General features: G+C 41.0%; 56 protein-coding genes (1 of these 56 running past the window's edge). 27 read left to right on the forward strand and 29 right to left on the reverse strand.

Annotated elements, in window-relative coordinates:
* The first annotated feature begins 486 nt into the window (after positions 1-486).
* From EXU57_RS22880 to EXU57_RS22900, 5 genes are all read left to right on the forward strand, one after another.
* The gene (locus EXU57_RS22880; protein WP_133270596.1) at positions 487-687 is read left to right on the forward strand and encodes a DUF1843 domain-containing protein; all 201 of its coding nucleotides are present in this window, start codon (positions 487-489) and stop codon (positions 685-687) included.
* Between the two features lie 178 nt (positions 688-865).
* Positions 866-2,284, forward strand: a complete 1,419-nt coding sequence (locus tag EXU57_RS22885; protein ID WP_133270597.1) for a radical SAM/SPASM domain-containing protein — start codon at positions 866-868, stop codon at positions 2,282-2,284.
* 162 nt (positions 2,285-2,446) lie between these two features.
* Positions 2,447-2,977: an adenylyl-sulfate kinase gene (gene cysC, locus EXU57_RS22890; protein ID WP_133270598.1), complete on the forward strand. Its 531-nt coding sequence runs from the start codon at positions 2,447-2,449 to the stop codon at positions 2,975-2,977.
* Positions 2,978-3,044: 67 nt separating this feature from the next.
* The gene (locus EXU57_RS22895) at positions 3,045-3,380 is read left to right on the forward strand and encodes a hypothetical protein (RefSeq protein ID WP_133270599.1); all 336 of its coding nucleotides are present in this window, start codon (positions 3,045-3,047) and stop codon (positions 3,378-3,380) included.
* Between the two features lie 147 nt (positions 3,381-3,527).
* Entirely contained in the window at positions 3,528-4,796 is a 1,269-nt protein-coding gene (locus EXU57_RS22900) for a hypothetical protein (RefSeq protein WP_133270600.1), read from the forward strand.
* Here the strand turns inward: EXU57_RS22900 and EXU57_RS22905 are convergent.
* The 9 genes from EXU57_RS22905 to EXU57_RS22945 form a co-directional block, all read right to left on the reverse strand.
* Complete coding sequence (locus EXU57_RS22905; RefSeq protein ID WP_133270601.1) at positions 4,793-5,623, reverse strand: sulfotransferase; 831 nt, start codon at positions 5,621-5,623, stop codon at positions 4,793-4,795. The genes EXU57_RS22900 and EXU57_RS22905 overlap by 4 nt on opposite strands.
* Positions 5,616-6,488, reverse strand: coding sequence for a glycosyltransferase family 2 protein (locus EXU57_RS22910; protein WP_133270602.1), 873 nt, complete (start codon positions 6,486-6,488; stop codon positions 5,616-5,618). The genes EXU57_RS22905 and EXU57_RS22910 overlap by 8 nt, the downstream gene beginning before the upstream one ends.
* A 9-nt stretch (positions 6,489-6,497) precedes the next feature.
* Positions 6,498-7,130: a polysaccharide deacetylase family protein gene (locus EXU57_RS22915; protein WP_133270603.1), complete on the reverse strand. Its 633-nt coding sequence runs from the start codon at positions 7,128-7,130 to the stop codon at positions 6,498-6,500.
* A 4-nt stretch (positions 7,131-7,134) separates the two neighbouring features.
* Complete coding sequence (locus EXU57_RS22920) at positions 7,135-8,067, reverse strand: Gfo/Idh/MocA family protein (RefSeq protein WP_165958253.1); 933 nt, start codon at positions 8,065-8,067, stop codon at positions 7,135-7,137.
* Positions 8,057-8,920 carry a sugar phosphate isomerase/epimerase family protein gene (locus tag EXU57_RS22925; protein ID WP_133270605.1) on the reverse strand — a complete coding sequence of 288 codons (864 nt, stop codon included), beginning with the start codon at positions 8,918-8,920 and terminating at the stop codon, positions 8,057-8,059. The genes EXU57_RS22920 and EXU57_RS22925 overlap by 11 nt, the downstream gene beginning before the upstream one ends.
* Positions 8,921-8,931: 11 nt before the next feature.
* Positions 8,932-9,306: a VOC family protein gene (locus EXU57_RS22930; protein WP_133270606.1), complete on the reverse strand. Its 375-nt coding sequence runs from the start codon at positions 9,304-9,306 to the stop codon at positions 8,932-8,934.
* The gene (locus tag EXU57_RS22935) at positions 9,303-10,337 is read right to left on the reverse strand and encodes an Ldh family oxidoreductase (RefSeq protein ID WP_262708571.1); all 1,035 of its coding nucleotides are present in this window, start codon (positions 10,335-10,337) and stop codon (positions 9,303-9,305) included. The genes EXU57_RS22930 and EXU57_RS22935 overlap by 4 nt, the downstream gene beginning before the upstream one ends.
* Positions 10,338-12,004: 1,667 nt before the next feature.
* Positions 12,005-12,259: a hypothetical protein gene (locus EXU57_RS22940; RefSeq protein ID WP_133270608.1), complete on the reverse strand. Its 255-nt coding sequence runs from the start codon at positions 12,257-12,259 to the stop codon at positions 12,005-12,007.
* Positions 12,260-12,322: 63 nt separating this feature from the next.
* On the reverse strand, positions 12,323-12,508 hold the full coding sequence (locus tag EXU57_RS22945; protein WP_133270609.1) for a hypothetical protein: 186 nt from the start codon (positions 12,506-12,508) through the stop codon (positions 12,323-12,325).
* Between the two features lie 149 nt (positions 12,509-12,657).
* Between EXU57_RS22945 and EXU57_RS22950 the strand changes: the two genes are divergently transcribed.
* A complete protein-coding gene (locus tag EXU57_RS22950) occupies positions 12,658-12,945 on the forward strand; it encodes a helix-turn-helix domain-containing protein (RefSeq protein ID WP_133270610.1) in 288 nt (95 codons plus the stop codon).
* Between the two features lie 223 nt (positions 12,946-13,168).
* Entirely contained in the window at positions 13,169-13,423 is a 255-nt protein-coding gene (locus EXU57_RS22955) for a hypothetical protein (protein WP_133270611.1), read from the forward strand.
* A gap of 151 nt (positions 13,424-13,574) precedes the next feature.
* On the opposite strand, the gene EXU57_RS22960 is transcribed toward EXU57_RS22955, so the two are convergent.
* Together EXU57_RS22960 and EXU57_RS22965 are read right to left on the reverse strand one after the other, a co-directional pair.
* The gene (locus EXU57_RS22960) at positions 13,575-13,844 is read right to left on the reverse strand and encodes a hypothetical protein (RefSeq protein WP_133270612.1); all 270 of its coding nucleotides are present in this window, start codon (positions 13,842-13,844) and stop codon (positions 13,575-13,577) included.
* A gap of 47 nt (positions 13,845-13,891) precedes the next feature.
* A complete protein-coding gene (locus EXU57_RS22965) occupies positions 13,892-14,359 on the reverse strand; it encodes a RadC family protein (RefSeq protein WP_133270613.1) in 468 nt (155 codons plus the stop codon).
* A gap of 1,077 nt (positions 14,360-15,436) precedes the next feature.
* Here EXU57_RS22965 and EXU57_RS22970 point away from each other — a divergent pair.
* Entirely contained in the window at positions 15,437-16,144 is a 708-nt protein-coding gene (locus EXU57_RS22970) for a hypothetical protein (protein ID WP_133270614.1), read from the forward strand.
* A 168-nt stretch (positions 16,145-16,312) separates the two neighbouring features.
* Entirely contained in the window at positions 16,313-17,170 is an 858-nt protein-coding gene (locus EXU57_RS22975) for a GNAT family N-acetyltransferase (RefSeq protein WP_133270615.1), read from the forward strand.
* A 1,584-nt stretch (positions 17,171-18,754) separates the two neighbouring features.
* Here EXU57_RS22975 and EXU57_RS22980 read toward each other — a convergent pair.
* The 7 genes from EXU57_RS22980 to EXU57_RS23010 all read right to left on the reverse strand — a co-directional run bounded on the left by EXU57_RS22980 (position 18,755) and on the right by EXU57_RS23010 (position 26,093).
* A complete protein-coding gene (locus EXU57_RS22980; RefSeq protein WP_133270616.1) occupies positions 18,755-20,113 on the reverse strand; it encodes a pentapeptide repeat-containing protein in 1,359 nt (452 codons plus the stop codon).
* 1,218 nt (positions 20,114-21,331) lie between these two features.
* Complete coding sequence (locus tag EXU57_RS22985; RefSeq protein ID WP_133270617.1) at positions 21,332-21,559, reverse strand: hypothetical protein; 228 nt, start codon at positions 21,557-21,559, stop codon at positions 21,332-21,334.
* A 33-nt stretch (positions 21,560-21,592) separates the two neighbouring features.
* Positions 21,593-22,477: a hypothetical protein gene (locus EXU57_RS22990; RefSeq protein ID WP_207955585.1), complete on the reverse strand. Its 885-nt coding sequence runs from the start codon at positions 22,475-22,477 to the stop codon at positions 21,593-21,595.
* A gap of 79 nt (positions 22,478-22,556) precedes the next feature.
* Entirely contained in the window at positions 22,557-22,745 is a 189-nt protein-coding gene (locus EXU57_RS22995; RefSeq protein ID WP_133270618.1) for a hypothetical protein, read from the reverse strand.
* Complete coding sequence (locus EXU57_RS23000) at positions 22,742-23,623, reverse strand: S8 family peptidase (RefSeq protein ID WP_133270619.1); 882 nt, start codon at positions 23,621-23,623, stop codon at positions 22,742-22,744. The genes EXU57_RS22995 and EXU57_RS23000 overlap by 4 nt, the downstream gene beginning before the upstream one ends.
* A gap of 323 nt (positions 23,624-23,946) precedes the next feature.
* Positions 23,947-24,300, reverse strand: coding sequence for a hypothetical protein (locus EXU57_RS23005; protein ID WP_133270620.1), 354 nt, complete (start codon positions 24,298-24,300; stop codon positions 23,947-23,949).
* 845 nt (positions 24,301-25,145) lie between these two features.
* Positions 25,146-26,093, reverse strand: coding sequence for a YhcG family protein (locus tag EXU57_RS23010; protein ID WP_207955586.1), 948 nt, complete (start codon positions 26,091-26,093; stop codon positions 25,146-25,148).
* Between the two features lie 372 nt (positions 26,094-26,465).
* Here EXU57_RS23010 and EXU57_RS23015 point away from each other — a divergent pair, with 372 nt between their 5' ends.
* On the forward strand, positions 26,466-26,879 hold the full coding sequence (locus tag EXU57_RS23015; RefSeq protein WP_133270621.1) for an antitoxin Xre/MbcA/ParS toxin-binding domain-containing protein: 414 nt from the start codon (positions 26,466-26,468) through the stop codon (positions 26,877-26,879).
* Positions 26,876-27,331, forward strand: coding sequence for an RES family NAD+ phosphorylase (locus EXU57_RS23020; RefSeq protein WP_133270622.1), 456 nt, complete (start codon positions 26,876-26,878; stop codon positions 27,329-27,331). Before EXU57_RS23015 ends, EXU57_RS23020 begins: the two co-directional genes overlap by 4 nt.
* A gap of 579 nt (positions 27,332-27,910) precedes the next feature.
* On the opposite strand, the gene EXU57_RS23025 is transcribed toward EXU57_RS23020, so the two are convergent.
* The 3 genes from EXU57_RS23025 to EXU57_RS23035 all read right to left on the reverse strand — a co-directional run bounded on the left by EXU57_RS23025 (position 27,911) and on the right by EXU57_RS23035 (position 30,939).
* The gene (locus EXU57_RS23025) at positions 27,911-28,621 is read right to left on the reverse strand and encodes a LytR/AlgR family response regulator transcription factor (RefSeq protein WP_133270623.1); all 711 of its coding nucleotides are present in this window, start codon (positions 28,619-28,621) and stop codon (positions 27,911-27,913) included.
* Positions 28,621-29,763 (reverse strand): sensor histidine kinase, encoded by a 1,143-nt coding sequence (locus tag EXU57_RS23030; RefSeq protein ID WP_133270624.1) that lies wholly within the window; start codon positions 29,761-29,763, stop codon positions 28,621-28,623. The genes EXU57_RS23025 and EXU57_RS23030 overlap by 1 nt, the downstream gene beginning before the upstream one ends.
* 420 nt (positions 29,764-30,183) lie before the next feature.
* Positions 30,184-30,939 carry a hypothetical protein gene (locus EXU57_RS23035; protein ID WP_133270625.1) on the reverse strand — a complete coding sequence of 252 codons (756 nt, stop codon included), beginning with the start codon at positions 30,937-30,939 and terminating at the stop codon, positions 30,184-30,186.
* 1,879 nt (positions 30,940-32,818) lie between these two features.
* Between EXU57_RS23035 and EXU57_RS23040 the strand changes: the two genes are divergently transcribed.
* From EXU57_RS23040 to EXU57_RS23055, 4 genes are all read left to right on the forward strand, one after another.
* Positions 32,819-34,048, forward strand: coding sequence for a site-specific integrase (locus EXU57_RS23040; RefSeq protein ID WP_133270626.1), 1,230 nt, complete (start codon positions 32,819-32,821; stop codon positions 34,046-34,048).
* A 194-nt stretch (positions 34,049-34,242) separates the two neighbouring features.
* Positions 34,243-34,656, forward strand: coding sequence for a hypothetical protein (locus EXU57_RS25475; RefSeq protein ID WP_207955587.1), 414 nt, complete (start codon positions 34,243-34,245; stop codon positions 34,654-34,656).
* Complete coding sequence (locus EXU57_RS23050) at positions 34,653-35,141, forward strand: hypothetical protein (RefSeq protein WP_207955588.1); 489 nt, start codon at positions 34,653-34,655, stop codon at positions 35,139-35,141. The genes EXU57_RS25475 and EXU57_RS23050 overlap by 4 nt, the downstream gene beginning before the upstream one ends.
* 233 nt (positions 35,142-35,374) lie before the next feature.
* Positions 35,375-35,713 (forward strand): helix-turn-helix domain-containing protein, encoded by a 339-nt coding sequence (locus EXU57_RS23055; protein WP_133270627.1) that lies wholly within the window; start codon positions 35,375-35,377, stop codon positions 35,711-35,713.
* A gap of 342 nt (positions 35,714-36,055) precedes the next feature.
* Here EXU57_RS23055 and EXU57_RS23060 read toward each other — a convergent pair whose 3' ends face one another.
* The 8 genes from EXU57_RS23060 to EXU57_RS23090 all read right to left on the reverse strand — a co-directional run bounded on the left by EXU57_RS23060 (position 36,056) and on the right by EXU57_RS23090 (position 44,168).
* Entirely contained in the window at positions 36,056-37,126 is a 1,071-nt protein-coding gene (locus EXU57_RS23060; protein WP_133270628.1) for a T9SS type A sorting domain-containing protein, read from the reverse strand.
* A complete protein-coding gene (locus EXU57_RS23065; protein ID WP_133270629.1) occupies positions 37,044-39,008 on the reverse strand; it encodes a delta-60 repeat domain-containing protein in 1,965 nt (654 codons plus the stop codon). The genes EXU57_RS23060 and EXU57_RS23065 overlap by 83 nt, the downstream gene beginning before the upstream one ends.
* A gap of 905 nt (positions 39,009-39,913) precedes the next feature.
* Positions 39,914-40,498, reverse strand: coding sequence for a YWFCY domain-containing protein (locus EXU57_RS23070; protein ID WP_133270630.1), 585 nt, complete (start codon positions 40,496-40,498; stop codon positions 39,914-39,916).
* A 21-nt stretch (positions 40,499-40,519) separates the two neighbouring features.
* Complete coding sequence (locus tag EXU57_RS23075; RefSeq protein ID WP_133270631.1) at positions 40,520-41,788, reverse strand: relaxase/mobilization nuclease domain-containing protein; 1,269 nt, start codon at positions 41,786-41,788, stop codon at positions 40,520-40,522.
* A complete protein-coding gene (locus tag EXU57_RS23080; protein ID WP_133270632.1) occupies positions 41,776-42,165 on the reverse strand; it encodes a plasmid mobilization protein in 390 nt (129 codons plus the stop codon). The genes EXU57_RS23075 and EXU57_RS23080 overlap by 13 nt, the downstream gene beginning before the upstream one ends.
* Positions 42,166-42,381: 216 nt before the next feature.
* A complete protein-coding gene (locus EXU57_RS25480; protein ID WP_207955589.1) occupies positions 42,382-42,969 on the reverse strand; it encodes a toprim domain-containing protein in 588 nt (195 codons plus the stop codon).
* Positions 42,970-43,176: 207 nt separating this feature from the next.
* Entirely contained in the window at positions 43,177-43,317 is a 141-nt protein-coding gene (locus EXU57_RS25485) for a hypothetical protein (protein ID WP_207955590.1), read from the reverse strand.
* Between the two features lie 272 nt (positions 43,318-43,589).
* Positions 43,590-44,168: a C40 family peptidase gene (locus EXU57_RS23090; RefSeq protein ID WP_165958254.1), complete on the reverse strand. Its 579-nt coding sequence runs from the start codon at positions 44,166-44,168 to the stop codon at positions 43,590-43,592.
* 521 nt (positions 44,169-44,689) lie between these two features.
* Between EXU57_RS23090 and EXU57_RS23095 the strand changes: the two genes are divergently transcribed.
* From EXU57_RS23095 to EXU57_RS23150, 12 genes are all read left to right on the forward strand, one after another.
* On the forward strand, positions 44,690-45,541 hold the full coding sequence (locus EXU57_RS23095; protein ID WP_133270634.1) for a PKD domain-containing protein: 852 nt from the start codon (positions 44,690-44,692) through the stop codon (positions 45,539-45,541).
* A 10-nt stretch (positions 45,542-45,551) separates the two neighbouring features.
* The gene (locus tag EXU57_RS23100) at positions 45,552-48,044 is read left to right on the forward strand and encodes an ATP-dependent Clp protease ATP-binding subunit (RefSeq protein ID WP_133270635.1); all 2,493 of its coding nucleotides are present in this window, start codon (positions 45,552-45,554) and stop codon (positions 48,042-48,044) included.
* Positions 48,045-48,299: 255 nt separating this feature from the next.
* A complete protein-coding gene (locus EXU57_RS23105) occupies positions 48,300-48,755 on the forward strand; it encodes a hypothetical protein (protein WP_133270636.1) in 456 nt (151 codons plus the stop codon).
* Between the two features lie 39 nt (positions 48,756-48,794).
* The gene (locus EXU57_RS23110; RefSeq protein ID WP_165958256.1) at positions 48,795-50,174 is read left to right on the forward strand and encodes a type VI secretion system contractile sheath protein TssC; all 1,380 of its coding nucleotides are present in this window, start codon (positions 48,795-48,797) and stop codon (positions 50,172-50,174) included.
* A 524-nt stretch (positions 50,175-50,698) separates the two neighbouring features.
* Positions 50,699-51,088: a type VI secretion system tube protein TssD gene (tssD, locus tag EXU57_RS23115; protein ID WP_165958257.1), complete on the forward strand. Its 390-nt coding sequence runs from the start codon at positions 50,699-50,701 to the stop codon at positions 51,086-51,088.
* Between the two features lie 113 nt (positions 51,089-51,201).
* Positions 51,202-51,591, forward strand: coding sequence for a type VI secretion system tube protein TssD (tssD, locus tag EXU57_RS23120; RefSeq protein ID WP_133270638.1), 390 nt, complete (start codon positions 51,202-51,204; stop codon positions 51,589-51,591).
* A gap of 22 nt (positions 51,592-51,613) precedes the next feature.
* Positions 51,614-53,368 (forward strand): type VI secretion system Vgr family protein, encoded by a 1,755-nt coding sequence (locus EXU57_RS23125; RefSeq protein WP_165958259.1) that lies wholly within the window; start codon positions 51,614-51,616, stop codon positions 53,366-53,368.
* Positions 53,369-53,521: 153 nt separating this feature from the next.
* A complete protein-coding gene (locus EXU57_RS23130; protein WP_133270640.1) occupies positions 53,522-53,935 on the forward strand; it encodes a PAAR domain-containing protein in 414 nt (137 codons plus the stop codon).
* Between the two features lie 163 nt (positions 53,936-54,098).
* On the forward strand, positions 54,099-54,860 hold the full coding sequence (locus EXU57_RS23135; RefSeq protein ID WP_133270641.1) for a hypothetical protein: 762 nt from the start codon (positions 54,099-54,101) through the stop codon (positions 54,858-54,860).
* On the forward strand, positions 54,857-56,161 hold the full coding sequence (locus EXU57_RS23140) for a hypothetical protein (protein WP_133270642.1): 1,305 nt from the start codon (positions 54,857-54,859) through the stop codon (positions 56,159-56,161). The genes EXU57_RS23135 and EXU57_RS23140 overlap by 4 nt, the downstream gene beginning before the upstream one ends.
* 182 nt (positions 56,162-56,343) lie before the next feature.
* Complete coding sequence (locus EXU57_RS23145) at positions 56,344-56,868, forward strand: DUF4123 domain-containing protein (RefSeq protein ID WP_133270643.1); 525 nt, start codon at positions 56,344-56,346, stop codon at positions 56,866-56,868.
* A gap of 132 nt (positions 56,869-57,000) precedes the next feature.
* Positions 57,001-57,671 carry the 5' portion of an immune inhibitor A domain-containing protein gene (locus tag EXU57_RS23150; RefSeq protein WP_133270644.1) on the forward strand. The gene runs 145 nt beyond the window's last position, so 671 of the gene's 816 nt are visible here — the first part of the coding sequence; its start codon is at positions 57,001-57,003; the stop codon falls past the right edge of the window.

Below are 57,671 nucleotides of genomic sequence, written 5' to 3' on the forward strand. Positions count from 1 at the left end.
TCAAGATGCCCCGGAATCCGTGCCAAACAAAGATGAGTCAAAGGGGGGGCAGTTTGCCCGGAATGAGGGGGTCAGCTTGGCCGGAACCACGGGGTCAAAATGTTCCGGAATCTACATTCTAATTAAGTCAAAACCAACGCGCTGCGTAAAATGCTTCATTAATTTCAAATTGAATAGTGTCTCAGTTTGTTTAAACGCCAGGTTTGTATCAGCTTACTATCGGGTGTTCCTAAACAGAAAGAGGGTCCTGCATGGACAAACAGGGTATAGTTTAAAATTACAAATAACTTATGGACGCGCGGTTTTTTCAAAAGATTTCAATGAGAATGTTTGATAAGCAAAGTCATTTACATATTTTAGATGGAACGATTCTCATAGACTCGGATCATTGGATCTACTGGGGAATTGGTGGCAACTGAACCAACCAGATTAAAGACCCGATAATTAGTACAAAAACATGATTTCGAATATATAAATTGTAGTACAATGTCTCAAAACTTATTGTATGATCCTGCTATACGAAATGCAATTGCGTCTGCAGATCTAGAGAAGATGAAATCTACTCTACTTAAAGCGAAAAAACAGCTTGCGGAGAAACCGAAAATTCTAAGTACTAAAAAGCTTGTAAATGCAACATTAGAGTTGGAGAAAGCCATTGAACGACTGGAAAGAAAAAACCCTCGTTGAGGAGAGTACAATTAGCCTGGATCAATTCCCAAACTGAACTCGATAGTCGCTTTTCAGATGTATGCTAGGCCGTTTTTACATGTAAATTCACAGTTCTTAATTATCCTTTAAGCTAACTTGAAGACTTCATAGATACAACATCTTTAAACTCTTAATTCCAGCCCATCTTAAAATCAAAATGGAACCAAATAATGTAGATCGATATGCGACTTTTGAGGACTACCGGAATAATGTACCATTGGCTGTTGTATGGGAACTTACACTAGCTTGCAACTTAAGTTGTAAGCATTGCGGTTCCCGTGCAGGTAAGGTTAGGCAGCATGAACTGACTCTTGAGGAGTGCTTCGAAGTGATAGAAAGACTAAAAGGTCTTGGCACAAGAGAAATTGGCATTATCGGAGGAGAGGCATTCTTAAGAAAAGATTGGCTACAAATAGTTCAGAAGATTACACTTGAAGGAATCGATTGCTCCATGCAGACTGGCGGTTTCAACTTCACGGAGAACCAGATTGTCCAAGCAAAGAACGCAGGAATCAAGAACATAGGAGTGTCATTAGATGGCTTAGAAGAAATTCACAACTTTATCAGAGGTAAGCCTACTTCGTATGCACATGCTGTGAACTGTTTGAATATTTTGAAAAAACATAATATCCCTTCAAGTGTAAATACAACCATTACGAGCATTAACAAACATCAATTGGAGCGCCTTCTTGACATTTTGATTGATCTAGGTGTAAAAAACTGGCAACTTCAGTTCGCAGTAGCCATGGGTAACGCCGTAGATAACGATGAATTACTTATTCAGCCCTATGAGACAAAAGTAATTGTAGATCGTATTGCAGCATTATATACTAAAGGCTTAGCAAATGACTTGTTAATTCAAGCAGGAAACAACATCGGCTTCTTCGGTCCTCATGAGCACAAATTGCGGGCAGGTAACTTTGGCCATTATGTTGGATGTTCAGCTGGTCAGACATCAATGGGAATTGAAGCAGATGGAACTATAAAAGGGTGTCCATCGTTGCCGACGGCCGACTATAGCGGAGGCAATGTGAGAGACAAGCGGCTTCAGGATATCTGGGATCAAGCTGAAGAATTGGCTTTCACGAGGAAAAGGAGATCTTCCGAGCTTTGGGGCTTTTGTAGATCATGTTACTATTCTTCAATTTGCTTGGCGGGTTGCTCATGGACAAGCCATGTATTATTTGGAAAAAGGGGCAACAATCCATATTGTTATCATCGAGTTGTGGAATTAGAAAAACAACAAAAAAGAGAGGTCTTGAAAAAAGTTGATAATGCCGGCGGATTACCCTTTGACTATGGTCGCTTTCAAATTGTTATTCAAAGCCAAGATGGAGTGGAACTTGGAGTCGAAATACCGGAGGCGATTGAAGGGGAACCCAATGACAGCTCAGTTAGGTCTATAAGTATGCTTCACTTGTGTAAAGGTTGTTTTAATTACATTTTCCCTGATACAAGCTATTGCGCGTTCTGTAATGCTGATGTCCATCTGGTTGAGGAGGAATATAAAATCAATCTGAAACAAGCCATGATAGTAGCTGAAGAAATAACTTCACTTTTAGCCTTGTCGCAATAGCGACTGTTCTGCTGTTTTTTACCGCCCCAATGAGGTCTGAGGCTTTGATGACTATCAATGGTTTTGACGATAAAGGCAAAGCCGTCCACCGTCTACTTATCTAGTTAGATCAATGAGCTACTTGTACTTGAATATAATCTGGTTGCCGACCATTAAACTAAAATGATACTACAATTATGTGGTTTATCCGGTGCTGGTAAAACTAGTATCGCTAAGGAACTTCAAAGGGCGCTGGTGGCGATTAATCGTCCTGTTGAAATAATTGATGCAGATGTCTATCGAAGTACAGTCTGTAAAGACTTAGGATATACTCGCGAAGATCGCAATGAAAACATTAGGAGGCTTGCATTTATAGCTGACCGATTTTCTAATCACGGCTTTGTTGCTGTCATTGCTGCTATAAACCCATATCGTGCAATTCGAGAAGAGGTTAAGCAGGCATACAACAAGGTAAAAACCGTCTATCTTGCTTGTGAATTAGATGTTCTTATCAAGAGAGACACAAAACAGCTATACAAAAGAGCGTTTTTGCCGGACTGGCATCCTGATAAGCTACACTCTCTTACTGGAGTTAATGATCCTTTTGATTTTCCTGACGATGCAGATCTTGTTGTCAACACCGGTGAAGAAAGCTTAGAACAATCTGCAGGTCGGCTTTTTAGGTATGTGGAAGAAGTAAGTACGAGATATTAATTAACAAATTTGCATTTAAGTACTTTTCTGTTTAAATTAGTATTATTCAAAATTTAAATCTACATGTATGCTACAACCTCCACACGGTAATCTAGAGCCTAATCTTGCAAAAAGGATTAGCACTCAGAAGAAGAAACTTGTTCAGGATTTTGCTAAAGCTGCGGATATCGATATTCAAGCAGCTGAGAAAGTCTTAAATTTCCTAAGAGTTGACCAACTAATGGATCAAATGAACACAGTCAATACCATGACAAAAGAAAAAAAGGTTATGGAGGCGATGAATATTCACAAAAATCATATTCAAACATTTTCTGCGGAATTACAGGTGGAAAACTTAACGTTGGACACCTTAAGACTTAGTATCGTTCCAAGAGGTATTTCAGCCTTTTCTATTGCAGTTTGATAGTACATCATCTCAGAATACTACTAAACATTTATCCTGTCGTTGTCTTAAAAGTGCTGCGAACCCTCTTCTTATCAGCGATAGGTGAGAAGCGCGTAACTAGCACTTTTTCTAAAATGCTGTTTTTTCTTTAATCAAAGATGTAAAATGAAGGGCTTCGCAAATCTTGAAATGCTTCCATCCTTGATAGAGAGTTATAAACAAAGAGGACTCTTTCTTGAAAGGAGGAATATCAATCTTTATAACTCAGTATTCTTCCAGCATGCCTCGATGACTGTTCCATTTTACAAATCTTTTTTTAACAACACGGCTCAGGCCAACCCTATAGACTTCCCTATTGTTTCTCGCAAAGATCTCAGAAAGACTGTTGAATTCACATCCAACAATTTCGATAAGAAGGATTTACTTTTCAAGACCACTAGCGGAACATCCGGGGTTCCCTTAAAAATCCCAAGAGACCCGGCTAGCTTGTATTCCTTTCTACATGAGGGTTTCGCTGAAGTCGTCTCGCGGGAGACCGTCACGAGTAAATTAATGCCAGGCAAGCTGGGTATTTTGTTTGTTGATGACCTCGGCTCAAACTCCGAAATATCAAATCTCAATCCCTCGTTGAATTATTCTATAGTCCGCAGAGTTTCTATTGGCAAAGATTATGTGAGGGATGTTCAGCTTGTTAAAGAACTGCGAAAGTTGCGCATTCCTATTCTGTACGGAAGGCCGAGAGCTTTACAAGCTCTTATGAAAATAGATGAGTCTACAAATGGACGCCATATAAGTCCAGACCTCGGACTTTGTAGTGGGGATAATCTATACAGTGATGTAAAAAACAGTTTACAAAACTGGCTACAATGTAGAGTTCTAAACAGCTACGCAATGCAGGAATGTGGTTTTATTGCCTCCGAATGTAGCAATGATACGGGACTTCATATTTCTCAAAACATTATGTTGAATGTTGAGGCCGGTGCTGGTGAACGATCTAGCACCGGAGAGGGATTTGCTGTTATTACCTACTTTGATAATTGGGCATTTCCAATTATAAATTACTTGACAGATGACATTGTTAGCGTTCGCAATACATCCTGCCGATGTGGATACAGCGGGCCAACAATTACAGAAATTAAGGGTAGAAATTCACCATACTTCTTTATAGATGGATCTCAATTTAATCCCTCGCATTTCAATATCATTTTTGAAAACCAAATGATTGATCAGTTCCAAATGGTCCAACGAGGACATGTTTTTTCTCTTAAAGTCATTCCTGGTGAGGTAAAAGATTTAGATTTCTTAGCGTCATACCTTAAGGATGAACTAAGAAAAATTGCTCCTTTAGAACAGATTGAGATAGAGTTTTGTCGTTCAATTGCTACAGACTCTCACCAAAAAGTTCAAAGATACGTCTGCTTAGCTTTTACTTAGGTGCCGTTAGTCTCTGCTAGTTTTAAGTATAGATTTTCAGCTTCAGCCAGCAAAGACACTGATGCTATACTTCTCAGCTGCTCTCCTATTCCTTTCTTGTGGGGTTGTATGTCCTCTCCTCCACGATCAATTTCTTCTTTAATTTTCAGAAATCTCTGTATCTTATTACACTCCTGCGCTTCCTGATCAAGGAAACTCTCAAAGCATACAACATGCCTATCAATTGATTTAAATAGCTGAAAATGTTCCAACCATAGAAGATTCCATTCAAGCCACTTTAAGATTGAGTCATTTACGTTCTTCGGCGCCCAAATCTTTTCTCGAAATGAGGTTAACATAGAGTAAGACACATCAAGCGGATGCCTATAGATAAATATAATCTTTGCATCTTCAAAAATTGAAGGAAGTATGTTGATCAGTAAAAGGTTCTCATTGTACTTCTCGCCGATGAACATCACCTCTTTTTGCAATTCATATTTATATACCCGCACCCAAAGTTCTTTCAGAAAGGCCTTGCTGTAAGTAGAGGGTGAAGCTTCTAACTCTTCGTTCAACTGTTTGAACGTGTCAACAAACACTTTGGCCAAATCAAAGTTTAATCCAGAAACAGGTTTTCTTCTAAGTGCATATTCAATTTCATCTATCCGAAGATGCATCTTGTCTAAATGTGTCTTATTATTATACAACCAGCAGATAAGATAATAAAAAAGCTTCCCATTAACTGCCAATCTTACTCGTTGATGGTTCGAAATAAGCCGACTGATCAGAGTTGTGCCCGAACGGTGATATCCAATCAAAAATAGCGGACTGATTTGACGATTATTCATTAATCTTTTTTTTCCAAGCGTAAAGCATCGAGAGGTGAAAAGCTACTTGCAATAAGTTGTTAGTAAACTTAACTATAAAATATTTCATACGACTTAGATGTCCTTTTGGTATCGCATTGAACGCGGAAATGTTTTGCCTACATGATGACACGATCTCCCATCCCCTGTTAATATTTGTTGTTTTTACCTTTACAATACCCGCATTCCAGGCGTTTCGAAATGCTGTTAGAAACGAGGGATCATGAAGATGATGAATTCTAACATTGTCAATGTAGTAACATTCTTGTTGGTACAATTTTAACTTTTGTAGTAGAGCGTTGTCACTCATAATTTTCAGACTTTCGTCAAAACCATCAACCAAATTGAACAGCTCAGATTTTATAGCACAGTTCCCTCCTGAAAAGAAGGTACTTTTAGAACTTTCAGCTAAGCTCGCTTGGCGTAAATTGTATCTTTGTTGTCTAATATATGGTATCACTCTAAATCGTTCGTGAGCATTCATTATTCGACCTGTAATAACACCGTATCTACATGTGTACTCCACGACATTCTCCAACCAATATGGATCTGGGAAGGAGTCATCGTCCAAAAACGCCAGTATTGGTGAACTAGCTAATTTTGCTCCTTGATTTCGGCAAGTATTTGAGCCTTTTGATTGATTGTTGTTTATCTCATGTAGTTTTAGGCATTTTTTAGTGATACTACTTTTTGCAACTTCCCTTATATACTCTTGGTTTGAACCGTCGTTGATAATAATTATCTCTGCCATAAGCTCAATCCGTTTCTGCTCCATTAATGACATTAAGCACCTTCTGAGCTGGACTGGACGGTTTTTTGTAGGTATGATCACTGAAACCATTAACATGTATACTTTTTAGTCAAGAATTTTAAAATCACGTCTGAGAAAGTAAGGATCAGACAAGTCGAAAGAAGGGCTCTTTACCGTCGAAAACGCAAGTTTGTAATACTTTTGTATAAAAGATCGTTTAGGTGATAAGCCATATGGGTAAGAAAAGAAATCTGTCGAACAACCTAGTCTTTCGTCTATGACAGATTTGGATAAAAAATACTCATTTTCAATTTCTTCATCTGACAGTGTTGTAAGAGGCCGATGAGTGGCACTGTGGCTTCCAATTTCATGCCCTTCACTTTTCAATATCTCTATTTGCTTCCATGTCAGATGAGTTGATCTATATGTTGCTTTTACATTCCAAGAATTCTTCTTTCCAACAAAGTTAGTTATAATAAAGAACGTTGCCTTAATTGCGTACCTTTTAAGGATTTCTCGAGCATTAATGAATTGATCTGCATAGCCGTCATCAAACGTTAATATAACATATTTTCTTTGTTGTAGATCGTTGTTCTCATCTAAGCAAAACCTTGGTGTGACGAAAGTGTAGCTCCCTTCAAGTAGTAACACTAGCTTTCGTTCAAATTCCTGAGGCTTGGTGTTTGTGTAATAAAGAATGTCATCACTAATATGATGGAAATAAAGCGAACAAATCATCAAACTAATAGATTAAATTGTAAATATTTTCTATTGTTCTAAGGGTGTTTTTCACATCCGCTGGCTTGACTATCTGATTGTCACGATAAATGATTGAGCTTAATTGAGATGATAATAGCAACACATTGTCTGGTTTCATAGCATCAACTTTGCTTGAAAACTGACCACCCGAGTAATACATTTCCGGCGAGTTTTTATAACTTATTCGTATGCAATCACATCTTTCTTCCACATTTGCGCCCCATTCAGCTTTTATAAGGAGCTCTAAGTTATTGTTGAATCTTAGCTCTGCATCTAATTCAAACTCAATCCCGAACTTAAAAAAAACGTGATTCACTGAAACCACTTGGGCCTCTCCCAAAACGTTGCACAACAGATCCAGGTAGTGAAATCCAATACTCACTAATACTCCCCCGCCCGATAATGCTCTTTGAGTCTGCCATTGTTGGCAGCCGACCGATGTCTCGTATTCTCTGCGTCGAGATATTGTCAGTGAAATGCTCTTGATATTATCAACGTTGGTTAGTAGGTTTCTAATTAAGTTAGTATAACCAGGATCAAATCTATGTTGTGCAACTGCAGAAACCAAAACTCCATTCTCGGAGGCGAGCTTTTCAATCAAATCTATATCAGCTGATCTCAAGAAGAGCGGCTTTTCAATTAAAACATCATGTTTTGCGCTAATTAGACTTCTAGTTAGCGCGAAGTGCGTACCGGGAGGGGTGGACACAACGCACAACAATTTTGTTTTAATTAAGCCTATTTTTTCGAACTCTTCTTCAGCTTGGACGCCAAACCGTTGAGAAAACTCTTTTAAAAGGGACAGATTTGTATCATAGACGATAATTCTGTCTTTATCGACAGAGAGCCGGTTCAAAGCTTTCAGAAATCTTGTTCCTGAATTTCCAACCCCGACGATACAAAATTCATAATTCATGCTTAAGAAGTAATTCAGATAAATATCGGACTGAGGTGGATGTTGCTTCGTATCCTCCATTGGAAAATGCATGACCTCCAGGATAATCCAACTCAACTTCTGGAATTGTTCTAAATCTCCGCCAATGTGTTTCTAAAGAAAGGTAACCTGAATAATTGTTTTCTTTTAATAGGGTTAGTTGCATTGCAATGTCTAAATCTCCTTCTCCAATAGGAAGGTACTGTTTCTCACCATTTTTTGAGACTTTAGGGTCTTTCAAATGAACATGTCGAATGTAATCCTTAATCAGCGGGTAGCCATCGGATATCGGGTTTTGGTCCATACCGCCAAATATACAATTACCAGGATCCCATAGAAGCTGAAAATTTTCATCTGTTAAAATGGATTTAGCCTCTAATAATTCAAGACCATTAGCATGCATCGTATTCTTCCCGTTTTCAAGAAGTATTGTGACGTTTGGAAAGTGTTTTGCATTGACAAGCAGCTTCTGTAAAAGAAAGTGTGTTTTCTCTATATATTCGTTTCTGTTTATGCGTCTCCAAAACGAAAAAATACGAATGTAAGGACATTTCAACCTTTCGCTGATTTCAAGTGCCTTGTTTAAAGATGTAAATTGATTTTCAAGGTCGCTATTTATATCACACTTGAAAATTGGCGTGTCAATGCAAGCTGTTGTAATATCGTTATCATCCAATTTCATGCGCAGCTCTTCAATTTGTGCTCGGCATTGATCGATTACTTGTAGATTGTTCAAGCTCCTTAACTCAAGTCCTCTAAGCCCGTATGCCTTGCAAAGTCTGATTACATCGTCAATATCTTGTGAAACTTCATCGTTAATAAACGTAAGATTCATAAATCTTCAATTTAGAATACCATCTCTGCTATTTCCATTCGATTTCCGGCAGGGTCTCTGAAATAGAACCTTTTCCACCCAAGAACCGGTTGGTTGTCGGGTATTATCTCAACGTTCCTCAATCTAAAGTGATCCTCTGCCTCTAATATGTTTAAGACTAAAAAACAGAGATGTCGTTTGCTATTCCGATTGTATTCCTGCGGTACCTCTTCCGGAGCAATGTGCAGTTGTTGCATACCTAAAGTAAACCAAGCACCCCCATTTTTAAGCAAGTTTTCGGGCTTGGGTATTTCTTTGAGTCCTAAACTGTGTCGATAGAAGTCGATTGTTGCATGTTCAAGTTCTTTGGCAACTGCGATTTGCACATGGTGAATTCCTGTTATCATAACGTACTACTTATGGTTTCGAAGTTATTCGTAGTTGCTGCCTCATCCAGAAGTTTCAAAACCTTCTCATGAACATTGACATGATTATCTTTTAAGTTAGAGCAGAAACTGATTTCCTTATCTCCCGGTAATAAAATATCGTCGACCTTCTTCCTCAGGTCATTTACGAGATTATTCAGGCCGCTATTGAAAGATGGATTTATGTGACTTGGATTGATTGAGATGAAAGTTTGACTCGCCATTGTTGATCTATTTTCATGTCTTCTTTGCGTTTTAACGTGTAAGCTTGAAACACTTCCTGCTAACACCCCGGTTAGGACGTCTACTATAAAAGCGAGTCCATATCCTTTATAGTCCCCAAAGGGTAATACACTTCCTCCATCATCCAAATCAAATGGATTCGTTGTGTCATTATCGTTTTTATCCTTGATCCATCCTGCTGGAATTGTTTCATTCTTTAAGGCAGCATATCTAACCTTTCCACAAGCTACAACTCCTGTCGCAAAATCAAATATAATTGGATTAGGTTCGCGCGGAAGTGCAAAACAGATGGCATTATTACCCAGAACTTTCCCGTGACAATTGGGTACGCTAATCGACGGACCGGTGTTCGTCATTATGATTCCTATGAGATTATGATTTGCTATTTCCAGCCCATAAGAGGCGAGCATCCCGACGTGATTACTGTTTTTCGCCATAACTAAGCTCAGGCCAGCATCAGAGGCTAACTCCACACACTTTCTGGCGCTTGCAAAAGCAATAGATTGGCCTGGGCCAGAGTCCCCGTCTATTATTGCCACATTTGGAAATAGGTTGTTACATGTTATCTGATAATCTCTTTTGATGCCATTCTGTGTTATTCTAGAGATGTACAAAGGTAGCAACATCAACCCATGTGAATGAACTCCCCTCTTTTCAGCTTCCAAGATGTTATTTGTTATGTTTAATGCATCCTCTGGTTTAGTTCCAAGGGTGGTTAAAAAATTGAACATCCAATTTTCAAGTAGAGGGATTTTTACGCTATAATACACCAATTATATATTTTCTTATGCAATGTTTGCTCCTTAATGTTATGGAAACTTTCTGATATTTGAAAGAGCTCTGATTAATTTTTTTTATCTGATTGACACCTTCAATCGAAATATTGTTTACTCTGCTAATGATGACCATACATCATAGGTACGACGAGATATTGTATCAGTTACAAATTACCGCCATCAAATCCTTTTTCTGCCTTGTGGCTGGTCCAAATTAGCAGTACGAATGCTTTAAGAAGATCTCGCCCGCAAAAGTTGTTGAGTCTTCAGTAAAGGAATTCGTAAAGTCTTAGGTTGTGTCGTGCATTATTACCTCTGTTGAAAGGGTTGAAAGAGGGACCTGAGGCTTTAAAAGCCGTAGTTGTCACCTTAGGCCAGAAGATGCAGCGACTCAAAGATTGGCTTTATATCCGCTAACAAGTTTCAAATCAGCTATTTTCAGCTACACTTTAGATGTTAAGTTTGGATTTAGGTTACATGTATTTAGATACTCCCTGCATCTAAAATCTAAGACGCACAATTGCCGACGTACGGTAAAACCTTATTGTTCATTAAGTTCTTGCCTGCGGAGAGTGTACATCTACAGTTCAAGTTACCTAACCGGGTGAGATGATGTCGAGAGTTATTGCAAAGAGAAGACTTGTGAGGCCATGGGTCCTGTTTCCGACATTAACTCAATACCATTACTGTTAGGTGAGTCGTCTTTAGGGGAACAACTCATCGTTGCCTTCAAATCAAAACTATCGGTAACTTGAACTTACAGAACTGAACACAAATATGCTCCGGAGAGTCAACACGACGTTCATAATGATGGTATTCTACAGAGGGCATATTCCAATTAACACTACATAATATAAAAATATAATTTACTGACCTTAGTGTTGTTGTGTAGGACATTTTCAATTTGATCTAGATAAATAGCGTGTCGATTAGTTTGTAAGGTGGACGTGAATGATAGCCGAAAACGTCGTTTTGAGTAATCAAATGCAGTTAATTTCAATCAATTGGTTGAGATGGCACTAAATAGTAATTTACTCGAAAAAATGGATCAATACACAGTGATTGCTGAAAATGATGAATCTAGTTGGGAAGACACAACTGGGGAGCTATATCATTTTCCTAAAGATATCTGCAGTTTTTGCAAGTAGGGACGCGCATACTGTATTATAAAATAAGACAAAAAAACAAGAATTTCAAAAGCCAATGTTTAAGCTCTGAAGCTCACTATTTTGGACTCGGAGAAGTCGAGTATGTGAAAGCAGATCAGAAAAGACACCTGGGTGATTATTTCGCAATTATTAACTCACGTTCCTATATTTGCGCTTCGTAATACGTTACAATAGTACTGCTGCTAACATGGGTCGCTGATGCACAACTGACTTTTAGAAAAGAAGTGACGGGTTAATGTTGCAACATTTATCTGACTGGCTTTAACCTGCCGGACTTTGGAAAGCCATAATCTCTAGGGGAGGCAGTAATGGAAAATTCTTATTTTCTTACCTATCAAAGACTTGTCGTGTCCTACTTGCTGTATGTACAAAGTCACATCGCTTGCCTTTTGATATTAAATGTCATCCTTCTTCTTAAACTCGCTCCAGGGCACTTTGCTGCTGTTCTTCGCTTGTTCTTTTCTGGACTTAGAAATAAATGGGTCCTTTTGTTCAGGCCATTTCATGTCTTCTCTTCGCTTTGCTTCTGCTGCTTTGTACTTCCGTACGGCGAGTCGAATTGTTCGACAATAGCGCAGCTTCAATATCGATCATATCATGAAGATGCTTTGATGCCTGTAGCCTGAAATAATTTGTTGCAAATTCAACATTGCTGTGACCTAGTTCCCGAACTCCTATCAGCTTTTTACCTGTTTTGCGCCATATAGTTACCCGGTAGAAAGCCACATTCAGTTTGTTTTGACCCAAAAATAGTAATTGCCAAACACATTGCTAAATATTTTAGCAAAGTTGCAAAACCATATAACCCACCTACATCAAGGTATTTACGGTATTGTAAAGGCCGTAAAGGACAAACAAACTCAAGGGTATCCAGATCAGAAAGACGTTACCGGAGATCTCCTTAAAGCTTACCTCCCGCTTAAAGACAACCAGGTATATCCAAACCCAAAATAGTTTAAAAGCTGTCCACATTACGAGAGAAGGTACTTCGCTCATCTGATTTCTGCAATAGGTGGGAAGAGGATTATTTTGCTGATCTAACCTGTATAACTTTCATCAATATTATCTTATTTTTCAGAGTAAATGATATAACGGTGCCAAACGAGATCAGGCGGGAATATAGCATGGAGGTTAAACGACGCTTTATGAAAGCAGTTGAAGAGATTTTTAAGGAGCATTATCACAATATCACCGAGTGTGAAATCGCTCAGAAGATCGGGTTTACGCATTCAAATTACTCCAGGTTAAAGTCTGTTGTAAAGAATTATCCAACCGTTGATAACTGCGCGATTATTTGTGAAGTATACCATATCTCGGAAGCTTGGCTACTAAGTGGAAAGGGGCCGATGAGATTGAACCAGAAGCCAAAGCCTCAATGGACGGCTGAAGATCACCTAAAAGAAGCACTTAGATTGGTTCAGACCGAGAAGTGAAGCTAGTACGGGTACCTTTGTTAATGTATCTAGGCAAAAAAGCTATAAAAGGGGAAACGACTTGAATGTAATCCTGTTGAAAATAAATGGATGATGGCTCTTAATTTCTCGTCCATTCTTCAGAAATCGGTGCTGCATAGATCGGGGCTAGTTACTCGAGTATCGATAAAGGAGTTTATTTCTAAAAAAGTACTTGCAGTCTCATGACACTCAACTTAATCGCATGACGCTTTACCAATTCAACGCACTAAGTGACGCCGAAAAAGCCAACCATATCTGGGATCGTGGCCAGATGGCCGCTGTCAGGTATGAGCCTGAGACCTCGTTTTTGTTATATCACCTGGGCTCTTTCTATGCTGAGGTGGCTTATACAAAAGAAGTGAATAAGATAATCGCTATTAAATCTTTCTCGAACACTGGCCCTTTAGATTCATACCTGATGGAAATTGATATAAGTGAAATACTTGACCATCTTTGAGCACCGCATTTGGGAGTGAAAGATTGAACAATAAGAAAGAGGAGTAAAACCATTGGTGGCTCGTGTAAGCCACTGTTTAACATAGGTTACCTATCAACTTCCTTGGTTTAGGGCCGTGCAGAGCCATATGTATTTTTGAACCAGAAAATAGTTATTTAAATTTCTTGTAATACTCGCTCACCGCCCTGACCAAAATCTGAAGCTTATTTTGTAGTTCGGCTACTTTCTTAAATCCGGCCTCAATGCCTTCCCGTGGGTCTCTTATCTGCAAGCGTTTAAGGAATTCATCAGAAGCGTTCGCGTAGGAAAAAATATGCTCGAAGTCCTCAGGACTGTACCACCACCGATACTCATGATCGTATAGCCATTTCCCCTCCTCCTTTGCCTTTTCGGCCATCCTTTTCGCTTCCGGGTGTATCAATGCTAATTTTTTTAGCAAATCTACAGAAGTATGAATAAAAAAAGGGCCTATAATAGCCCCTCATCTGCGAATGAAAGATAAGTTTCGGAAGTGATGATAAGGTGATCCAGAACTTTGATGTCAAGGAGTAAGCCCGCGTTCTTGATCTTTTGGGTTAGTTCCTCATCCTGGCGGCTTGGCTTTAAGCTACCTGATGGGTGATTGTGCGCAAGTACCAGAGCAACACAATTTGCCTTGAGTGCTGCCATAAATATCAATCGGGGGTCGGCAACAGTACCAGTGATCCCGCCAGTTGATAGGTGATAAACACCCAAAACCTTATTAGCCCTGTTAAGGAAAAGAATTTTAAATTCCTCCTGAAGGTCAATCTTGCCTTCATTCCATACTTTAAGGAGGATCTGGTAAGCATCCCTGGAAGATGCAATTTGTGGCCGTTCCGAAGCTTTGACTTTGGATTTGTAGGTAAGCTCAACCTCAGATACGATTGACCAGGCAGGGGCAGTTGTTGTTTCCATAATATTTATTTTTGATTATGGAATGCCACCAGGCTTTGCACTGAATTAAGTGCAAGGAGGAACGGAATAAAGGGGAGCTAGGTGAGTTGGCTGGTGTGTTTATGCCGTAGTTCCTTGATAGCGTATTCAGGCACAAGCTTACTTTTTGGAAGAATCGATGAATAATATTAGATTAACATTGTGTCAACTGCTAAAGGCTTTCTGACTGACTGCAGCGTATACCGGACAGCCAACCAGAAGGGGAGGAGCAGGGGCAAACAGCCGGACCCCTTGCTCAGCCCAAGACAGACCCCAATAGTTGATATATGCTGGTCTTTATAACTGAGTAAGTGCGCGGCATATCAGCGTTCTGCCTGGAAAATCCAGCTGGTATCCCTGAGCAACGCAGCAAGGTTGTTTGTTAGATTGCTATGATAGGAAAACAGCGGAAATTATCACTCCCTCCAAAAAACACCTTTTCTGAGCTTAACGAGAAGCTTAGTTCTGATTTTCTGCTTCCATCGTCCCGTATCATGCAGAAGCAGGGTTCTAGGTGTACCAGCGGCTACAGCTGCCCGCGAAGAGGCCGTAAAAGCGTTGCAGGGTTATCAGGCGGCATATAAGCTGAGCAGGTGAAGAGGCTGGAAGAGTACTCAAATTATATGGTTGACAAACACCCTGCAGATACAAAAGCTTACATCAAAGCTCATCGAGCTATGCCGGATAATTAAGTGGCAACCCGATTTGCTGCTCAGAAAAGCTGGCTTGCCCTGAATTACACCCGTAGAAGTCGCTTGCTGGAAAACGGCACCAACATTCGTGTATACTAGGAGCTTCAAGGCCAGAGCACCCTTTAGACTCGTGTATCGGACCTCCGGAGGCAGAAACGGCGTTAGTATACCTAAAGACTTAGACTCATTCATGTATAGTGAATTTTCCGCGTTTTTCTTATTGACGGTTTTGAATTGAATAGCAGAAAACCCACTTTTGTCAATAAGAAAAACGCGGACGTATCGTGTTGTTGGTAAGTGGGTTAAGCCCGTTTGGGTAGAATAGGTATACTGTTCAAAAAATTCGTATATTAATAACTGCAAGCATATGGGACCTTATTACTTCGGTGGGTACTTTCTAATAAAAACCAAGCCACTCAGCTATTTTTCCTTCCAAAACAAGATTGTACAAACCTGTAGCAGTTGTATAAATATATGTGCTTTTGATGTAGAATGGTGCCTCAGTTGGACACAAAACCTTGACAACGAAGAAAAAGCTGAACTTGGACTTACAGACGAGAAAATAGTTGAAATACGAAAGTGGACAGACCAAAAATTTAATGAGGGAACAATAAAATGGGGGCATGCATTGCCGGATTTACAGACTGTTAGTACATTCAAAGGTTCATTTTACGCAGACAAGGACGACATACGTATTTATTCAATGTATTTAAGTAAAATGGATGCAGAATCTCTCATAGCCTATTTTGAAGGTGAAAGAACTTTCCAAGGACTGTTTGGACTACGGGAAAACCTGCAAAAGAAGTTTGAAGAAAAGGATAATCCTATAGAAGAATTTCTTGGTTATGACTTTATTGGAGTAGAAAACCACGGCAGCTTTCATTCATTTTATTGTCACAATATCATAGACGAATTGATAGATAAATTTTCATTGAGCCTTAATCAGCACGGATTATTCCACCACATTCCAAATCCTGGCCTTATAAGAGAATACCTAAACGATAAAAGTGCCAGAGTCGAGCCTGTTCCCTGGTACATTGCTAAAACAAAGCGACTGAAGATTGCCAGCAGTTAACAGCGGTTTGCCACTATACCGGCTAACGATTAAATGCTGAACAGATGAACATTATTCAGCTTTTTCAACAATTTGAACTGACGAACCTGGGATGCCGGTACAGTGGCAAGCCGATGGGCGTTAGCGGCAATCACCCTTTGGTAACCTAATCACTTTACTTTTGGTTTTATGACAGCAACTTTACGCCTGGCCAATAAAGACGACGCGCAGTCCTGCGGTTTGGTTTGTTTTAATGCATTCAAAGCAATTGCCGATCAACATAATTTTCCGCCTGACTTTCCTGTTCCTGAAATTACTATTGGTTTGATGTCTTTCCTTTTGTCTGACAGTAACATATATTCCGTTGTTGCTGAAATTGATGGGCGTATCGTTGGCAGCAATTTTCTTTCGGAAAAGGGTGTGATTGCGGGAGTAGGACCTATTACCATTGACCCTGAAGTGCAAAACTCATCAGTTGGGAAACAATTGATGGAAATTATTCTGCAACGTGCTGATGAGCGCCTGTTTGCTGGTGTAAGATTAGTACAGGCAGCATATCATAATCGTTCACTTTCTCTTTATACAAAGCTGGGATTTGATACACGTGAACCACTATCTGTTCTTCAAGGCCCTGCCATCAATGTAGAAATACCGGGTTATTCAGTTCGCCTGGCTGAAAATGAAGATGTTCAAGCCTGCAACAATATATGTTTGCATGTGCATGGGCATCATCGAAAGACGGAACTTGTTGATGCTATAAGAGCAGGGATGGCTACAGTAGTGGAGCATAATGGGACAATAACAGGATATACTACGCAGCTTAGCTTTCTTGGTCATTCAGTAGCGGAGACTAATAATGATCTTAAAGCCCTTATTAGCGCAGCTACAACATTCGGTGGTCCCGGGTTTATACTGCCGACAAGAAATTCGAAGTTACTCCGCTGGTGTTTAATGAACGGCTTGCGCATTAATCAGCCCATGACATTAATGAGCAGAGGCTTGTACAATGAGCCTGACGGCGTTTTTCTTCCCTCAGTTCTGTTTTAGTAGCGAGGAAAGTTGTTTCTACATAAAACAAGAGCACAAACCTACAGTGGGATTTATTGGAAACAGCTATATTCTCAGCAATGCCACTAACAACAGATTTTTGCAATAGTGGCTTTAGGAATTGTATCAGACAGAATACAATTAATGAATTTTAGAACATTAGTGGACAGCAGAATAATGAATGCCACTACTGCATAAAGCTGAAAAAACCTTGGCTGCTATTATCAGTGCCCTATAATAGAAATAGTTCTGTTTGATTATTGGAAGGCAGAAGCTTTTCCAGCACAAAAGGTAGTTGATGAAGAGTCAAAAAAATTCAATTTACATACAAACATTGATCACCTGAACACTTGCCTGCTTTTCCTGGCTAGATATGTTCAATGGCTGCGAGTCTTTCTAATAGAATCCCCGAGGTTTTTTTGTTGATAATAAAGAAAAGTTTGCATAACAACATTTTTAAATGTAATTCTAATAATAATGCAATACTAATTGACTATTTGCCAAGAGCAGCCTGAAATTATTCATCATTACGAACATTTCATGGATGTGCGTCTATAGATAAAAAATGTACGGTTGCTCTTCCCTCCGGTTGTGAATTAGAAAATTTGCTTAGTGTTAGCGTCTCGTCAAGCCGCCAACACGAGGCTGTGAGATATTTGATCCTCTTGGCGGCGCTAACAGATAACTACAGGTGCATTTATAAGGGTGGTAACCGCTGCATTTTAAAGGAGTTGTGCAATATTGTCCCAATGTCCAACAATCACTTGATAAAGATCCTCCGAGGCAGCTGCACGTGCCCTCCGTTTCGTTGCACCAGAAATTGGATCCGCCACTGGGATCGTTGCTAATTTTGGCTGCTGGAACAACCAACCCAGCTTTGGCCTTTTTTGCTCCGGCCGTACCCGACACCCCATAGCTTCGACCGGCTGTAACCACCGCCAGTTTGGCGGTAAAATTTGGAACATTCATTTTGATATTTTTTAATTATTGAAGATGTAAACCCTCTAACATCCCAAGCCACATGTTTTAGAATCGGATAAACCTGGAGTAGCTTTAACGTAAGGTAAGGCAGTGCGAACCTACTTCCTTTGCTCGTGGGAGCGGGTAGAATGCAAACCGAACCATCTTCTTTTGTGCATCTGTTAGCATCACAGGCTTGGCAAGGAACCCGCTGACATTTCGGTCTGTAATACCGCGGCATGTTGCCGTGATTTAGTCTGCCTTCAATCAGATCGGCTTCCTTGGGGTCAAGTTTTTTTCATAAAAGCTAAACTGGTCAACTTCGTTGATTGTATATTTATAAATGTATGCTACCCTTTTAATTTACCTACGTGTCTGACAACATTAGCTCTCGTACAAAGACTCTGCAAATTGAACCAAGTTGGGTAGATCCGAAACCAGTCTACCCGTAAGAGGTAGAAAAGAATAACCGCATACGGCTGGCATTTGCAAAACGTACGATATAGTAGCTGGAAGAATTGGCAGTGGAGCAAAAGCATTAACAGGCTTTGCACCTCGTACTGTTGGTCACATAGCCCTGTCTATGTGGTAGACAGTGAACTGAATTAATGATAAGGTTCAAGCTCATGCTTTCTGTAGTTGTTTCTCTAGATCGGCAATTTTTTTCTCCAATTCAATTTCTCTATCCGTTTTACCACCATTTACCAATTGTATTTTCCGGGCCGCTATCCAGTTTTCTGATGGCTTGATGACACCGTCAGATAATCCTGAAACAACGTCGGCGGTGTTTTCATAGGTAAATGTTGGCAGAATGTTCTTAAAACCCGTGCGCATCTCAGTGAGTGTAATATACTCTTCTTCACCATTAAACAGAAGAGGTTGAATCGGCTTTGCAGAGTACTTTTCTACTACGGACCTCAATTCCTCTCTAACCATCGTGGCGGCAGTTACATCCGCAATGATAAACCGAGCCATGCCAGCAAGTGTCATGATTGTTTCTAAAAGCGATTGGTTGGTTGTGTTCTCAAAATCGAAGAGAATGGGAACGTAATCATGCTTATGCAATTGTTCACGTATAATATCTAAAACTTCTTTGCGTTCTGGTGTGAATCGACCCAGTATCAAAACGGTTTTGGAAGTAATGGTGTCAATGACATTTCGAACATTTTTGTTGTTGAGAAGAAGGTAAATAAATTGGGCTACCTGAAGATCATCTACAGTGATTGTCGATTCCCCATCAGGAGTAATTACAAGACGTAATTGCTCCTTAGGGACACCCTTTAAGCCCCATGCTGAAATTCCATAGATTTTACAACCAGTTAAGATAGCGTGACTTAAGTTTACTTCTAGCAAACTTGTATTTTGAAGGTTGGCTTCACTTAGGTCAGCTCCACTCATGTCTGCGCTAATCAAGTCGGCTCCACCCAGGTTTGCTTCCCTAAGATTAGCTCCACTAAGGTTAACTTCCCTAAGATTGGCTTGCCACAGTTTGGCTTTACTGAGGTCGGCTCCACTCAAGTTGGCGCTAATCAGTTTGACTCCGCTCAGAGTTGCTCCACTCATGTTAGCTCCAGTCATGTTAGCTCCTGTCAGGTCAGCATCTCTCAAATTGGCATGCCTTAAGTCAGCCTTACTCAGCTTAGCTCCAATCAGATTGGCCCCACGCAGATCAGCTCCAGTCAAGTTCAATCCAGTCAGGTCGGCTCCACTTAGGTTGATTCCAATCACGGTGGAAGGCCTTTGCGGTATAAACTGGGCTTGCTTGATGATAACTCCATTAGTCGTAAGACCGGGTTTAATTCTGGCTGTAGTTATAAAGGTATCGTCGCTAAAAAGATTTTTCAAGTATTGATAAGAAGATTCAGAGATAGATCTTTCTGCAGTATATCCAGGCAAGTTCATATTACGCATCTTGTATCCTCCTTCTAGAATGTTGAGGTTGGTAATGCTTAATTCGACGACGTTGGCACAAAAAATACGCATTTCTGAAATCTACGTACAGCGCAAACTTATGAGTCCCTCCGTGTTCCTCTTCATGAAAAAGAGAAACTTCCAGTCAATCTAATCAGCTCGAATTACTTCATCTGTTAAGGTGGGGTGTCAAGAAACCTAGTGATCACCACCAATTAGGGCAGTGATCATATATAAACATTTCGGCTAGCTTCAGAGAATATTTGATTGTCTCAAACAGACTTGGCTCAATTTGGTACATGGACCCTATTGCTATCAAACTCGATGGCATTCGTTGATTAGATCTGATCAAAACAACGATTGGTCCCATCACGCCCGTGCACCTTTACTTTGAGCCAACTACACCGCGGACTGCAATCACTACTTCAATATCGGTAGAACCAGAGGCAAGACGGATCCCTCTACTAAGGAGTCAAGATTTGTAGAAACTTGCGGCACCGATAGGATATGTTGCGAGCACCACAATGCTGAATATCTTGCAGAGTTGACGAACACGGTACTGGTTCTTGCTGCTAGAGAGGACTGAGTCCTTCCATTAAGCAACAAGAAGAATTACCTCTTCAGAATTTGGACGACCGACGAATATCTTAAGAGCTTACCCCAAAACCAGGATGGGCAGGAAATATCTTGTACTCCGCACCAACGGACAAACTAAGCATCACTCTAATGAAGTACAAAGGATCATTAGAGACGAAGTCTTAAACTCTTGGAAATGTCGGAAGGCCGATAGGTATTAAACTTTTACAACAACGGCAATTGATTGGAGAAACGCACAAACATCCAGGGTCACAGTTCTCGCCACCAGACCGATTTCGAGAGATAAGTTGCGGAGTGATTATGCCCTCTACTCTTGAAGTAGGACTCAAGTTATAAACCTTACTAGCATCATCAAGGGAAAGCTCCGCAGTGAACATAGGTATAATTATCTTTTTCATAAATTAGTTTTTACCTAAACGATTGGCTGCCAGTACATACATAAAAATAATAAAACTGGCATTCCAGTTTGAAGTTGCTATCGCCCAACTATAAAATCTGACACTCTACAATCGGAATCAAGCTTTCTAATGCGAACACCAGATTTATATTAAATGCGATGATCTGTTTAGATCAAAAACAAATTGTATCATTGAACACCCTGTTTTAAGCCTCAGGAACTTTAGCCATACGAGTACCTGAACACTATTCAGCCAGCATTGACCGGTGGTACCAATATATTTACATTCTTTGCCGTCAGTCACCCATACAATGATTAAAAACTTCTTTATAACAATGACCAGCAGCCGGTCCCGTAATACTACAAGCCGCGGCTGCAGACAAACCACATGCTAACCGTCTCCATCTCTGTGGAACAATTAAACTTCCGCCCTTATCTGAGTTTTGAATACCTAAATAGTTTTCCAACGGCGCCCGGCCACTGATTGAAGTGTCGGCTGTAAAGTTTGGGATTTTGCTTTTCATTTCAATTGATTTAAAGATTGATAAATAGTTTATTCAACGATCAAAATAGGTTTGAAATTTAGAAACCAAGAATGGAAACTCTTCTGTTACATCTACCCGGCAGAAGTATTTTTCAGTAACATCAGTAACTCTGCTGGTAAACGAAAAGATGACATCTACTATTTTTCTTGTGCCATAGAGTCTCGAATTTATCACGTCTATGCTTGTCAAAGAAAAATTGCGTTCATACATTTCCGATGTTGTATTATAAATGGCATGGTAACGTACGGCAATGTAATTAAGGGCACGATGATCATCGGTGGCGCCGGCGTTGTCCGCCATTTGCATAATACGCGTAAAAAGTTCTTCGGCTGCCGGCGCAAATTCTTCATTAGAAAATCGTTCAGGCTTAGGAATTGATGCAATCAAAGAATCTACGTCAAATGAATACACCTGGTCAAAGCTCACAATAGGTACTTGCAAACCGTTACAAAATTGAGCAGGAGCTATAGGTCCTAGAACACCGATAACAATATTAACATCGACAGCGCGCGGTGTAGGGCGCAACGACTCAATAAGCATATCGAGATCGGCAGGATTAATAGGATCAAGAATATACGTATCTAACCCTTCGATAGAAAGAACCCAACACAGCCTACGGGCTAAATACCGATTGGGTGATTCCGACAGAATTGCATGCATTGCCTGATTATCAGTTAGCCCCGAGGTGTCGCTCCGGCTGGTAGCTTGTGCAAATTCTTTTTCAATGCCAACACTCGGGAAGCGGGGCTGTATCCTCCCGATTGCATAAACGTATTGGACAGGACCGGAGGCCGAACATGCTGGACATGATTGATCTAAACCTTGGGATGGTTGAATATGACTCATAGCATGAATAGCAGGTTCCCTACTGCTTGTATATTGACTTTCAATTCTCATTTTGCCCGTGATTGGTTGAGGATTTCGATATTGTTGCATATTTGGTTCTATAATTTTGGTTCAGCTTAGTATGAATGAATTATTTCTTTCCTGTAAATACAAACCAACTATTAAGTATCGAGGCCCGCTGTTCGCAACCGCCACATGGTTTGATTCCCATTGTAGAAGTAACACGTTTTATTACGTCACCAAGACCAATTTCATTTTCATTTTGAAAACCTGGAAGTCGGACTTTAAAAGGTTCGTGTTTCGTGTCGTCTTTTTTCATGCTATTGCTTTTTGTCTATACTGAAGGTTTAAGTATTGGAAAGCAGCCATGGCATTTATTAATGGTGGTGTGATAGATTTTCGAGAACTTATCGTATTTACTGCGTGTTTTATTAAAGATCCTGAGAGCTTAGGGAATTCTGACCACAATAAGGCTATGACTCCCGTTACAAAAGGAGCGGCCGCACTAGTTCCTGAAATTGTAAGTGTATTATTATCCAGACCAAGACTTGTTATATTCTCACCAGGAGCGCTTAAGCCCCGCTTACCTATCGAATTACCAAGATTTGATAATTGCATTGGATTTCCATTGTTATTACATGCAATAACTGGAATTACCCAGGGGTGTCTTGTTATTGCAGTACTTCCTACAGTTCCCTGATTACCTGCTGCTGCTACAATCACAACACCAAGATTAGCCGCATAATTCAATGCCTCTTCTAACACAGGTTCGCCCTTAGATGAACTGTTTATTAATGCAAGGCTGAGGTTGATTAACCGGGCACCAGCATTGATGCAGTCATAAATTGCCAATGCAAGTTCTTGTGGGGTTGTTGCAAGTACGGACTTGTAATTATTTGTTGGCAACTCAGAAAAAACAGAGCGAATTAACAAGGTACAATTCGGACAAATGGCAGGTGCTCTCGACCCTCTTTTAGCTACAAGGATGCCGGCGATAAAAGTTCCATGTTCACATGCTACACTTTCCGTTATTGAACAAGTGCCTGAAATCACCCCCGGAATTTCTTTGATGCTTTCTCTATTAAGTTCCAAGTGATTAGTTGAAACCGGCCCATCAATTAAGCCAATAATTATTTCCGGTGAACCGGAGGATATATCCATCACCTGTTTAACGTTAATTAATTCCGTGAATTCCATTTACTACTGATTGTAAATGTAAGAGTATAGAAAATAGTTTAAAAGTGCAAGCTTTATAGCCGTAAAATACCGACAACGGAGCGAAAATTGCTATCGCTGTTTTTCAAGCTTTGTGTCGAATTTGCTTTAGTATAGTCGACCGTCAAATAGCCCTTAAACTTGTATTTACGGGTGTTTTCAGTGTATTCTGGCAATACAAGTTGCCCGGATATTTGAGAAATAGTCCATTGTTTATATTACGGTAAGCTTCCACTCAATAAAGCACTCCGCAACTCGGGCTCTTTTGCGGCCTAGCCGCGAGATGTTATGAGACCAATTCGAGATTAAATGCCGTCCTTTTTTTTGTACTCGCTCCAGGGCACTTTGCTGCTATTCTTCGCCTGCTCTTTTCGGGATTGAGAAGTAAATGGATCCTTTTCTTCAGGCCACCTCATTTGCTCCCTCCGTCTTTCTTGTGCTGCTTTGTACTTCCGTACTGCAGTCGAGTTGTTCGACAATAGCGCAGCTTCAATATCCACCATATTATGAACATGCTTTTGTGCTTGCAGGCGGAAATAATTGGTTGCAAAGTCAACATTAGTATGCCCCAGCTCTCTTATCCCCCGGAGCGTTTTCCCTGATTTGCGCCATATGGTTACCCGGTAATAAGCCAAGATTACAATTATTGCTTCGCTCAAAAATAAAGGATCCTTAAGAGTTTTACTAAATTTTTTAGCAAACGCCCCGGACTCACATCGAAATTCTACATAACTCAAAGCCGTGTAAGGCTGTATATGAAAATTAGAATTAAGGGTATCCACACCAGGAACACTTTCACAGAAATATGCGTGAAGCTAACTTCCCTTCTAAAAGCTACAAGGTATACCCAAACCCAGAATAGTTTAAAGGCCGTCCACATCAGATCATATTAAATCATACTTGTGAGTTATGCAAGGTTTGCCGTGGTAATAACTGGCAAGGTTGCTCGAGATCTTACGTGAAGATTGCCCTAATTTCAGTAGAAATTTTCAGTTTTGCCAAACCAACGAAATCGACCTTATAGCCAGGCAATAAAGGGCAGGTTTTTCAAAGCGGTTCAGGAAATTTATAAAGAGCTGTATCCGAACATTTCCGAAGGTCAGATTGCCCGTAACGTTGGGCTTCAACCCTCATATTACTCGGGATTAAAGACCAGGGCAGGAACTTACCCGAATCTGGAACACTGTGCCAGGCTTTGCAAAACATATGATATTGCCGAAGCTTGGCTACTTAGCGGAAAAGGGCCAATGAGATTAGTCCAAAACACGCAGAAGAATGGGACTACAGTCTGATCACGTCTAGGTAAGCCTATAGCATGCTAGAAAGGGTTCGGCGGAACAATTGCATTCGCAATCCTAAAAGTTGTAGAAAGACGGCTGCTGCCTGGATAAAGAAAAAATTTTTTTTCTGGCTGAGTGTTCCCGCACATAATGTGTGCAATTGATAGGGTTCGTTGCTTTAATTCTATACTGGGAAAATGCGGCCACTTGGCAGATAGGCTAAGCTACGATACTCTGTTATCATTATCGGATTGCAACTCTTCCTCTAATTCTTTTATCGTGGGTAAGCTACCTTTAAGATTTTCCGGTATTGCTGTAGTAAGCTGATATTCTGATATCCGTATAGGCTTCTGTATGTCCTTCAATGCATACACTGCTATGATACGATTTTTATCTTGGCATATGAGCAGGCCGATCGTGGGCTGATCATCCGGATGCCTGAGCGTATCATCTACGACTGATAAATAAAAATTCAGTTTACCGGCATGCTCCGGCTTGAACTCACCAATCTTGAATTCTATCACAATGTAACAGCTAAGTTTTAAGTGGTAGAACAAGAGGTCAAGCGCATAGTTTCTTCCTCCTGCTTCTATAGGATACTGCTTTCCAACATAGGCGAAGCCGGCACCAAGTTCCACCAGGAACTTAGTGATATGTTCAACCAAGCCTTTTTCCAGGTCTTTTTCCTTATAATCATCAGACATTGTAAGAAAGTCGAAAATATAAGGGTCTTTCAGAGTCTGCCGAGCCAAATCGGATTGTGGGGAAGGCAGAGTGGTTGTAAAGTTTCTTACTGCACTACCTTGCCGAATATGTAAATCGCCTTTGATCTGCAGGCTTAAAACATCCCTTGACCAGCCATTTTCCAGAGATTTCTGCATGTAAAGAGTTCGCTGCTGCTCATCTTTAACTTTGTCTATCAGCACGACATGATGCCCGCAGGGTAATTGTGCAACGGGCCGTTGCACAATTGTAAAATCTGGGTGAGCAGATGCAAATTGGCGCATGTAATTAAGGTTACATAGAGAGAACCCTTTTATATCAGGAAACTCTCTTTTTAGATCATCAGCAAGACGCTTAGTGATCTTATCTCCCCAACTGGCCTGCTGTTGCTGCTCTATTATAGTTTTGCCTATTTGCCAGTACAGCAACACAGCAACAGCATTTGGCAATTTGCACTCAGTACGGCTTTCAGCTGCGCTCGACGTATCTCAGCCTTAAGGTTTTCAAGAACTTGAGGGTATGTATCCGGCAGGTTTTGCATAAAGCAAAATATACACTTATTCAGTTAATTTGAAAAGTTGCTCATACAGTCGTATAATCCAACTATAACTTCTTATGCTAAGTTGATTATCCGGAACCGATGGGGATAGCCTACTCGTTAAGTGGAGATATTAAAGCCAAATTTAATGTTAAAACCGCTTCTAAGCGTAGCTTAAAACAAGGTAAATCTCGGCGTATAACCGTTAAGATGTACGCTTAAATGCATCTTAGTTTGTGAACTTAAAGATACGACAATCGTCGTATCTTTATAAAAACAACTTATGAAGCCAATTGAAGCTTTGCCGCACAGCGTTAAAACGGAGAGTGAAACTTTAGACATCATTGCGCTTCTAAAAGAGGGTATCATCTACAGTAACTTCGAAAAGATCTATAAGGAGCTACCACTTACCCTCACTGACTGGGCTAGCTTTCTAGGCACTACAACCCGAACTCTTCAGCGCTGGAAGAAAGTGGATGCTGTGATCCCCAGTTTGTCAGCCGAGAGGATTGTCGAGATTTATCAGCTCTACAAATTTGGCGTTGAGGTATTAGGAGCAGATGGCTTTAGAAAATGGCTTAACAGCAGTGTAGAAGCTTTAGGTGGTAAGCAGCCTCTAGAATTTCTTGCAAATTCTCAAGGAATAAACCTACTTAGAACCAAGTTGGGAAGAATACAACATGGTGTATTAGCATGATAGTTTTTAGGCTTACCGCTGAAAAATTCAAAGACGATTTATCGGGAAAAGGTGCAGCGATATTTGGAGGAAGGTGGAATCCAATAGGTTTAGCAGTCTTGTATACCAGCGAGTCGCGGGCTTTGGCAAACCTTGAATTGATTGTTCATACGAGCCCAGGTGTCATTCCTATAGATTACTACCTCCTAGAGATTGAAATGCCGGATGACGCGCCCATTTTCTACGTTACCGAGGCGAACTTACCTAAAGAATGGCGTAAAATGGAGCATTTTACACAGCTCGTAGGTTATGACTTGATAAGGCAGCATGAATATCTAGCCTTGAAGGTCCCATCTGCCTCCGTCACTCATGAGTGCAATTTTGTCCTAAACCCAGATCACCCGGACTTTCAGCAGATTAGGATCCTGAGGGCAGAGCCATATACGTTTGATGAACGCCTTTTTTTCAAGTGACAATTCGCAGTAAGATCATAAAGTTAAAATAAATTAACGCTCACAATAACCTGAAAACCAGTAATTTAAATTGTCTTATAATTTATCTTATGTTATAGACATAACCCTGCACCTTTTGGATTCTTGGTGGATACACAGCTTTCAGGGAGAATTGTCTCAAAATAATTGATAGCTGGTCTCAATTCGACTTGAACCTATGCTTTTCAAGGGGGAAAATGAGACAGTATTACCAATACGGTCCCATGGTCCAATAATGTCAAATAAGGATGAAATATTCTGGACCAGCAAGGTAGAATTTAAACAATCCAGTTCAGATTACACCGGTTCAATGTTCTAACAATTTAGGTGTTTATGTATCAGAGGAGAGCTATACACCAGAACGATCTCCTACAACCGGTCATAATTAGAAGGTCTAGTATGGATTACAATCGAAGTTTGAAGAATTTACAACGTTACAGCTAAGCAATTTAGCAATCCAAACATATAAAATGGGGTGCCCTACCAAAGTACGGCCCAGAAATTACATATTCTCCCTCCTTTCGTGTTAATAAGGCTTTACTTTAAGCTAAGAACCTGCTATTAGCTCCTTCTTACCAACTTAGCCACAGCTTCACGAAATGTTTCGCCAATAGGTAATTCTAAATCGTGAATAGACAGAGAGTTCTTCCGTACGGAAGTAATGTTATGAATGGCCACGATATATGATTTATGAATTCGAATAAACTTAAAAGCAGGAAGTTCCGGTTCAACGACTTTTAAGCTAGTTCGAAACAAAAGTGGGTTTTTAGAGCTTTTCAAGTGTATCTTAATGTAATCTCGAAGCCCTTCCATCCATATGATATCTTCAAACATTATTTTTACCTGGCTATAATCAGCATTCAGGAAAAAATAATCAACAGGGTGCCCTACAGCTGGTAGATGCTTTGTCACCTTCAATTCGTGCAACTCTTTTGCCCGGTTGCACGCTTTAATAAAACGCTCGATGCTTACAGGCTTTACCACGTAATCCACAACATCTAAATCATAGCTTTCTAAAGCATACTGTTTGTAGGCGGTCACAAAAATGACCAATGGTTTAGTCTTGAGACTTCCAATGTATTGTAATCCCGTTAATCCGGGCATTTGAATATCGATGAAGATTAGATCAATGCGGGTTTGCTGTAGCACCTTCATCGCCTCAAACGCATTTCGACATGACGCCTTCCATTCTAAAAAAGGAACTTTACTGATGTTGTCTTCTAATAACTTCAGTGCTAAAGGCTCGTCATCAACAGCTATACAGGTAAGCATTAGTTTAAGTTGATGTTTAAATGAACTAAAAACCACCCATTTCTATTATCTATTGTCAACCTATGGCGATCTGGATATAGCAGTTCTAAACGTCTTTTCACATTAGCTAATCCTATTCCTGAAGTCTTGTCTTTTATAGAGATACTTTCTTCGTATTTATTTTTTACTGTAAAACTTAGCTGGTTGTTTACCACCGACAGCTCTATATGAATTTCCGGGTATTGCAACAAGCCAGTGCCATGTTTAAAAGCATTTTCTACAAATGGTATCAACAACATCGGTTCTATTGTATGCCAATCCTCCTTGACATCATACCGAATATTTACGGTAAGCTCCGAACCGAAGCGTTGTTTTTGTAAATCAATGTAGTTCCGCAGGTATTCAGCTTCAGTTTTTAGTAGTCCCCTTTCCTCATCGGTTTCGTACAACATATATTGCATTAGTGAAGAGAGCTTCATTATCGTAGGTTCCAATTCCTCGCTCTTTATACGTACCAGTGCAACAATGTTGTTTAGTACATTAAACAAAAAATGAGGGCTAATCTGCGATCGCAAAAAAGACAGCTCCGTTTTCAGGTTTTCACTTTGCTTTTCTGCCATCAGCCTTTCTGTTCGTATATGGTCCGCAATGGATTGATATGCGATACTCAAGAGAATAGTGAAAGCAAAAGGCGCTAAATTGAACGTAGAGGATCGGAATAGATTAAACGGGCGTCCTTCCATCAAAATTTGAAAACACAGCCCGTGCATGAACATTATCATTATAAAAAGACCAAAGAGAAACAGAAGATAAACTACGAATCTCCTTTTGTAAATTAACACTGGTACTAAAACAAAGGCATTAAGATAGAACAAGCCTAACCAAAAAACCTTTGTTACCGTGTTCAGATCGCGAAAGCTCAGTTTGGGGCCCCTTTCTCTAAGAGCTTGTGGATCATAATCAGGATTAAAGATGTATGGAAAGATAAAAATTGCAAGCCATATCAGTACATGTACCCCTATGTTCATCCACTTATTCTTTTCCTCCGCATTAAGAAAAGGTATTCTGCTCACAAACTGTTGATTTGCTGCTCCTGATTTACTATGAGCGGGGTTACCTTGCAATGGCGTTGTAGTAGAGCTTTCAGCAACTCTATAGTTCATTCGATTAGTTTAAAGCCTTGCGGTTGTGTAATCAGTGACAAAATGGACTGAAGCTATTTGCCAGCTTAGCATCTTACGAGTACTGATTGCTACTGGCCTGAAGCTCCAACCTCTACTTCAGTGTTGAATTTATGCGCTTAATCAGCGTTGCATTAATCTTTCCAAAACGATAACTAAGCGTCAATCGCATCAGTTGCGGGTTGCTCAAACGGCTATAAGTCAGAGTGAAATCGTTGCTTTCTGAATACTGGTTGAAAGTTCGTGTTTTAAAGATATCAATAAAACTGACAATTGCTGATGCAGCATTGCTTTCTATAAGCTTCTTCCCGATTGCAAGATCGACATCGAAAAGGTTTTATCACAAGTAGCCACTAGGACAACCTACACCATTCTTTGTTTAATTGCTTAAATTTCAAGCAATTACCTAAAACCGACTGGAATTTCAGTTTTAGAACGTTTGTTCAATTGCTCTGCCATCAACCTGTTATAGATACGTTCTTTCATGTCGGGTGTTAAGTCGCTCCTGCTGATATAGTCTAATCCACCCCATGCAAGGTCTTTATATACATAGTCGTCCATAAGAAGTAGGCCAGTGATGGCACTATATTCCGCTAGTGCTATTGCAATATCATCCATAAGGCTTCGCTCTATTTCATCATGTTGAATCTTGTTGTAGTCTGGATCCATAGACGACGACCATGCGCTGTATATTCCTGGATAATCAATTTTTGCATGAGTATGGTCGTACAAAAAATATAAGGTTAAATAAGCATGTACCATTTCGTGTATTATGGTACGCGCTACAGAAAGGTCCGTACCATCCTGAAATTTTTCAAGGTCTACTATTGTTGAAGCTCCTTCGGAAGTTGCCTGTATTTGCGCGTTAACGTTATCAGGTAATGCACCTTCACGAATGATCCACTTAAAACGGGAAGTGTTCTGAAAGTTGTGAATAATTTCGCCAATTTTTCCTTTTTTTAATTTTACTATGTTAGCTAATACTGACATTAGGTTTTTGTCCCTCAGTTCATCTTTTATTCCCCAATTCTTTGCTGGCGCTTTGGCATATGCCAACTCATCAAAATATACGCTTTCAACTATAACCCCTTTATAAGAAGCCAAGGCTGCTGAAAGAACAAGACTGAAAACTACAAGCAGGAGAATCTTTGTATACATATATAATTTGTAAAAGTGTTAATCACTAATCCAAACTTATATCAAAGGCAAAAGGTGATTTGGCGGTATGATGTAAACGAGCAAACGGCTGCTGTAAACTCTTAAAATTTGCCTGCAACTGGGCTGTGAACGGGCCTTCGGATTGACCTGAACACTTGTCTCTTCTTTATTTCGCGCTCATTCGTAACCCTGAATGGATAAGCTAGTCTAACTTGATTAGCAACCAAGCCGTATCGTTCCAGTTGGAATACACACCGATTTGTTTGGCGGCGCCTTTCAGCTTCCTCTTAAGTGAATTATCAATCTAAGACGTCCTTGTGCTTTGCAAGCGCCAGGCTATTTTCAAAAACAAGGGTTATCAAGGATCACTTGCAGAGACAACGAGCCATACTTTGCTTTCTGTAATCGGGTAAGCAGCCCAATAAGGTTCCGATTTCGGATATTCCGGTCGCATGTAAAATGAATCTGTAGAATGTGCTTGGATGACCTAGTTGGGGTAGGGGGTAAGTTATAGTCTGACCATTTCGGGAATATCTGCCTAATTGTAGTATGCTTAGGAAATAGGCTATAAAGACACCAACTACAGAATTATGCAACGCTATGGTTGGCTCACCAATTACTTGTATCGAAGTATCTGATTAATTTACCGATCCAAACGGAATTGACTGACATAATCGAGCAAGAACAACAAAACTGGAATGCGTAGAAACGAATTTAGACTACTACATTCTCGTTAGTACCAACAAAAGCCTACAATTTAACCGCCGCACTGCACTTACGTTTATCTAAGATAAGATACCTTAGGTACCTGCGGGTTGTAGATATGAGGTGGAATTTAGTGCTGATTATCCCTATTACTCATCAACTTATTGAAGAGACAATGAGCTTGTATTAAGGCTTCTGCTAGCGCGCAGCAATGTTGAGTGAGTGCATGAATGGGAGAGAAGGCCGCAATCGCATCCAGCGAAGCTTTGGAGCCAGGCTCCGTAGATTCATGTGAATCACTGTTGACAGTTGGCCCGTGTGCTTAGCAAGTGTGCCAGGCATGGGAAGAACCACTAGCGGTGTGCCGGTGGAGTGAAGGGTGGATCGACCGGCAAGGCATGAACTGGACCTTGCTAGATAGAAGGGTTTCGCTGTGTGCTTTGCAGTCCTTGTCTTCTGAAGCATTACACCTTCCTCAACTAATTGTTTCCGACTTCGACTTGCCAAATTTCACGGGTTTAGAGTCCCTTTAAATAAGGTAAACTGAACCTTGTGAACATCTTCCCGCGGTATTTTAAGTTCTAATAGCCCATACGTTAGTTGAAAATTGTTTTGAGTTTGGTGCCGCACGCAATTACGTGAAGCCATCGTCTACCAAGGCTATATTGAACATTGTTCAGAACTGTTTTTTCACAAGATGTAGCTATCATCTATAAGAGAAATTTTTTTTCTCTCAGGTAATCTAAAGCTCCGTTAATTGTTTTTTTATGTAAATTGAACAAGTTGCTCGTCTGCGACCAACAAGGTTACATCGCACTCAATAAAGTTATAGGTGTATTGGTTTTGAGGCATTTAGATCTACAAGTAATCGTCTTGTCATCCCGACGAAAAGGGGTTCAAATGAACCAAAAGCTCGTGAAACTGAATGTTTTACGAGCTTTTTTGTTTTGTAATATGTCAAATGATATCAAATAAAACCAACTGGTTTGTGAACTAAAAGGTGAACAATCTGGTGAACTAAATTTGTGTTCACCAGATAAGGCTAACAAGCTCATCAACAACGATTTATATCGCTTCGGTTTGGTTGATTTTGATACGATTTGACTTCATTTTAAGAGCTTTTTGATGAACAGAGCGGTGAGTAGGAAAACAACGAACTTTAAAATGAGACAATATGAAGAACAACAACACGTTCGGGGTACACTTTATCCTCCGGCACAATCGGGAACTTAACGGTAAAGTCCCTATCTATTTAAGGATAACCGTTAACAAGACCAGGGTAGAACTCGCGCTGAAACGCTATATGCAGGCATCGGACTGGAACGATGTAAAGGGCTGTGCTAAACCTAAGCGCGAAGAATTTATCTTTCTGAACACTTACCTTGAAGAACTCCGGTCTAAACTCGTTATATACTACCAGCAACTCACGCTCAGAGAAGACCGTGTAACAGCAGCAGACATAAAAGATGCTTACCTCGGACGATATAAAGAGAAAGCCGAAAGAACATTACTGTGGCTTGTAGGGGAGCACAACCTCATCATGGAGAAAGTACTGGCAAAAGGCAGTATCAAGAACTACTATACTACTGAAAGGTATCTGAAGAAATTCTTAAAGGAACGGTACCGCGGAGACATTCTTCTGAGCAAATTAAGCTACTCATTCCTAACAGCCTTTGAGCATTACATACGCACCACTCCGCTAAAATTAAATGACCCTTGTACTAACAACGGAACAATGAAGCACCTTGAGCGCGTTAAAAAGATGATCACCTGGGCAGTCAATAACCAATGGATTGAGAACGCTCCTTTCGACACTTATAAGCTAAAGTATAAGACGGCTCAGCGTGAAGCGTTATCTCCGGAAGAATTTCAAAGAATTGAAAACGCTGAATTTGAAAACACAACCATGCAGAAAGTGAGGGAGCTTTTTTTATTTAGTTGTTATACCGGGCTCTCCTATGTGGATGTAATGGATCTAAAACCAACAGACATCATTACCGGGGTTGATGGCGCCAGGTGGTTGAAGATATATCGCGCAAAAACGAATATTGCTGTGGATGTTCCTTTATTGAAGCCGGCTTTGATGCTGATGCAGCAACTGACAAGTTTTGACGGGAGCAACCCATGCGGAACAGTATTTCCATACATCACTAACCAGGAGGTGAACCGTACGTTGAAGATGATTGCCGAAGTATGTGGGATAAAAAGAAACCTTACGTTCCATTTAGCCCGTCACACATTCGCAACAACCATTACATTGTGCAATGGGGTGCCGATCGAAACTATCAGCAAGATGTTGGGACACGCAAAGCTAACTACTACGATGGTTTATGCGAGGGTTGTTAATACAAAGGTGGGAATGGATATGGCTTTGTTGCAATGTAAGCTGGACAGAAAAAGTTGACCTTCGGTATTTGTACAGGTAGATTTCAAGAGAATGCCAAAAACATGTAAGTTATGGCAAGAAATAGCTGAAGCCAAAGGAGGTCACTTATACTCAAAAGATCTATCCGTAAAAACTTATTACCATTGATCACCTCAGTTCCGCATGACCAATATATGTATTATATTTGTCGATGTACTCATTAACTAGCTAACATGCAGGTTCAAAGGGTTGTTGTTGCTTATTGGAAAAATAATTTGATTAATCCAATCGAGGTGTTTTCAAGCCTTAAAAACCTTTGCCTTGCACACAAAGAATTTAATTACAATACACTCAGCAACTACCTTAGTAAACGTAAAGTTCCATATGAGACCAATACAGTACGGATCGAACGTAAAGTTGTTGTCTCCCCGCCCACAGAAAATGTGTTTCATAACCGGCAAATTACCCCGGTAGTTAGAAAAGTTGCCTTGAAAAAAGCTGATGACACCGGCAATGACCTCGACTACTGGTTGAGCAAATCACCAAGGGAAAGGATGGCAGCGGTAACCTCAATCGTGTCGCAATCTTTAGACGAGGGACAAAGGCTTGACAAACGGAGGATCTTGAAAAAAAAAATCAAAGCATGACACTTGCAAAGGATTTCGAAGACTTTGTAAAACTACTAAACTGGCATCAGGTAGACTACATGATCGTTGGAGGGTATGCCCTTGCTTTTCATGGTAAACCCCGTCATACCGGAGATCTTGACATTTGGATTAACATCTCGGAGCTTAATGCAACTCGAATGCTCCAGGTTCTGTCTGACTTCGGGCTTTCATCAATGCGTTTCAAAAAACAAGATTTCTTGAAAGCTGGTTATATGAGCCAGATTGGCTATCCTCCTCTGCGCATTGACATTCTAAACAGTATCGATGGGGTGGACTTTGGTGAAGCAAAAGGTAATATGCAAACGGTACGTTTAGATGACGATCTTGTCGTTAACTACATCGGGTTGAACGAGTTTGTCAGGAATAAGAAAGCTTCGGGCAGAAGCCAGGACATTGCCGATATTAAAGAAATTCAAATGAAGCAATTAGCCAGGAAGGTACCGGGGAAAGGAAAAAAGCTTTAGCCGGTTTAAAAATCTTTCAGATTGAAATTACGTCGGAAGCTCTGCTACCGAGCTTGGCAAGTGAGCATTAATCAATGCCTTTACGATTGTGGTTAAGCGATGGTATGAAGAAAGCTCGACTCTTTGCCAGTTTAATTTAGTGACAATTATCAATCTTTTTATTTCATCTGGTTTGTAGATTTATAACATCGATTGATTGTTTGTAGCGAATAGTGAAATTGAAAAAGTGAGTTATGCCAAAAAATTACAACAGCGTAGAAGAACCCTTGTACCCACAAAAGATCTATGCCTCCCAGCTTATTACCATTGATGACCTGGAACACTTTAAAAAGCGTCTTTTGGATGATCTGCTGTCGGTTTTGAAAGTTCAACAGACCTCTCCTGCTAAAAAGTGGATGAAATCGCATGAGGTACGCAGGCTTTTGAAAATTTCGCCCGGCACTTTGCAGTCGCTAAAGGCAAATGGCGTAATTCCTTATTCGAAGATTGGTGGCGTGCATTACTTTGAGTATGCCGAGATTGAAAAAGTCATGCAGGGTGGGAAGGTGAGTGGGGGCGGGATTGGGGTCTAAGAGGACTTCCTATTGGAAGATAACAAGAAGTATTGACCTTAAGGTGCTAATCCTCTCTCTCCGCCGGATAGCATATCAAACTGTATCAAAAGCCCTCAAATTCAATGTTTGCGGGCTTTTGATACAGTTGTCTGTAGCGATCGGCTGTTATTGCCTATTCGACTATATGTTTGGAAATTTCCGAAAGGCTTTAAGTTTTGAGACAAGTGAGCATGTGATTTCGAATAGATACAATAACTAAAGACTTGTTGTAATCTAACTTACCGGATGTGTAAACTATAGGTACGTATGGCCTACTAAGTTCGGGAAAACCATTTAACTCGAAAGGTTGATTTTTACTGATCAATGCTGTACGATAACCTTGCGTACTTCCACGCTACTACTCGTCGTCAGTCGAATCAAATACATACCCGAAGGCTGCTGACGCAAGTTGAAAGACTCAATTAAAGAACGAGACTTACCATCAACCGATAACATTCTTTGCGCTATCACACTACCATTTTCATTTAAAACTTGAAGGGTTACTTTGCCGGGCTTTAAGTTGCTGAGTTGAACGGTGAACTCACCCCTTGTTGGATTTGGATATACCATGATGCCATTGTTTCCGTCGGGCACAGTCCTGGCTATGTCTTGTGCTTCACTAATGTTACTTACCGTTTTTAAAGGAGGTTTACATATCCCATCCGGATCTTGTACAATTACATGCGCTGTTGCCTGCGCAAGGTTGCCGCTGATGTCTTTAACTGAAATCGTAACGACATTATCGGAAGATGTTGTTGAAGTAACATATCTGAAGCTTCCAGCCAAATAATTTGGTGAGAGTGCGGTAGCGGAATGATTGGGAAAGCTGAAGCCGGATGCAGTATTCTCCCCCCAATAGGCTGTATTGCCAAAGCTAAGCGCACCATTAACAACATTCCCTATCGGGTAAGGGCCCCCGCCATATCCTGCGTTGCCATTTTTTTCGTACAGGTTATAACCCTTGGCCACAATTACATAAGTGCCCTGTGGCAAAGTAACCGGAACTATATTCCTAAACCGGTAATTCTGACCATAGGCGTCGGCATTGCCGATGATAATGGCATCAAGTCCCGGAACGACCGTACGTGTTGTTTTGTCAAATACGGCCACTCGTATTCCACCACCACTTTGTGTACCTGCTATTCCATCGCCCTGGTCGTCAAAAGCACCTAGTTGGTTGATGGTAATACCCGGCGCAGAATTAACCGTGAACTCTAATCCAAGCTCTCCGTAGAAATCCTGGTTGCCCTTATTGGTAGCAGATATATAAGCCTGTGCAGCCATATATGCAGGTGGGGTAGTAGAATAATTAAAACTTCCCGCAAGGTATACAGGTGACGTTCCCGTTGGCGGAATGCTTTGGAAAGCTAAACCCTGAAGCAGTGTTCTCACCCCAATATTTGGTAGTTCCAAAATGGATTGCTCCAGTACCTAAATCACCTGTAGGGTAGGGCCCCCCGCCATAATCCGCGTTGCCGTTCTTTTCATAGAGGTTATAACCTTTCGCCACAATTACATATGTACCCTGGGGCAAAGACACAGGGGTGATGTTTTTGAAGCGGTAGTTCAGCCTATAACTATCCGCATTGCCGGAAACAATAACATCAAGACCAGGAACGGGCAAATGGGTCGATTTATTAAAAACGGCGACACGTATACCCCCGTTTTGGGTTCCGGATATCCCATTACCCTGGTCATCAAAAGCACCAAGCTGATTGATGATAATTCCATCGGCGGCATTGACCGTAAATTCTAATCCCAGCTCTCCATAAAAATCCTGGTTGCCGGAGTTAGTGCCAGCTATATAGGCCTGGTGGCTTCCTGTAGATGCAAGGTTTGCACAGGTAAACGTGTTAGGGCTAACTGTGATACTTGCATTGTCTACGGCGCAGTTGTCGATCACAGATTGGATCACATTTGATGGCTGGATAGTGGCTTTGCCGGTTGCATCGAGTTTAACGGTAACATTGCGAGTTGTGATAATTGGTGGCAGGTTGTCGTTTGAACATGCAATAGGCAGACCGTCATTTTTAAAGGCAGCGAGCATAATACCATTGGCGAACCCTGCTGCGTAAATCCTAGATGAATTTAACTCTAAAGCATTAACGATATCATGAAACGGATCTAGAGAAATCTCCATTATCCCACCGTAGCCAAATGTTTCATCAAGGCTTCCATTGGGATTATATCTTAAAAGTCGACTATCGGCGTAGCCATTTCGATAGGTCGAACCTCCCACAATAATCTTTCCGTCGGTTTGGATTTCAACAGATGCGGCCCCGTTCACCAAATCGAATTGAGTAGTTAGTTTTCCATCACCGTCGAAGCTGAGATCCGGACTTCCATCACTATTATATTTTGCCAAGGCCAGTGTACTCGCAAGTGTACCAAATATATTTGTTTCGCTATAGCCTGCCAGAACAATTTTGCCATCGCTGTATAAACCCAAAGCCCTTCCTGACGAAGAAAATGTGCCAAAGTCAGTGAAAGCTACTCCTCCAACGCCGAAGCTGGGGTCCAAAGTCCCATTGGTGTTATACCTTAATACGGCAAAAGAAAATCTCACACCATTATCACCAGTTCCCCCGACTAAAATTTTTCCGTCGGGCTGTATCGCTATGATGTTCCCAAAAGTAGATGCCCCTATTAAAGAAAGCACTTTTCCATTTGTACCAAAACTTACATCCAAACTTCCATCTGAATTATACCTTGCTACAGCAATCCGTCGGCCGTCGGATGTGCCGGCTACAACGATCTTTCCGTCGTTTTGTATAGCAACTGCATTGCCGACCGCCTGTTCGCCAAATGCTGTTGTGACCTTTCCATCGAAGTCAAAAGTGGAGTCAAGACTTCCGTCTATTTTATACCTAACCAAGGCGAAGTCGGTAAGGGCATTTCCATTAAGAGATCCTCGATCGCTAAGCCCCGCAGCTAATATTTTTCCGTCGTTCTGAATGGCTATTGACAATGCTTCATTATAGTTTGCTCCTATTGAAGTTGTGACTCTTCCATCTCCATCGAAACTTAGATCAGGACTACCGTCTATGTTATGTCTGGTTAACGCAAAGAAATACTCGGGGCCATTCGTGGCCTGACCGGCGGTAACTATTTTGCCATCCTTTTGGATCGCGATTGCTTTAGCGACACCTGAGCCACTTCCAACAACTGTTATTACCTTACCTCCGGCTCCAAATGTAGGGTCCAATGTACCCGGCTGGGAGTAGATACTGATTGAAACAACAATCAGGAACGTAAAAACTAAACTCGCTTTCATAATATGGTTTGAACAGGTTAAAAGAGTTTGAATAGCTTGTTATCAGTACAAGAGTGCAGGATAATCAATGCTTTCAGTTTAATATGCCTTCTTTACGCCATCCTGCCGACAAAAGAACCAAATGTACAAGCGAGCGTGGCAAGGATGCTTAATTGAAAACCCAAAACGGGTACATGAAAATTAGATTTAATTTCAGTGCCCATCTCATCGTTGCAGCATAACCTTCTTTACCTGCACTCCATCGGAACTTATGTTTTGCCCAGGTACCGTATCCAGACTTACCATAAACCGGTACCATTCTTTGCTCTACCACAATAGTGTTTATCAGTTGAAACCTGCGATGCACTCTGATGGTCCAGGCAACAGCCGAACACCTAAAATTTTTTGCTTTTTCCGCTGCCTTTTAGAAATAAAATGAGTGCAGAAAAGCAGAGCATTAATACCGCTGAGCTTCCTATTCTTAACTGTCGTCCAAACCATTTCTAACTTTAGCAAGTGCGACGGTTGTATGCTTGTTTTATCAATCCAATCTTTGTTCGATTGTCTGAGTTAAGCTCCTGGTGTGTGGAATAATTTTCCGAATGCTTAGTACAATAAGGTTAATCTTTGATTCTTGGATTAAAGTGCGAAATTGGTGCTAACTCTTCCAAACAAACCAACTGCCTTTCCGTTCCAAAAAGAGTTTCCCTGTAGACGATAAACCAGGGTTGAAAAGATGCTGTAGTATTCCATTGAAAAATTGGAAGAAAAAAGAAGCTTGGACGTTCCTTGGGGGTTTACAAGTAGTTGAAGAAAACTTAACCCTGCTCTCATGGTATTTAGTTGTCGATTGATTAGGGACGAGCCTTTTGTCGTATTAGCAAGGAAATGTGACAAGCTTTACCTAAATGTAAACAATTAGCAGATCAAATCTCTTTTTCAATAATCAACCTATATTGGTTCTCATCAATGCGCTTGTAAGACAGATAGTTGCAGTTTTCTGAAACGATTTCTTCCTGCGGAAAGGACTCATTTTCCCGGTTGAAGATGTCGTTGTTGCTGAATTTTTGTTGGAATACCCGGGAAAGCCACGTACCTCCACTGAGCACTAAGATGTACCCGATGGTCGTCGTAGTCATGTACAGGATAGCAGCTGTCGTGCTACTCAATCTAATGGAAAGGACGTGGTAGCTCAAGTAGTACAGCCCAAGTCCAATCAAGAGGTAAGTTATTCCGGTTTTGTATGTGAGCTGCGGATCCTTCCGGCTTCTTTCTCCGACCATGGAGATGATCAGAAAGCCGATTGAAATCAGCTTTGCTGAGTGGAAGTTTTCAAAGATTTCTGAGTGGTGAAGGACGGTCAACAGGCGGTCAGTTATCGATCCTGTTATTTGCCAGGTTTCGAAGGCGTGATAGCAGCAATAGTAGGAGTGTAGTCCAAGTACAACCAGGCTGATTAGCCTTGTCATGTCCTGGATCTTTCGTAGTCCGTGATCGCTCGTTGTTTGCATACCACAGCATATTTTTAATGGTTAGAGATGTCTTGAGATGTGCTTTCTCTTCTTCTTTTTCCCGGATCTTTTTAATTGGTTGGGGATCTGTTCAGCCGACTGTTCGGGCATTAGCAAGGCCTCTAAAATGCCCTGTTTACCAAGAGCAGAAGCCTCTTCGGCTTCATGTTTCCGGAACGGTGCTCTTTTCTGCGACTGATCCAAGTCCTGATGCTTTTCAGCTACCGGTTCTGTCGCAATTGCGAGACGTTCAGCTATGCCTTTAGTTGTGTATTGCTTGCCAAGATCACTACCGTTAAAGACGCATTTTGTTTTGTGGTCCACGTAGGTTAGGCCGTAGATTAACCTTGACTCGTTTTGCCTAAAGACAGTACTTATTCCATCTTTCTTCAGGGTGCCAGTCAGATCTGCTAAAGATTGGTTTGGACTCCGCAACAAAGCAAGATCAATCGAGGTTTTGACTCGCCCGTTATGTGGCTGCCGTGCCTGCTGGTTCGCGGCATATTTTTGCTCCAGGCACGTTAGTGTTGGCTTGCTGTAGATCAGGCTTGCCTTTATCGGAACACCCACCTTGTTGCCCTGGTCATCAAGTATCCGGTACACCAGCCCTTTGTTGTTATAGGTCCTTGAATTTTTGCTTCCGCGATCGGCCACAACATTATACTGTTTCAGTACTGCATTGAACTCTGCAATGCTCGTGAATTTGTATTGGTTCAGGACAACATCGAGCACATTTGTGATTGCCCGTTTCATTTCTGATCTACCATACTCAACCTTGCCGGAACTGTATGCCTTAAGTTCAAAGACCTGTTCTTTTTTACTTTGTTCGGCTGGCTTCAACCCATAGGCTATTTCAATTTCATGGCGCGCTTTTTCGGACTGGTTTCGGCCGAGATTATGGAGCTCGATCCGGCTCCCATCGGCCCTGATATTAGTCGTGACAATGTGAACATGGGGATGGCCGGAGTCGTTGTGTTGATACAGCAAGTAAGGCTGGTTTTCAAAACCTATTTTTTCTAAATAGGTCTTCGTAATCTCACGCAGAAGATCTTCAGAAAGCTTTTCTGAAGGATGAAAGTTGAGCGAAATGTGAACGCTGTTTACCTTCGTTCGGATGTTTAGATCAGCCTGTTTTTGAAGTCGGCTGAGCTTCTGATAGAAGTTTAAATCGGCTAAATCTTTTGGATAATTTGCAGCTTCCAGGCAGGTGGCGACCTGCTCTTTTACTTTCTTTTCGTTGTAGTTAATTGCATTTCGAAAGCTGCGGCCGGAGTGTATTACTGCAACCATTTGTCTGCGATTTTATTGATCTGATTTTTGATTTCAGTGACCTTGTCGAGGAGCACTTTTTTTTCCATTTCAGCGCTCATTAGCCAGGCCCGGAATTCCGGAATGGTGTCCAGCGTATGGAGCTTTTTAACGGACTGGTTGAAGTTGTTTCCGATGCTGTTCAGCTCATTTCTCAACCGGATCATCTCTGCCATAAAGTCATCAAGAGATTGGTTTCGCTGGTAAAAGGTTATGGGCTTTTCAAAGAGAATTCGGCGGACATATTCACTTAGTTTGTTGGCAGTACTTTGCCGGCATTTATTTTCCACTTGCTGGTACTCCTCGCTGGTCAACCTCAGACCAATTATGCGGGTACGGAATGATTTTGACTTTTCCATCACTGTTCATTTTCACTGATTCTTGTCATATGGTTCATTGGGTTTCACAAACCGCCCCGACTTCGGAGGGGGCGGCAAGAGCCGGTTGTTTAACAACCGTACATCTTGCCGATTGCGGTACGGAGGCAATCTGATCGATTTGCGAAGTCTCATAACTTTAGAATGAGCTTGAGGAATTTTCAAAAGACGAAGGGCACGTAAAAAAAGGAGGCAGCTCTACGCCTGGATGTCTAAGTCGCATTGCTGTCTCGGGCCTTTACCTATATGCATCATCCATTCGTTAAGGTCTTTATACCCTTGATACAGGTTGCTGCAGTCCTGGTATTTCGGAGTCAATGAGAGCGCGTAGCCACTGTAATTTTGTCCGCTTGTATCACGATCCAGGTAGAGGTTTATGGTCTTGTGCTGTTCTAAAAATGATCGTGAACTTTCGAAAAAAGAGAGCGAATTCAGGACGGCAAAGTTGAGCGGCGTGGCGTTTAAATCCGGGATGCTGAGCCCAGAAAGGAAGTCCATAAACCCTTCAAAAGAAGCGACCGTATCAGCACCATTTCGAATCGTTGTGATACCCTTTGGAGAGCTGCTTAATTTCACAAACGGGTTGAGTAATTCATAGCCGCCGAGATCATTTTTAAACCCGATTGCAAAGTATGTTCTACCACCTATTTCGTAGATGATTTCGGAGCAATATCGTGTTGCTGTTTCAAGCGAAATTTTTCTTTCCACCAGGTACCTGCAAAGATAAAAACGCTGAAGGGTTTTTACCTCCAGGATTTTTATTTTCCGCTCGTTCTCATGCCCCAAAATATTTTTGTTTGTGCTAAAAAATAGGCGATGAAAAGAACTTGCCTGGTCTATCTTGGACAAGAATTCGACAGGTGAACACTGCTGGTAGAGTACACCGAAATCAATGATGTTTCCACCCTTCCCGATCCCATGATCAAACCACCGGTTAAGCTTTCGATTGATCCTAAAGGAGGGTGTCTTTTCAATGCGTAATGGGGAGTGGTACTAATAGTAATCGTTTCGAACATTGGATACCTTATAGCCAGGGTTCTCAAGGCAGGTGTCGAGGTCAATTTGTCTCACCTCATTAACTGAGAGTTGTTTGCCGAATTTTTTTTTCTGCAGGTTTTCGGGTTCACTGTTCAATTCCAGATTTAAAAGTTTACTCTTTGCCTAAAAACAAAAAGACCTTGTTTAAGTTTTGAACAGGTCAATCAAAAAAGAGGAAAATAAGTTTGCCTCAAACAAGTACTAAGCAAATTACACTTATGCTTAAGACAACAGAAATAAAAAGCCTGTACGACACAGTGCTCAGTTCTACTGTGATGACGACGTCGATGCTTCACCGATAATTAACCTTATTCTGTCTGGGCGAGATGCACAATAAAAGGTAGTTTAATTGAATGAAATAGTAATAATCACTTTTTTGCTACATCTTCTTTTATCCGGCCAGCGACTACTAAACGCATTTTCCAGTACGCCTCAGTAAGCGCGGCCATAGATACTCCTTTAGAGTTGCAGGAATGGACAAATACATTGTTTTTAAGATAGATACCTACATGAGAAACCGTTTTCTCGGAACTCAGGCGGAAGAAAACAATATCTCCTTCTGATAAATAGATTTTTGACCTGAACAATTCAACGCGGTTGGTATACAGCTGTTCTATGGATGTACCGGGAAGATTTAACCCGTAGACGTCTTTAATTAAGCGTTTGACAAACGATGAACAATCAATTCCGTACTTATTGTTGCCTCCCAATAGGTAGGGAGTATGTAGCCACTTTTGGATGAATGTATAGAGCTTGTAATTAGTAATATTTTCAGGTGATGTGTTTAAATGATAGGCGAAATATGCAGTTAAAGCTTTCTTTGCGCTATCGCTTGTGTTGCTGTTTGGAACCGATGCATCACGACGAATTTGATGGATTTCTTTCGACTGATTATGATTTGCCTCGATTTCTGTTGTTGCCTCGTTCCAATTGATTTTTTTCTGCAAGTGGCACCCTGATAACATAAGGCACACGAAAATTGGAGTAAGTCTGTTCCAGATCATAGAACTGCACAATTTATGTTTAAAAGGTAGAGGACAAGCACCAAGTTTAGTCTGCTTTTTCAATAAAATGTTACCCTCTTATGGCCTTAGATCAATTGAGTTAGTTTTATAATAATGTTATATACTTAGAGTTGGTCACCAAATCGGTTTTTGTTTAATAGTTGGGCGCAGTTCAAATAGTAGCCGCAGAGAAATGTGTAACCATGCATGGTAACAATCTAACGCAATGATAGACGTTAAAACGGAGCATTGCTGAGTTCGATTTAAAGCACACCTACCGGCTACAATATTTTAATTTGGTACCCAACATTAATGAGACTTGTATCTCCAGCTTGACGGCACCCTGCATTTTGTTACCCTGTAGCCTTCAAGCTAACAATGCATGTTAAAAGGTTAGGTTCAAAAAAACATCTTTGGTATGGTAACATTTTATCAAGATTTGCGACAATAGTGAAACGAACAATATGAGAAGTACCGCTACTGTTGTTTTGGATAAACCGGTTATTCTTACAATGGTTGTCTGCATAGCTTTAGGTTTTCTAATCCTTGGTTTCCGTTATAAACTATATGAGCCGTATGTTCCGGTGGCGATCGCAGTAACAGAGGGCAAAATACAAGCCAGAGACCTAGTACGGTTTGTTGCAGAAAGCAAAAATGGTTCAAATAATTACTTTGATTGGGATTTCGGTGACAGAAGTCCTCATGGCACGGGAGCAATGGTGACACACACTTTTAAGGCCGCCGGAAAATATAACATCGTCTTACTAGTAAATGGGAAATATAGAGAATATAAGAGTATCTATGTTAGTGATGCGGCTTATACAACTGAAGTTCGGCCTTCTAACGTCGTTAGGATTGTTGGAAATAATAGAGTAGACACCTCTGATTATAAAAAAGTAAAAGTACAAAGCCCAAATTCAGAACGGCGAAGGCTCACCGTAAAGATTGGGCCAGATGCACCGGTGTTAAATCCGGGCCGCGATACGATACAACGATTCGATACATCCCCGACACAACCAGTAATTGAAGTGTTCATTGCACCTGACATTTCCGAGGTCGAAATGGAGTTGATGCTAACCCAGGTTGTAAGTGGCCATAAAGATGAAAACGACTTTTCTGCCTTTCTATGTGGAAACCTTAATATGCGGGTAGTTTACAACGGAAGGCAAATACCCTTTGGGCAAATGTGCGGCGAACTAAAGGGAGAAATGAAAAAAGTAAAGCGAATTAAGGACATTAACGTTTCCTTTCTTAAACACCCGATAACAAATTGCATAAAACAACTGTCAGTAACCGCCAGGAAAAAGTGGTTTTAAATGAAAGATCATGCTCAAACAATTTCCAGAATTTACATTGTCTGATACTGCAAAAGGATCCATTAAGATCGCGCAGGCTATTGCCCGCGAATACATGCACGAGGTACTCGCGCCCGCGCACTTATTGAAAGGGTTGCTGCATAAAGATTCAGGCTTGCATCCGGTATTGAAAAAACTAAGCAAAGATGTCTATTATCTTGATGAGTGGGCAGATATAAGAGTCGAAGGTATCGCCAAATGCAGCTTTCCTCCGGAGATAATTATGGGAAGCACGGCCACAACAGAAGTCATCTATGAAGCTGATAGCATTCGGCTCAAACTAGCAAAAGATGCTTTAGAACCTATCCACCTGTTAAGCGCTTTAAGCACTCCTGGTGTTGGATTTAGTTGTGAACAATTAAAAACCTTTCCCCTACGACCCCATGAGTTAATTAAAAACAATATTGATAACGATGAACTAAAAGATGTGTTATTCGCTGGGGGTAGTTATACAAAGCCCGCGTCAACCAATAGTGCACAGCATGCATTATTAAAGTATTGCATAGATAAAAACGCGCTTGCAATGCAGGGAAGAGTCGATGCTATTATCGGCCGGGACAAAGAGATAAGGTTGATGGCGGAAACACTTGCTCGAAGGTCAAAACCAAATGTTTTACTTGTCGGTGAGCCTGGCGTCGGAAAGTCTGCACTGGTAGATGGATTTGCATTGGCTATCCTGCATGGGAAGGTGCCCCAACACGTGGCTGATGCACGAATGTTTGAGTTAGACTGTGGTGCGATAGTAGCTGGAGCATCTTATAGAGGCGAAGTTGAAGATCGGCTAAGGAGTGTATTGAAAGAAATTAAGCAATTCGGAGTCCCTATACTATTCATTGATGAAATTCATCTTCTTCTCGAGAAGCATGGGTCAGCAGCAGGTATGGCTAATATATTAAAAACGGAACTGGCACGTGGTGAGATTACTGTTATAGGAGCCACAACAACAGATGAATACCAGCAGTGCATAGAAATTGATAGAACCTTTAACCGTCGTTTTAAACGATTGACAGTCGAAGAACCTGATGTTGAATGCTGTTTTCATATGCTAAAAGTTGTCCTTCCATATTATGAGGTAAAACTCCAAATCAATATCCCTGATGATGTTATTAATGAAAGTATCCGATTTGCAAAGAGGTACGTCAAAGACCAGAAGCTGCCTGATGCCGCCATTGACCTTGCAGAGTGCGCAATGTCTGCGCTGAAATTGGCTAATGATGTTGGCCCAAAAAGCATTAAGGAGGCAAAGATCAAATTCGACTTGTGGTGTAAAGATGATCAGGATGGCAGTAAATATTTAGTGGACGATTGGAAGTGGTTTTACAAAGAATTAAATCACTCGATAAGTCCGCTTCTTTGGAATAATTTACAAATAGAAGTAGATCTGGTTAAATTGAAAAAAGCCAATGAGGTAAAGAGCCAGATTGGCTTAGCCTTGGAGAAGTTAACTGCAGCAGCACAGGACAAACGTTTTACTCTAAATATTAGTGACCTGGCGGCGATTGTTTCCGAAAAGACCAATATTCCACTGGGGAAGGTTCAGACAAAAGAGCGCAAAAAGCTATCGAACATGGCAACAGATTTGAAGAAACGGGTTATTGGTCAGGATCATGCCATAACATCGATTTGTGATGCCATTCTGGAGGCTCGTGCTGGGCTTTGTAAACCGGGTCAGCCAATAGCTTCATTTTTCTTTCTAGGCCCCACTGGTACAGGGAAAACAGAGCTGGCAAAATCATTAGCCGAATTCTTATTTGGGGACGAGTCCGCTATGATACGATTTGATATGGCCGAGTTTAAGGAACAACATGCAGTAGCGTTGTTGCACGGTTCACCACCGGGATATGAGGGACACCAGAAAGGTGGGGAGCTCGTCAACAAGATCAGGCAACAGCCTTATTCTGTAGTCCTGTTCGACGAGATTGAAAAAGCACATTCCTCTATCTTCGATGTGTTCCTCCAAATTATGGATGAGGGTAAATTTCACGATAAACTCGGCAAAGAAGGAGACTTTACAAACGCCGTAATCATCTTCACATCAAACATAGCGAGTAATGAAATTGCGAGCGTATTTAACCAGGGTGAAATTCCGTCGCCACAACTATTAACGCATGCAATGGGGCGACATTTCAGACCAGAGTTCCTGGGAAGATTAACAGAGGCAATTCCCTTCGCGCCCATGAGCCATCAAATGGTTGAAACCATCACAAAGATGCAGTTGGCAGATTTCGCTAGTACGGTTGAAAAGCAAGGGATACAGTTAAACATTTCTGAAGCCGCGGTCCGTCAAATTTCCGATGCGGGCTTTAGTCCATTGTACGGGGCAAGGGTCGTGGCAAGTGCAATACGCACTCTCGTGCGAAAACCTTTATCACCGCTGATTATACTTGGCAAAGTAACTGAAGGCTGTAGTGTGGAACTGGGTGTTGATGACCTGAATGAACTTCATTGGGATATCCGCAGGTAGATGTATGCTAAGCTAGGATGAGCATTCCCTCAAAAAATTGTTCAAGGACGGGTAACGTTTATAGGCTGTTGTAGACATCTTAATAGAGGCAGGTTATTCGAATAGAAATTCAGAAAGTGGAGAAGGCTGTTTAGGCTAATACATGTATCACTATTGTGCCACGTTGCGCGACAATCTTCGGCAGTTAGTAACTCCGACGACCAGAGGAAGGTAGTCTCTTTCAAACCAATTAAATCACTTTATAAAACTCTAGTTATGTCCCAAGTAGTAAATGATGGTGTCGGTGGCTTTGTGCAATCCCCCGAGCTAAGTCCATCGATCAAACATTTGCCGTTGGATCGAACGCTTTATGCAGGATTATTGACGGCAAATCCTCCGGTAAAGCCGACGATTGCAGAAGGGCTAACCGATACCGGTAAAGTTTTAGAACATTATCAACCGTGTATAAACGTAGCGTTTGAAGATAAAAACGGGACAACCCGTGAGGAAACAATACGCTTCAAAAGTTTAGCAGACTTTAGTTTAAAAAGTTTTGTTGCTCAAAGTGGCCTGCTCAAAGAACTTTCCCATGAAAAAGAGCAATATCAAAAACTCGGCAACGAGCTCAGATTTAACCGGGTTTTAAACAAGGCTCTTTCAGATCCAATCACCCGGCAGTATTTTCTAAACTTTTTCAAGGAAATGATGAATGAACTAGACGGGGCCAAGTAAGATTCTTCCTATAATTATGTTCTTTAAAAATCAATTATTATGCAATCAATACCAACAATAGCGCATGAGTTAGAATATCAGGATTCACCAAATACCTGGGTTAAGGAGGCGCAATCCATTGCCGCTGTAGAGGCTTGGGAGAAGCTAGGGGGATTTGAAGTCGTCGAACGAACAGGCATCGAATCGATTAGATGTTTCGATCCGCGAAAAAGGGGCGCACTAAAGAGAAAGTTGCTTGAGGAAGCGGACATGAAGCCTGCCCGTGACGAGTTGAAAAAAACCCTTCAACTGTGGACTGATATTCTTAGCAATAATGCCGAAATAGCAATATTAATTGAAGATTGTGACACGAAATTTCAGGTTTCGGATCAGCTGTTGAAAAAAAATCTTCGCACTGCTGTCGCCCAATCAAGAGAGCTGGAGACTTCTTACAGGGCCGTGGACCTGTTCTTTAAAAATACGGAGTGCGACAAAGTAAAGAATGTGTCCTTTTTAAATGCACATCCTGAGCAGCTGAAAGACCTTGATAATTCGATCTTCATAGATGCCGTGAAAAAGGAATTGGTCGACCACTACGACCGGCTCGACCTTCAGGAAAATTACAGTCTTTTAGTTGTTCCCGGATATCTTGGATCAAATAAGGTGGTTGAAAAATGGGCAAAAATTGCTCACGAAAGTAAAGTATTGCTAATTACCGATTTCGAAGATGTTGATAGCCCGGATGAACTAATGGAGTTATTTCATGCTGCGAATTTAACGGGTTCTGAGATCTATCGATCAAACGTAATAATGGCTGGTAATTGGCCAATTGGCAGGGGAAAGTTCTTAGAAATAGCTGAACAGGAACACTTGTATATTCCCCCGTCTGCCGCTCTTGCGGGTAAAATCTACAAAAATCCAATACAGCAAGTTACAGCAGGGGTAACATACGGCGCGCTAAATGAATTAGCAGGGGTGAAGAGTCATTTCAAGAAAACAGAGATCTCAGAACTGGACCAGCTAGGATTGCTTCCCGTTGTATACGAATTTGGTAAAGTATTGGTCATGTCCGGAAGAACCTTGTATAATGGTGATAATATTGGTTACCAGATATATTCTGTTGTAAGGGTATTTGACTGGGTTGGCAAAGTTATGATGGATCTTCTAAACAGGAGTGCATTTCAGAATTTTACGGCAAACAAGCGTAAGGAACTATTCGGAAAGATTGTAAAGTTTCTGGATGGAATTACCGGCCCTTACAATTACATTGAAAAGTTTGAGATAAAAAAGTTTGAGCAGAATCCAGATAAGAAGGATCAGATATTCCTGAATATTAGTATTACACCCTTCTTTCCTGCAAAAAGTTTTCTGATACAGATGGATGGCCAGAACGGTGATGAAGGTATCAAATGGCGGTTCGAACATACACAGGAAAAATAGGCTGGTAATTCTGTGATCCAACAAGTGTCTGATAAGTTTAAAATGTCAGTCTATTTAAAGGAAATTTGTGATCTTGGATTTTTCGTTCGACATAACGCCGGCTAAAAGAGATAATGCAAACTGTCTGTTGCCGCGGACGCATCTCTGTTAAAATTGCCGTTGCTGCTTGGCGCCTTAAAGCGCTATCGCAGACTTGTATAGCCTCCATTTCTGTTTAGCAAAAGAGAACACGTTGCAGCCCTAATTAGTGTGTCCTAAAGTCTGAAGTGATTCACATCATTCGTGATTGTATCTGCGTGTGTGCATTTTATTTATTACTTCGATTAAAATGATAAGGCTTCTCAACAAATTCTACATCAATTCACAATTTAATCGGCTGCGTAGTATTTAGCCGTACAAGTGTGCGACGCAAGAAAAGCCAAATAGCCAATATGAAGCTTGCTTCAAAATTCTTACACATTCAGGCGCTAAACTTATTATATATAAACATTTTATTTCAATTTTTAACCAAAAAACTAAACGACATGGCTTTTGAACTTAAATTAAAAGTAGCGGGACTGGAAGTAAACGTGCTTAACCTTGATTACGGATTGAACCGGGAAACCGATGCTACCGGACTCCCATCTGAAGTTACCCGAGCCGGGAAAATCACCTTGACTGTTCAATCCACTTCCGACACTACCTTCTTTGAGTGGATGTGTAACAATTTTGAACGTAAAGATGGTTCTATTGTATTTGTTAAACGCGACAATGAGTCTACGCAGAGAGAGTTAAAATTTACAGAAGCTTACATGGTGCAATACCATGAAAACTTCAACAGCACCGGTGTTGATCCGGTTACACAAACCTTTACGATCAGCGCTAAATCTATTGAGATGGGGACGGGTGGATATACAAACAAATGGGTGCAATGATTACTCTTAAAACGGGTGGCTGATGTCTGCCCGTTTTTACTCAAGTGCGAGCACCAAATTTTGATGACGTCAAGTAGATGGACTTGAGTTCTCTTAACCTTAATCTTCAGACAATGTCTTTTATAGCACAACTGGTTTTAGAAGAAGAAGAAATGAATGTTTTGCATTGTACTTACGGGTTCAATCAAGACATTGATGCCACAGGTAAGCCTACGGCAATACCACTTGGAGGATCTGTAAATCTTGTATTGGAAAGCAATGGCAAAACAGATTTGTTTGATTGGATGATCAGCCCTACCCAGACAAAAAAAGGTATTATTACCTTTTACAGGAGCGATAATATGATTAAATTAAAGACATTGGAGTTTACTGACGCTTATTGCGTAAGTTATCGGGAAACCTTCGGTCACAAAGGCGAAGAACCAATGCAGGTTAATATTCAGATAAGCGCCCGCAAATTAAAGTTGAATGACTCTGCATTTGAAAAAAATTGGCCGAAATAACTTAGAATCTAAACTATATTATATGGCTCAATTTACTTCTGTCAATATTATCATCAATGGCAGTAAAATAAACAAGTATACCTCTCTCTCGCTCTCGCAAGGGATTTATGAACATCATACCTTTCGCCTGGTATGTCCTGCTGATGCGATAAGCAGCAACTCAAACAGTCCTTTAGAGTCATCGAAAAACCTCGTAGGGGGTAGTTTTTTTCTGCGTATTGTTGGCGTTGATGCGCCGGGTACTTTAGAGTTTTCCGGCCTTGTAACTCAGGTCGAGGCAGCGCGCCATGGTGGTTTTATAGGCGACATTATTATTAGTGGCTACAGCCCGACTATCTTGTGCGATAACGGCCCTCATTGCAAAACCTGGGAAACAAAGACAATTAGGGATATAGCCGATGATGTATTTAGCCATTTTACAAAAAGTTTATCGAAGCCCCAGATTTCACCTTTGTGCAACGAAACCTTTTTTTACGTAGTGCAGTATAAAGAGACAGCCTGGCAGTTTATTAGCAGGCTAAGCGCAGGTTTTGGTGAATGGCTTTTTTATGATGGAAAACAACTGGTGTTGGGCACGCCCAAAGGTGAAGCAGTTAACCTGGTTTACGGGAGCAGCCTTACCAGTTTTAACACAATGATGCAACTTCGCCCAACACGGTTTCAGTTGAAGGGTTATGACTACACGAATAACGAGGCATACGACGTCACACCGGCCGCTATTGCCAGCAAGGCAGGGCTCAATGACCTCGGTCAATACGCCTTTCAGATAAGCGGCCAGTTTTTTGACACACAGCCCAAACAATGGCAAAACCAGTTTCTTACCGATAAAAAACAGTTGAACGATGTAGCAGAAATGCGCGCCATATTAGAAAGCAGCAATATGGTTCGTTTCAGTGGTACCGCCGGCCATCCCGGCATACAAGTAGGTGGTACTGTGAAAGTGCAGGAACTACAGAAAAGCGGCTTTAATGATCAGTCATCCGGCGAGTACCGGGTTATTTCAGTCCATCATCACTGCAGTGGCGAAGGTAAATATTCCAATGATTTTATTGCAATACCTGCCTCAGTAACCGTTCCACCCATAGGAATATATGCAGAACCGAACTGCGAGACGCAGAGTGCCATAGTAACGGACAACCATGACCTAGAGGGGCTGGGACGAATACGGGTACGATTTCACTGGATGAAAACCACAGAAAAAACACCTTGGTTACGTGTTATTACGCCTTACGCAGGCGACGGAAAAGGATTTTATTTTATGCCAGAAATTGGCGAGGAAGTGATAGTAGGATTCGAAGGCAACAGTCCAGTTAAGCCGTATGTCGTTGGTAGTGTTTCTCACAGCAAAGCCAAAAATGAATACAGCAACATTGGTAATGATAATAAGGTAATACGAACAAGGGATGGTATTGAGATCATGATGAATGATAAAGAAGGGAGTATTCATATCGCGGACAGCAAAGGAAACAACACAATATGGGATGGAAAAGGAAACATTAATGTAACATCCAGTGAAAGCATTGTGATTACATGCGGCGAATCAAAGATTGAATTGCTGAAAGATGGGACTATCAATATTACAGGAACGAAGGTAAACACTTCGGCAATTGAAAAGGCTAGTATGGTTAGCGGGCAGGCATCTTTCACCGCAAGTGGTAATAGCAACGAAGTTAGTATGGAAGGTGCGACGTCGAATGTTGCAGGCAGTTCGGAGACGAAAATAAAGAGTGATGGTGGCAATGTAGTGGTTGAGGGAGTGCAAATTATATTAAACTAGGTTTAAATTGATATGTGTTGTGGTTAGGTTTTTTGTGAAGCGGGCTGAAGAGTCACTTATCAGCATCGTTGTGTCACTCACTTGTACGGGTAGACGCTTTGTGCGACAAACAGCAGATTAATATGATCTATATGCAATTTTCAATTGAATACCATGGGTAAGCCGGCGGCACGTATAACCGACATGCATGTGTGCCCCCGGTCTGAGGGACGAAAGCCACACGTTGGTGGGCCCATCTCCGGACCAGGTTGCCCTACCGTTTTGATTGCCGGATTACCCGCTGCTGTTTTGAATACCACCTGTGTTTGTGTAGGACCGCCCGACACTATTGTGTCCGGATCCACAGGGGTTATTATCGGTGGTATGCCTGCAGCAAGAATGGGCGACAGTTGTGCCCATGGTGGAAAGATAACAATGGGTTGTGCAACTGTGTTGATTGGCGACACTAAAGGGGGCGGTATTGCTGTAGCAACGTTTTCGACAAATCCCCAGGTGATATCGTTAAGAGAAGCAGCCGAGAATGGAACACCTTTTTGTGAGCAGTGTAAAAATACGGAAACCGGCTGATCATAAGTTGATACAAACTAGTGTTGTGTTATCGAAAGGAGCGCTGCCCTCACGTGAAGAGAGATGCCGATAGTATCACTTTAGCCATCCGCCATTCCGGGTAACAGACGGCGGTTTAAAGGGCAGTCAAAGGTTGGTGATGATTATTAAAAAAGCTACCAAAATGTTAGTGATTCTAAATAAACAGATGGAGGTTTTTAAAGCGCATGCTTTAAAGAACTTTGAAGAGGAAATGGTCGAACATATTCGGGAGTTCTTTCCAAATCATTTTAAGGCGATACAGGAGAAGGGCATTCGAAACACCATTGAATATGGTTATCTAAAAGCCAGGAAGTATGGACTTAGCACAAAAAGAAATGTTTGCTTGTACATCAATAATATGATGCTGCTTGGTAGCAATTATGAAACCGATCCTCTTTACCCCTCAATCAGGTTGATATTGAACGATGAGACGGAAGAACATCCGAATTACCGGGTAGATAAGCTTTGTGAAAAGGTTTTAGACATTACTCACCAGATAATGGGCCGCCAAAATGTGTTTCTAATACGTGCTTTGCTTAATATACTGTCGAATTCTGATACGCTGCTTGAAACGGTAATGAATGGTAGAACGAGTGGACCACTGTATTATCTAAATCAGGTGTTCCCTCAAAAATATGCTGCCGTTGGTGAGCCGGACCTGCTTAAGATGATCGGGATTGGAACGCGTAACGCTCGGAGGTATGGAATTACATCTCAGCCGAATTTACTTATTTATTTTGTGTGCATGTTTATGTTGGGCAGTGGTTTTGATCGGGATCCAAAGTATGCCTGGGCAGGAAAAATATTAAACGATCCTGGTTCAAGCGATCAATCGGAAAAAGTTGAAGCGCTTTATAACAGCGCCATTAATAATCTGCGAACCGCCCTTTCAATTAACATATGAGTGCCAGTGATGCCTATACTACTGCAAGCAAAAAGCCAGGAACCGATTGTAATGGAAGTGTTCAACCGTGCCCGGCGAAGGGTTCAAAGTGTGCCGTGGAATTTAGGCCGAAAGACGATTGGAAAGGCGAATATGGATTCGACTGGCTGCGTGTCGGCGGTACCGGAGAGAAACAAGGAGAAGAAGCATATAAGGACATTTTGACGGGAGGATATAAGAAAGGATCGACCCGAGGGTATACACCGACTGAAGCCTATGGATTATTGAAAGGTGAATATAAGGGTGATATTAAGGCAATAAAGTTGCAATCAGGAGAGCTACATGAGTATTTCGTTCCGTATTTGAATTTATATCCAAAGAATACCCCGGGAACGCCTACTCCGCCTTTTGAAGCAGAACTCAAAATATTAACAACTGTAAAGGAGAATTCACCCGAAAAAATTGAATTGGAATATAACACCGCCTACTTCACCTTAAATAAGGAAACGTTATCTGATAAAGCTGTAGGGAACAAAAGGGTTTCTTTGGAAACGCTTAAAATAACCTGTATCGCTGAATATGTCACTCCTCAACAAATTAAAGCTTGGTCACTCTTTGAAGGCACGAGAATTTTAGCCGGGATAATTAAGTTACCTCCTAATAGCTCACTTAATAGAAGAGAACTAAAATTGGTTCTAATAGATGTAAAAACTTATTTCAATGACCAACCTGGGAATATATCAGAGGAAGAGCTACGACATCTTCACAATACATTACACCAGGTATTAATCCATGTAACTATTGAATACGCCAGTCTTGATTTAACTGACGACAAAGAGTTTAGAATTAATGGCCAATTTATTTATAAACATATAGGGCCACCATTTAAAACTTTTTACGGTACCTGGATTCAAGATCGCGGATTAGTAGAAGATCGAAATATGTTTCAACATATTAGGAAGACATTTTTTAGCGAACCTAAATATAAGAAGTATGAAAGTGAAAAATATTTTACGATATTTTGCTTTAATCATTTCAGTCTTACCCATGCCGAAGCTAAGAATGAGGCCCCTGGTGTTCAGAACGTGGTATTGTTCACTAATACGGGTGGCCCAAGATTACCTGGAATTTTGAGTCACGAAGTTTTACACGGTTTAGGATTGCATCATACGCATAAACAGCCTGGACCAATTTTAGAAGAAATGAAGTATTTATTTAAGGAAGGCAAAACGGACAACATTATGTCATATAATGACCGTTCTTTACTAGCAACATGGCGTTGGCAGTGGGAAATAATAAGAAAACATTTACCGGTTCGATAGTAGCAGATGGGATGCGATGTGAAAGGAAGCATAAAAAACTTTTACCAATGCCGTATTATAAATGTTAATCGGTCTCCTGTTAATAACGTATGTAGGAATAAAATTTACATGTTGTATGCTCGATTTGAGTATAAATGATTCAGTTACCATATTTCTTGCTCTTAAATCAACACGGCACTGTAATGCACATACCCTTCGGTTTTATATTAATCGACGCCGCCCGCGTCGGTCTCGAAATACACAGGGCAAAGGAGTTTAATTCTAAGAATTCGTCCTTGTATCGAGGGCGGAGTGAAGAGCAGTTAGCGGAGGTGGCACCTTATCTTTTTGCCCTGTCACGACAGGTGGAGTTTGGAAAATGGTATTTGGAAAATGGTTGGGGTAACGCCTGGGGAGTATTGGTCAGAACCGAATTTGCATTTGAGGAATTACATAAACATTTTAGAAAGTTCCTGCTGGTCAAAACAGAGGATGGCCAGGAATTGTATTTCAGGTACTATGACCCGCGCGTACTTCGGGAATTTCTACCAACCTGCACTGGCAGGCAACTAAACGACTTTTTTGGTCCTGTGGAGCAATTTATCTGTGAAGATGAAAATTCAGGTTATGCACTTGTTTATTCGTTACAAGACCATTTACTTAAAACTGATCGAATTCCGAAAGAGCGGGTAATGAAGTTGTTGGCCTTGCTCACGGAGCAAAAATAAGTTGGTCCTATAAACCTGCGATTTACAAATCTACGTGGGTATAGATTGACAGGGGGGGAAGTCAAAGTCCTTCGAATCATGCTGTCATGCTATTTGAATAGACCGACGTGGGAAATTTAATGGTAAATTAAAATGAAAACTGCCGACGTTTATAGAAGTGCTAATGAAGCAGCAAGGGGAAAAATGAATTCAGCCACGGATGGCTGCGTGTTACCATGTCGGATATGTTGGATAAAAGACTATAAAACTCGGATACTTGAACCAAGTACAAAGTATTACCGCCAGTTTGCAAAAGATGGAACCCGATTACTTGATAGAAACATTTTTGCGTTTATTAGTTATGGAATTGACATTCCTCTCAATTCTGGCAGTTCAATTACTGTTTCAGTTAAGTTTAAAGTAGAACCATTTGATATGGTAACAAAGCTAGATGTAATCTATGCCAAAAAGAAGATGGAAGATGGCATCAACGAAGTATGGAATGGCAAATTCAGGCTTGAAGTCCATGACCCCGAATGTGGCAAGAAGATATTTAAGGTCATTTTTAAACCTGTTTGGGTTAACACCCGGGAAGATTATAAAGTGTATGTACACTACTTGCCTTTGAGGGAACACAAGGAAATAATCGATGCGGTTCATACACATATAGAAACGTCAGTTGCCGTCTACGCCCATGAGTTCGGACATTGCCTGGGCTTGCCTGATGAGTATACGGAGACAGAAAAAGCATATGTAAGATATCTTAAGCCGGATGGAATGTGGGATGTGCCGGTCTCCACTCTAACGTATTTTCAACGAATGCT

This window comes from Segetibacter sp. 3557_3, from assembly GCF_004354985.1.
Classification (GTDB): Bacteria; Bacteroidota; Bacteroidia; order Chitinophagales; family Chitinophagaceae; genus Segetibacter.

Bases quoted from the DNA above. Each gene is read 5' to 3' on its own strand.
- EXU57_RS22880 (WP_133270596.1), top strand. From the start codon at position 487: ATGTCTCAAAACTTATTGTATGATCCTGCTATACGAAATGCAATTGCG.
- EXU57_RS22885 (WP_133270597.1), top strand. From the start codon at position 866: ATGGAACCAAATAATGTAGATCGATATGCGACTTTTGAGGACTACCGG.
- cysC (WP_133270598.1), top strand. From the start codon at position 2,447: ATGATACTACAATTATGTGGTTTATCCGGTGCTGGTAAAACTAGTATC.
- EXU57_RS22895 (WP_133270599.1), top strand. From the start codon at position 3,045: ATGCTACAACCTCCACACGGTAATCTAGAGCCTAATCTTGCAAAAAGG.
- EXU57_RS22900 (WP_133270600.1), top strand. From the start codon at position 3,528: ATGAAGGGCTTCGCAAATCTTGAAATGCTTCCATCCTTGATAGAGAGT.
- EXU57_RS22905 (WP_133270601.1), bottom strand. From the start codon at position 5,623: ATGAATAATCGTCAAATCAGTCCGCTATTTTTGATTGGATATCACCGT.
- EXU57_RS22910 (WP_133270602.1), bottom strand. From the start codon at position 6,488: ATGTTAATGGTTTCAGTGATCATACCTACAAAAAACCGTCCAGTCCAG.
- EXU57_RS22915 (WP_133270603.1), bottom strand. From the start codon at position 7,130: ATGATTTGTTCGCTTTATTTCCATCATATTAGTGATGACATTCTTTAT.
- EXU57_RS22920 (WP_165958253.1), bottom strand. From the start codon at position 8,067: ATGAATTATGAATTTTGTATCGTCGGGGTTGGAAATTCAGGAACAAGA.
- EXU57_RS22925 (WP_133270605.1), bottom strand. From the start codon at position 8,920: ATGAATCTTACGTTTATTAACGATGAAGTTTCACAAGATATTGACGAT.
- EXU57_RS22930 (WP_133270606.1), bottom strand. From the start codon at position 9,306: ATGATAACAGGAATTCACCATGTGCAAATCGCAGTTGCCAAAGAACTT.
- EXU57_RS22945 (WP_133270609.1), bottom strand. From the start codon at position 12,508: ATGAGCGAAGTACCTTCTCTCGTAATGTGGACAGCTTTTAAACTATTT.
- EXU57_RS22950 (WP_133270610.1), top strand. From the start codon at position 12,658: ATGAAAGCAGTTGAAGAGATTTTTAAGGAGCATTATCACAATATCACC.
- EXU57_RS22955 (WP_133270611.1), top strand. From the start codon at position 13,169: ATGACGCTTTACCAATTCAACGCACTAAGTGACGCCGAAAAAGCCAAC.
- EXU57_RS22965 (WP_133270613.1), bottom strand. From the start codon at position 14,359: ATGGAAACAACAACTGCCCCTGCCTGGTCAATCGTATCTGAGGTTGAG.
- EXU57_RS22970 (WP_133270614.1), top strand. From the start codon at position 15,437: ATGGGACCTTATTACTTCGGTGGGTACTTTCTAATAAAAACCAAGCCA.
- EXU57_RS22975 (WP_133270615.1), top strand. From the start codon at position 16,313: ATGACAGCAACTTTACGCCTGGCCAATAAAGACGACGCGCAGTCCTGC.
- EXU57_RS22980 (WP_133270616.1), bottom strand. From the start codon at position 20,113: ATGCGTATTTTTTGTGCCAACGTCGTCGAATTAAGCATTACCAACCTC.
- EXU57_RS22985 (WP_133270617.1), bottom strand. From the start codon at position 21,559: ATGAAAAGCAAAATCCCAAACTTTACAGCCGACACTTCAATCAGTGGC.
- EXU57_RS22990 (WP_207955585.1), bottom strand. From the start codon at position 22,477: ATGAGAATTGAAAGTCAATATACAAGCAGTAGGGAACCTGCTATTCAT.
- EXU57_RS22995 (WP_133270618.1), bottom strand. From the start codon at position 22,745: ATGAAAAAAGACGACACGAAACACGAACCTTTTAAAGTCCGACTTCCA.
- EXU57_RS23000 (WP_133270619.1), bottom strand. From the start codon at position 23,623: ATGGAATTCACGGAATTAATTAACGTTAAACAGGTGATGGATATATCC.
- EXU57_RS23015 (WP_133270621.1), top strand. From the start codon at position 26,466: ATGAAGCCAATTGAAGCTTTGCCGCACAGCGTTAAAACGGAGAGTGAA.
- EXU57_RS23020 (WP_133270622.1), top strand. From the start codon at position 26,876: ATGATAGTTTTTAGGCTTACCGCTGAAAAATTCAAAGACGATTTATCG.
- EXU57_RS23025 (WP_133270623.1), bottom strand. From the start codon at position 28,621: ATGCTTACCTGTATAGCTGTTGATGACGAGCCTTTAGCACTGAAGTTA.
- EXU57_RS23030 (WP_133270624.1), bottom strand. From the start codon at position 29,763: ATGAACTATAGAGTTGCTGAAAGCTCTACTACAACGCCATTGCAAGGT.
- EXU57_RS23035 (WP_133270625.1), bottom strand. From the start codon at position 30,939: ATGTATACAAAGATTCTCCTGCTTGTAGTTTTCAGTCTTGTTCTTTCA.
- EXU57_RS23040 (WP_133270626.1), top strand. From the start codon at position 32,819: ATGAAGAACAACAACACGTTCGGGGTACACTTTATCCTCCGGCACAAT.
- EXU57_RS25475 (WP_207955587.1), top strand. From the start codon at position 34,243: ATGCAGGTTCAAAGGGTTGTTGTTGCTTATTGGAAAAATAATTTGATT.
- EXU57_RS23050 (WP_207955588.1), top strand. From the start codon at position 34,653: ATGACACTTGCAAAGGATTTCGAAGACTTTGTAAAACTACTAAACTGG.
- EXU57_RS23055 (WP_133270627.1), top strand. From the start codon at position 35,375: ATGCCAAAAAATTACAACAGCGTAGAAGAACCCTTGTACCCACAAAAG.
- EXU57_RS23065 (WP_133270629.1), bottom strand. From the start codon at position 39,008: ATGAAAGCGAGTTTAGTTTTTACGTTCCTGATTGTTGTTTCAATCAGT.
- EXU57_RS23070 (WP_133270630.1), bottom strand. From the start codon at position 40,498: ATGCAAACAACGAGCGATCACGGACTACGAAAGATCCAGGACATGACA.
- EXU57_RS23075 (WP_133270631.1), bottom strand. From the start codon at position 41,788: ATGGTTGCAGTAATACACTCCGGCCGCAGCTTTCGAAATGCAATTAAC.
- EXU57_RS23080 (WP_133270632.1), bottom strand. From the start codon at position 42,165: ATGGAAAAGTCAAAATCATTCCGTACCCGCATAATTGGTCTGAGGTTG.
- EXU57_RS23095 (WP_133270634.1), top strand. From the start codon at position 44,690: ATGAGAAGTACCGCTACTGTTGTTTTGGATAAACCGGTTATTCTTACA.
- EXU57_RS23100 (WP_133270635.1), top strand. From the start codon at position 45,552: ATGCTCAAACAATTTCCAGAATTTACATTGTCTGATACTGCAAAAGGA.
- EXU57_RS23105 (WP_133270636.1), top strand. From the start codon at position 48,300: ATGTCCCAAGTAGTAAATGATGGTGTCGGTGGCTTTGTGCAATCCCCC.
- EXU57_RS23110 (WP_165958256.1), top strand. From the start codon at position 48,795: ATGCAATCAATACCAACAATAGCGCATGAGTTAGAATATCAGGATTCA.
- tssD (WP_165958257.1), top strand. From the start codon at position 50,699: ATGGCTTTTGAACTTAAATTAAAAGTAGCGGGACTGGAAGTAAACGTG.
- tssD (WP_133270638.1), top strand. From the start codon at position 51,202: ATGTCTTTTATAGCACAACTGGTTTTAGAAGAAGAAGAAATGAATGTT.
- EXU57_RS23125 (WP_165958259.1), top strand. From the start codon at position 51,614: ATGGCTCAATTTACTTCTGTCAATATTATCATCAATGGCAGTAAAATA.
- EXU57_RS23130 (WP_133270640.1), top strand. From the start codon at position 53,522: ATGGGTAAGCCGGCGGCACGTATAACCGACATGCATGTGTGCCCCCGG.
- EXU57_RS23135 (WP_133270641.1), top strand. From the start codon at position 54,099: ATGTTAGTGATTCTAAATAAACAGATGGAGGTTTTTAAAGCGCATGCT.
- EXU57_RS23140 (WP_133270642.1), top strand. From the start codon at position 54,857: ATGAGTGCCAGTGATGCCTATACTACTGCAAGCAAAAAGCCAGGAACC.
- EXU57_RS23145 (WP_133270643.1), top strand. From the start codon at position 56,344: ATGCACATACCCTTCGGTTTTATATTAATCGACGCCGCCCGCGTCGGT.